Here is a 50,065-nt window from a genome sequence, read left to right on the forward strand (position 1 = left end):
CGTGAATTGGATAGGGCTAAATAGTGGCGATAGCAATAGGGATACACCTGTTCCCATACCGAACACAGAAGTTAAGCCTATGAGCGCCGATGGTACTCGGAGGGAGACCTCCCGGGAGAGTAGGACGCCGCTAAATTATATAGTTACGATAGTATTAGGGATACACCTGTAGCCATACCGAACACAGAAGTTAAGCCTAAGTACGCCGATGGTACTCGGAGGGAGACCTCCCGGGAGAGTAGGAAGTAGCTAAACAAATTATCTAAGCAATTTAGATATGATTTGACAGCAAATTGATTTTATAGTATAATTAATTTGTTGTAATGCTTAGGTAGCTCAATGGTGGAGCACCCGGCTGTTAACCGGTAGGTTGTGGGTTCGAGTCCCACCCTGAGCGCCAGTTAGTTTTTAACTTGAATGCCGGGGTGGCGGAACTGGCAGACGCACAGGACTTAAAATCCTGCGGTGGTTAAACACCGTATCGGTTCGATTCCGATTCTCGGCACCATTTATACCTACTACTCTAATAATTGTCGCGGGGTGGAGCAGTTTGGTAGCTCGTCGGGCTCATAACCCGAAGGTCGTAGGTTCAAATCCTACTCCCGCAACCAAAATCATTTAGGCCCTATGGTCAAGCGGTTAAGACACCACCCTTTCACGGTGGTATCCCGAGTTCGAATCTCGGTAGGGTCACCATATGGAAGTATAGCTCAGTTGGGAGAGCATCTGCCTTACAAGCAGGGGGTCACAGGTTCGAGCCCTGTTACTTCCACCAAAAAAACCTTTAGAATTTATTTTAATTCTTATCTGGCTTGGTAGTTCAGTTGGTTAGAATGCCGCCCTGTCACGGCGGAGGTCGTGGGTTCGAATCCCATCCAAGTCGCCATTTGGATTGCAATAGTGATCCAATGTGCTGATGTAGCTCAATTGGCAGAGCAATTGATTTGTAATCAATAGGTTGTAGGTTCAAGTCCTATCATCAGCTCCACAAAAATTAATATTTTTGTATACACTATGGGGATGTTCCAGAGTTGGCCAAATGGGACGGACTGTAAATCCGTTAGCTTAGCTTTCAGTGGTTCGAATCCGCTCATCCCCACCATATGCGGGTGTAGCTCAGTGGTAGAGCCCCAGCCTTCCAAGCTGGTTGCGAGGGTCCGATTCCCTTCACCCGCTCCATTTGCACCCTTAGCTCAGCTGGATAGAGCAACGGACTTCTAATCCGTGTGTCCCAGGTTCGAATCCTGGAGGGTGCGCCAAGCTATTAATGCTATGACTTAAGATAATAAGATTTGACGTTGCGTTGAATTTCTGATATAATCATATCGTACTTTTATTTTTGGGATATAGCCAAGTCGGTAAGGCACCAGACTTTGACTCTGGTATGCGTAGGTTCGAGTCCTGCTATCCCAGCCATTTTGATCCATTAGCTCAGTCGGTAGAGCACCTGACTTTTAATCAGGGTGTCCGGAGTTCGAATCTCCGATGGGTCACCACTACATTAATCTTAAGTGATTTAGATAGATTGGCATTCGTCGACATTATCGGCGGATTACTTTTATAAGTATCTTTATAGCCATTTGAATACTTTAAATTTAATATGGAGAGGTACCGAAGCGGTCATAACGGGGCGGTCTTGAAAACCGTTAGAGTCATTGGCTCACAAGGGTTCGAATCCCTTCCTCTCCGCCAAAAGCTTTTTGCTTAAGGAGAAGTACTCAAGTGGCTGAAGAGGCTCCCCTGCTAAGGGAGTAGATCCTGTCAAAAGGGATGCGAGGGTTCAAATCCCTCCTTCTCCGCCATATTTGCCCAGATAGCTCAGTCGGTAGAGCAGGGGACTGAAAATCCCCGTGTCGGTGGTTCGATTCCGCCTCTGGGCACCAGCTTAAGGTTTGTATAATAAAGGTAGGTCCGGTACTATACAGAAGATAGCCTTTAGGGGAGTAGTTCAGCTGGCAGAACGTCGGTCTCCAAAACCGGATGTCGCGGGTTCAAATCCTGTCTCCCCTGCCAATATGGACCTGTAGCTCAGGTGGTTAGAGCGCACGCCTGATAAGCGTGAGGTCGGTAGTTCGAGTCTACTCAGGTCCACCAATAACTCAATATTTTGCTTATAAATGTGGGCCTCTAGCTCAGTCGGTTAGAGCGCCCGGCTCATAACCGGTAGGTCCAGGGTTCGAGTCCCTGGAGGCCCACCATCTTAGAACGTCTGAGACGTTCTTTTTTTGTGCTTATTTATAGGTTTTTATTACTGAAGATTTCTGAGAGAGGATTAGAAGGATTTTTATATTTATTACTAAAGAGGACTTGTTAGTAAAATTTTGCAAGATAAAAGTTGCCAGAATTTTCTTATATATTCCAGCAACTTTTTCTTTATTCTTTATTTATATTTCCCATTTTAAAGTATATTGGGGTTGTTATTTTAAATATTAGTATATACACTATAATATAAACTAAGATGGCTCCTATTTCTATTTTTATAAAGTCGGCCCTTGATAGGCTAATGAATACTTGGAGGAGCTTGTGGGCGAGTTTGCTTGCTACGAGTATGTGGATTATGGATACAAGAAGGGGAATAAAGAAAGTGTAGTAGTTTTGTCTATTTATGGATTTTTTTATTTCCTTATTTGACATACCTACTTTTTTTAGGATTTCTATAGTTCCTCCATCACTCAAGCCTTCTGCAGCCTGCTTATAGTAGATTACGACTATGATTGATACCATAAACAATATCATGAGGATTATTATAGTTATATAGGCTCCAGTGTGCATGGAATCAAACTCATACCTATTTTCTATCCCATTATTTATTCTAAGTTTTTCTATAATGTCACTATCCCTTTCTAGGTTTTGTGCAAGTTTTTTAGAAAAATTAAAAGCATTTTCCATGGACCTATCTTCTAGGTCGAAGTAAGTTTTGTAGATATTTCCAAATGCCATGTTTTGATTTTGGCTAAAATTTTTATTAAAGTCATCTGTGTCCTTTACCACTAGCAAAACATTATGGAATAAGGACATGGTCGAATCTACAAGGATTGGATTTATCTCAGATAAATTTTCTTTTACAGAAAATTTCATATCTCCTATAGATATACTTTCATACTTTTCATTTTCAGAGTCAAAGACCAAAACTTCTCCATCTGAAAGTTTGTAAGTATTTTGAGTAGACCTATTGAAGGATTCTTCGTCTACTATATTTATAATCCTTGACCTATCATCAGATAAAGTACCTACATAATTAATATTATCTGGTTTACCTATATCAAAATCTCCCTGACTAGTATCTTTTGCAAAGCTAGTCACAGACTCTATGGTTTTTATTTCCCCAGTCCTTATACCAGTTTGATTTTTGGTATTTTCTATTGCTTCTTTGATGTAGCTATCAAATACTGGGTCATAAGTTTCACTTGATATAACATAGTCTGCTGGGTTCATCCTATCTAACCAGGCGTTTTTACCAATAAACATGGCTGCCATAACTACAAAGCTTAATAAAAACATAGATGAGATTATCGTAATTGATGAGAGAGCCTGAGCTGACTCCTTGCTCCTTTTAATAAGCTCCCCTATAAAGGTCATATTTACTCTCTTGTAGTAGATTTTTTTATTTTTTCTAAGAAGCTTTAGGAGGCAAATAACAATAGATTGGAAGAAGAAACTTGTTCCTATAATTACAAGGGCTACTGCTGGGAAAAACATAGGGAAGGCTTGTAAGAAATTATCAACTCCAAGAGCTATCTTGTAGCCAGCTCCTATTGCTAGAAGTCCTAGTATAAAGCTTAGGATCTTTACCTTAGGCTCAGCTTCTCCTTCCTTGGACTTTTGACTTAGCTCTAGAGGGTTTTTCTTCCTTATAGAAAGAAGGCTTATTATACTTATAAAGATAAATATAAGTGCAAAGACTTCTATCCCCAATATTAGCTTGCTAGGGTCTATATCAAAGATTATTTCTTCATTTAGGTCTAAGATTTTTGCTATAAGATTTACAAACAAGGGACTTGTTAGAAGACTTAAGAGGCTTCCCAAAAGGATTGCAGAGCTTGCAAAGATCAAATTTTCTATGAGAAGTATTGACCTTAGTCCCTTCTTATCCATTCCCAAGCTATATAAAAGACCAAATTCCTTATATCTTGATTTAATAATTGAATTAGTCATATAGATTAAAAAGATAAAAGAAAATAGGGCTATAGTCCACTGGCCAATTTCTAGTAATTGTAAAATAGTAGTCCCACCTCTAGAAGATTCCATAAATTCTTGATCCCTTAGGGTATATACTAGGTCAAAGATATAGACCATAAGAGTTGAGGCTAAGATATAGGGGAGGTAGAGAAACTTGTTGGTCCTTATTTGGTTGAGGGCAATTTTAAAATTAATCTTATTCAAAGTCTTTACCTCCACCAAGTATCATCATTTGAGATTTTACTAATTTCTCATACATTTCATCCCTAGTCATATCTCCCTTGTAGAGGTCGTAGAAGATTTTGCCGTCTTTTATAAATAAGACCCTAGATGCCCTGGATGCTGCCATGGTTGAGTGGGTTACCATGAGGATGGTCTGACCAGACTTATTTATTTCTTCAAAAATATTTAGAAGCTCCATTGATGAATTTGAATCCAAGGCTCCTGTAGGCTCATCTGCAAGGAGGAGTTGGGGATTTGTAATAATCGCCCTAGCTACAGCTATCCTTTGCTTTTGCCCACCTGATACCTGATAGGGGAACTTATCAAGAAGGTTTTCGATTTTTAATTTCCTTGCTATGGGAGCGATCCTCTCTTCCATTTCTTGGTAGTTGGTATTTGCCAAAACCAGAGGAAGGAAGATATTGTCCCTATTATTTAGGGAATTTAGCAAGGAGAAATCTTGGTAGACAAAGCCTAGCTTTTCTCTCCTAAATCTTGCCTTATCCTTATCCTTCTTGTCCTTGGTATTTTCTCCAGCAAGAATTATATCTCCACTAGTCTGACTGTCCAAGGTCGCTATAAGGTTTAAGAGGGTAGACTTACCTGAGCCACTTTCTCCCATTATAGCTACGAATTCACCCTTTTCGACTTCAAAACTTATATCCTCAAGAGCTACAACTTGTGTATTCTTATTTTCAGGATTATAGACTTTTCTTATGTTTTTAACTTTTAATATATTCATAATATCCTCCATAAGTCTATAATAAAGGATTTTTCTAAATAAATCCCTAATCTAAACTTACATTTTTTTCTTTTATCTTACATTTTGTAAGCTAGTCCTCTATAAGTTTATTTCTTGAAAGATTTATGGAAAACATTGTCCCCTTATTTAATTCTGAGTCGATCTTGTAGGTATAACCAAGCTTGGTTAAGATGTCATTTACTAAGTAAAGACCTATACCAGTAGAAGAAGGATTTCTCCTATCACTATCGCCACTATAACCAAACTTACTAATATTTTTCAGGTCTTCCTTTTTTATTCCTATGCCAGTATCTTCTATTTGTAAAATATCATCCTTGTAGGATATTTGTATATAGCCCTTATCGGTATATTTTATAGCATTAAAGAGGACTTGCTCTATTACAAAGCCCAGCCACTTAGGATCTGAGATTATATTTTTATCTTCTATATCAAGTTTAAGACTAAGGTTTTTGCCTATAAAAAAGTGCCTGTATCTTTTTACTACATCCCTGACTAACTTGTCTATGGAAAATGATTTGAAATTATAGTCGATACTATTGTCCCTAAGCTTTAGCATAGAGAGAAGACTTGTTATATAGTCATCTATCCTTACAAGCTCCTTGTCAATATCAAAGTTTTCCTCCCTTTGGCTAATAAGGGAAATTGCAGCTAGGGGAGTCTTTATTTGGTGGGTCCAGATACTCAAGAGATTATCCAAGTCATCATAATTTTTCCTTGCTTCAAGCCTTATATCACCAATCTCCACATCCTTTTTCTTCAACATATCTTCCAAATAAATCTCGTAAGGGTCGTGGTTAAAGTAGGCAAACTTATCTTCCCTTAGGATTTTTTTGATTTTGAAAAACCTTCCTAGCATTATAGGTATGATAAAGACATATAGCAAAAAAAGGCTATAGGCAAAGACCCTCCTATCAATGGGGAAGACATAGGAAGTTATAAGAGATATAAGGGTGAAGGCGAGGAGGGATATCAAATAGGCCTTATTAGTTGATAAGAATATTTTTAGATTTTTCATTGGATAAAATACCCCACAGTCTTTTTAGTCTGAATTAAGCCATCAAGTCCTAGGCTAGCTAGCTTTTTTCTAAGCCTATTCACATTTACACTAAGAGTATTATCATCTATAAAAGAATCAGTTGCCCAAAGCTTATCCATTATTTTTTCCCTGGAAACAACCTCTCCAGGATTTTTCATAAGAATTTCCATAATTAGATATTCATTCTTAGAAAGAGAAAGATCCTTATCATCATAAGTTAGGACCATCTTATCCCTTGTAAGCTTGATTTCCCCATACCAGAGGATATTATCATCATTAACAAAGTCATAGACCCTTCTTATGAGAGCCTTTATCTTTATATCCAAAAAACCCATAGAAAATGGCTTGGCTATAAAGTCGTCAGCCCCATAATTTATAGCATTTATGAGGTTAATATCATCTGATGCTGAAGTAAGAAAAATTATGGGGACTTTAGATATTTTCCTAATTTCCTTTACCCAGTAAAAGCCATTTTTGTAGGGAAGCTTCAAGTCCATAAGGACAAGCTTGTAGTCTTTTTGCTTAAAAATATCCAAGACTCTAGTAAAATCATCAACCAAATAAGGCTCGTAGCCTAGGATATCAAGTTGAAAGACAAGCTCTTCGCCAATTTTTTTGTCATCTTCTACAATAAGTATATTCATATTGCCTCCATTACTATTATTATAGGGCATTTGAGTCCTTGGACAAAATCTTTTGGACAAGAAAAAAACAGCACTTAGTGTCTGGTCTTATATTAAAATTCTTTCTTTTGGTAAATTTTTATAGATATTCCTATAGAAAGTCCAAGCATGAGCAAGGTGAATAAGCTTATAGCAAGGGCAAGGGTATTTTCATTTATACTAAGTCCTCTTCTAATAAGACCTGCTATAAAGTCTTGTTTGTTGGCTATCACAGAAAATAGGACAACTACAAATAAGTAAAATACCGTAAATACTATATTTATTTTTTCTATGCCAAACTTATATATAAGTGGTAATTCTATAGATCCTATAAAACTTGTTATAAAAAATATGATAGCAAGGATTAGAAAGATTGACATAGAAATATTTCTTGCAAATAAGAAATGGATAAAAAGCCCAAAGCCCATAGCAAGTATTGATGCAAGAAAGACCATAGTATACCTAGATAAGACGATCTTATCTTTTTTTATACCTGTAGCTACTAGGTACTTATCAATATCATACTTATAGTCTATAACGAAGGCAGTTTTTAATAGGATACTCTCTCCAAATGTGAAAATCATTGGTATAAATAATAATTGTTCCTTGCCAAAGTAAAGCACAAAATAAAGACACAATAGAAATATTATTGCTAAGAGTATCATTATAGATTTTTTTAAACTTGAAAAATCTTTATAAATCAATGCTTTCATCATACTTCTCCTTTATCATAAATATCATTATTTCTTCTATACTAGCATTTTTTAAGTCAAGACTTTCTGGAGTTAAGTCCTTTCTTATTAGACACTCCTTACCGAAACTATGACTTCTCACTCCGACTACAGCCTTTGGATTAAGGCTTTCAAAATTATCATCAGATAAGGAAACTATCCCATATTCATCCTCTAGCCTATCCTTATACTCAGAAAAAATCATCCTTCCCTTATGGATAAAGACTATTTTGTCCGCGATTTTTTCAAGATCTGATAGGATGTGTGAGGAGATTAAAATTCCCTTATTTTCATCTTGGATAAAGTCAAAAAGTATATCCAAAATATCATCCCTTACTATGGGATCTAGCCCACTTGTTGCCTCATCCAAGATCAAAAGATAGGGATTATGACTTAGGGCAAGGGCCATAGAAAGCTTCATCTTCATTCCTCTAGAATATAACTTTATAGGACTATCTTTGTCTAGAGCAAATCTCTTGCAAAAATCAAAGAATAAGTTCCTATCCCAAGATTTCCCATAAAGATCTCGATGAAATTTCTCTACTTCTTCTAACTTCATATCTTGGGGAAGGAATAAGTCATCAAATACAAAGCCTATCTTCTTCTTATCTTCTTCATCCAAATCCTCTATTCTCTTACCGAAGATATAAACTTCCCCTCCATCCCTTTTCATCTGTTCTAGGATTAATTTTATAGTAGTTGACTTTCCTGCTCCATTTTCTCCAATAAAGCCAACAATAGAACCACTTTCTATACTAAAAGTTAAGTGCTGTAATTTAAATCCTCCCAAATCCTTACAAACTTTTTCTAATCTCAAAATATCATTCATTTTCTTTCTCCAAATCATCAATAAAATTTATAACTTCCTCTCGACTTATGCCGGAAAGTTTAGAAAGCTTAATAGCCTCAGATAGGTGCTCTTTTATCTTGATGGCTAACTTTTCCTTGATTAAGTCAGGATTCGTATCCCTTACATAATTTCCCTTACCAGGGACAGAAACTATAAGTCCATCTTTTTCAAGCTCATCATAGGCCCTCTTGCTAGTAATCACACTAACCCTAAGCTCCTTAGCCAACACCCTTATAGAAGGAAGGGCTTCATTCTTTTCTATTTCATCATTTAAAATTGCATCTCTTATTTGATTTTTAATCTGCAAATATATAGGATCCTTACTCGAGTAGTTAATATTAATATTCATTTGTCCTCCTACTGTATATATTGTATATGAACAGATAAGAACTGTCAATACTTTTATCACTTATTTATTAAAATCTATGAATTCACTGGTTAAGACTTATAGAAAACAATAAACGATAAAGTTGTTTATAGCGATTGCATACGTTTGCTGAATTTTATATAATTATTATAGGATATAAGTTTATCTTAGTTTATTGGGGTGATTTATGAAGATCAGTAATTTTTTGTGGGCTAAGAAAAAGGCTAGGGGACCATACTATGAGTGGTTGCCCCTGGACCAACATTTGATGGATACTAGAAATATTGGGGCTCTCCTTTGGGATAGGTGGCTAAGTCAGGGGCAGAAGTTAAGGATATGCCAAGATTTATCGGTAGTAGATTTTGAAAGTGCTAAGAGGGTCTTTGCCTTTCTCTGCCAAATTCACGACTTGGGCAAGACTACATATATTTTTCAAACTACCAAGATTTGGCATTCGACTGAGGATCTAGAAGATGCCCTAAGGGAGAAGCTTTATAGGGTAGGCTTTAAAAATTTGAATAAAGATTTATCTAAGGATAGACCTAGCCCCCACAGCCTGGCAGGTGAATGGATTCTGATTAATGAGGGTTTTGATGGTGGCCTTGCATCGATCGTAGGAGCTCACCATGGTAGATCTATCCAGTCTGATGAGCTTAGTAAGCAAGTTTCTTATTTAAGCAATTTTTATGGCAGCGAAAATTCATCCGACCCCGATTATATTTTGTGGCAAGAGGCCCAGAGGGAAGTTATAAATACTGCTCTTAGGGATAATGGATTTAAATCTCCCGAAGACCTTCCTCACCTAGGCAAGGCTAGTCAAATCATCCTATCAGCCCTCCTTATTATGGCAGATTGGCTGGCATCAAATGAAGAATATTTTCCCTTGATAGGTCTTGATGAAAATAGTGTAGCTAATCCCGATAAAAGAGCATTTATTGCCTATGAGAAGTGGGAGAAATCGGACTTGTGGGAGCCTTCTTCTTTAGAAGATATAGAAAATGAAGCTGGCAAGGATATTTTTGACCTAAGATTTGGCTTTGCCCCTAGGGATGAGCAGGTTATTTTCAAGAAAATTATAGAAGCTTGTGATGATCCTGGAATTTTTATCTACGAAGCCCCTATGGGTAGTGGCAAGACTGAGGCAGCCCTTGTTGGAGTAGAAGAGCTTGCCTACAAGACTGGTAGGAGTGGGATGTTCTTTGGTCTACCGAGTCAAGCATCTTCCAATGCTATATTTCCTAGGATAGAAAAGTGGCTAGAAAAAGTTGATGGTGATAGGCACAGCATTAGGTTAAGCCATGGCAAGGCTGCCCTTAATGAAAATTTTGCATCCCTTGCTTCAAATATCAATATTGATGAAAACATTGACGAAAAGAATGAGAATAAAGAAAATCAAACGGTCCTAGTGAATGAATGGTTTGCTGGAAAGAAGACCTCAAGTCTGGATGACTTTGTCATAGGAACTGTGGACCAATTTCTCCTAATGTCCCTCAAGCAAAAACACCTGGCCCTAAGGCACTTGGGTTTTGGCAAGAAAGTTATAGTCATAGATGAGGTCCATGCCTATGATGTATATATGGACCAATACCTAAAGGAATCTATTAGGCGGCTCGGATATTATGGAGTCCCTGTAATCCTCCTCTCTGCGACCCTACCAACTGACAAGAGGGAAGCCATGGTAGATGCCTACTTAAGGGGGAGGGGGACAAAAACCAAAGAAATAGCTGCTAGGCTAAAGGGCCTAAAAAAAGATCCCTACCCCCTAATAACCTATACTGATGGAGATGAAATTCACCAATATGAGGACTTTCCTATAAGGCAAAGAAAAAATATTGTCATAAGTAAACTATATAATGAAGATTTACTAGGCCCTATAGGAGACTTAGCTAAGAATGACGGGATAATCGGAATAGTAGTAAATACTGTAAAAAAAGCTCAAAGCTTGGCTAGGGAATGCGTAGAACTTTTTGGAGAAGATAGGGTAGAGCTAATTCATTCAGGATTTATAGCGACCGAACGTGTCAAGAAAGAAGAAGCCCTCTTAGGAATGATTGGTAAGAAGGGAAATAGACCTAAAAGCAAGATAATCATAGGTACCCAGGTCATAGAACAATCCCTAGACATAGACTTTGATGTCCTCATAACTGACCTTGCCCCGATGGACCTTATGATTCAAAGGATAGGCAGACTCCATAGACATGATAGGGACGATAGGAGTGAGGCCTTTAGAGAGCCTAGGGTCTATGTAAGTGGACTCAATGAAGACTTTGAATTTGATCCGGGGAGCCTAGCAGTATATGGTGGTTATATTCTTGCAAGAAGTCAATACTACTTGCCAGAAAAGCTTACAATACCAGACGATATTTCACGTCTTGTCCAAGAGGTCTATTCTGATGAAGACTTAGATATAGATAATAAAAAAAGATATGAGGACTATAAAGAAGAAAAGGAAGATTTAAGGGAAAAGAAGGAAGCTAAGGCAAAAACCTTCCTCCTCCAACAAATAATATGTAAGACACAAAAAAAACATAATAAGGAAACAATGGATGACTGGCTAGTAGGCTATGCTAAGACTGATACGGAAGAAAAGGCTAGGGCTCAAGTTAGGGATAGTGATGACTCAATTGAAGTCATAGGCCTAAAAAAACAAGGAGAGGGTTTTGGGATTTTTGGAGAAGACAAGGACCTATCTAAATCTATTTCTAATCCTAATATAGGAAGGCTCATTGCCCAATCCACCCTAAAGATACCCAGGGCCTTCACTTATGAAATTGATAAAATAATCGAGGCACTCGAAGACTACAATAGAGTTTGTTTGAGAGACTTTCAAGACCAAGCCTGGCTAAAGGGTTCACTTGGCATAATCTTTGATGAAAACAATGAATTTATAATTACTAGTGACAAATTAAATAAAATATACAAGCTAAAGTATGAAGAAAAATATGGTCTTAGCTATGAAATAATAAAAAAGGAGTGAAGGGATGGGAAGATACAACCTCCTCAAGGAAAAATGGATATCGGTAAGTGTTGATAACAAGGGATATAGCGAAGATGTTTCCCTCATAGAAGTATTTGAAAATGCAGATAAATACCTAGACTTGGCAGGAGATACCAAGACGCAAGACTTTGCTGTAATGAGGGTGCTTCTCGCTGTCTTACATACAGTATTTTCAAGATTTGATGCTAATGGTGATCCTTATCCTGAAGTAAAACTTGATGATAGGTATAGGCAAATAGATCCTATAGAGGATGAAGATGAAAGACTAGACTATAATGATCAATTATTTGAAACTTGGAAAAACCTATGGAATAAGGGAAGCTTTCCTAATATTGTAACCGATTATTTAGAAAAATGGGAAGATCACTTCAACCTCTTTGATGAAAAATATCCCTTTTATCAGGTTTTGTATGAGGATATATCGGGAGAGGAAAAACTTAAATCTCAAGTAGGTAGAGATAGATTAATCAGTACACCAAGTAAAATTGCTATAAAGCATATCAATAGGAGAATTTCTGAGAGCGAAAACAAAGAGTTTTTATTCTCTCCTAAGTCTAGAGAAAATAAAGATAAATTATCTTACTCAGAATTAGCTAGATGGCTTATAGCCTTTCAAGCTTATGCAGATTTATCTGATAAAACTATTTTTAGGATGGACAAATACGATACTAATAATGGATGGATTAGCGAGCTTGGAGGAGTCTATTTTAAGGGAAAGAATTTATTTGAAAGTCTAATGCTTAATTTAGTTTTAGATATTACTAAACTAAATAATGGTAAAGAGAATAATATCCAGAGACCTTGCTGGGAATATAGTGGTCTAGAGAACATAAACAGATCTCTAAGAGGGATAAATCCAGATAACTTGAGCGAACTTTATACTAATTGGGCAAAGGCTCTTTATATTAATACAGAATTAGAAGCTGAAGAAGGAGTATTGTACTTAAATGCAGTTCATCTAAGGGGCTTAGATGAGATTAACTATTTCTTGGAACCTATGACTATATGGAATACTAAAAATAAAAAAGACAACTTGTATTCACCTAAAAAGCATGAAAAAAATCAGGCTTTATGGAGATCTTCTGGTATTCTTGTAACTGATAAGTCTGAGGATGATTTTAAAAAATATAAAAAGCCAGGAATAATGTTTTGGTTTGAAAATATATCTGAAGAAGTTGAAATTAACAATTTAACTATCAATAGTATAAGCATGAAAAATAAAAAGGACTCATCTAAAATACCAGTAGACGAAATATATGACTGTATGAATACTAGGCAATTTATCTTAACAGACCTAGAAAAGGGAAATTGGACTCCTAGGATAAATGACCAAGTAGAACTTACAAAAAAAGTAATAGAAACCGACTACAAAAGGTTTTTAGGAGACCTAGCCTTTATTAGAAACAATGAAGGGGGTGGCTTTGTAAATAAAAACATAGAGAGGATGTACTTTTTGATAGATGGGCCTTTTAGAGATTGGCTCTCATCAATCAAATATGACCAAGATAAGGAGGATAAGCTAATAGAGTGGAAGAAAGTCCTATACAAGTTAGTCCTAGGAGAAGCCTATAGAATTTCAGAAAATTCATCCCCTAGGGACTATATGGGTAGGGTAGAAGAAAGGAAAGGAAGGAAGGCGGGGCGATTAGAAAACCTAGCTACAGCCTTTAATCGTTTTAACAGCTCTATTATAAGTGATTTAGATTTGGGAGATAAGAGATGAGTAAAGAAAACAAGAAAGCAAGCGTATATGGGGCTAGCTACAAGATGTTAAAGAAAATTGACACTATGACAAATGAGCCTTCTAAAAAAGCCATCCTAGCCAATTTGAGGTGTTCTATCAATAGACCCCTGGGTGATGGAGTAGGCCACCTAGCCTTTGTATTTGAAAATATGCCGGATGAATTTCTAGGAAGGGGAGAATATTACTCTAGGGAGGAGAAGGCCATTATAACTAGCCTCCAACTCTATGCCCTCCATCAGCAAGGGATAAGGGAAAGTATACTTACAGAAGAAAAAGATAATATGGGTTATTCTTTGAGCCTACTTAGAGATGAGGATAGCAAGTCCTATGATAGGAGATTTAATGCCTTAGTAACGGCTAATGACTTTGAAGAATTTTCCTACCATTTAAGGCAGATGGTAAGGCTACTAAAGTCAAAAAAGAAGGGAGAAGCCAAGGTAAACTATGCCAACCTTGCAAGAGACTTGTACTCATTCCTTAGGGGACATGAAGAAGGCATTAGATTAAAATGGGCAAGAAGTTACTATAGTTTTAGAAAAGTAGAAAATAAAGAAAAAGGAGAAGAAAATGAAAAATAAGAGACTATTTATTGACATCCACGCAATCCAAACCCTACCACCATCAAACATCAACAGGGATGATACAGGTTCACCTAAATCTGCCCAATATGGAGGAGTCAGAAGGGCTAGGGTATCAAGTCAATCTTGGAAGAAGGTTATTAGGGATTATTTTAAGGAAAATAGCGAGGCTAGCAATCTAGGAGTAAGGACCTTAAATATAGTATCCTATGTAGCAGAGAAGATCCAAAAAATAGACCCTTCCATAGGGGAAGATGATGCTATGAATAAGGCAGAGAAGGCTATAAATGATTCATTTGTAAGAATAAATGCCGATAAAAAAGCCAATGCTCTTTTCTTCTTTGGAGATAGGCAAGCTGAGAAATTGGCCCAAGCAGCTATTGATGGGTCGAATAAAAAAGAAATACAATCTATACTAAAAAATAATCTTTCTATTGATATAGCACTTTTCGGTAGAATGGTCGCAAGAGAGAAAAAAGATGATCCTAGTTATTTAAATGTAGAGGCATCTTGCCAGGTTGCCCACTCTATATCAACCCACGCTGTAAATCAAGAGTTCGATTATTTTACTGCTATTGACGAGCTAACAGGGCAACAAGCTAATGCTGGTGCATCTCATATAGATACCACAGAATTTAACTCATCAACCCTATACCGTTATGCCAATATAGCCATCCATGACCTAAAAGATCAACTAGGAGATAAGGAAGCTACCATCAAGACTGTAGCCTTATTTATAGAGGCCTTCACCAAGTCCCTACCAACAGGCAAGGTAAAGTCCTTTGCCAACCAAACCCTACCTCAATTAGTCTTGGTAAGCCTTAGGGAGGATAGGCCGGTAAACCTTGTGAGTGCCTACGAAGAACCAGTTAAGTCAAAAGAAGGCTATGTAGAGAAATCTATAGGCAAACTTTTTGAAGAATATGCCAAGGTAGAAAAATTTGTAGACAAGCCAATATACACAGCCTTTGTTTCAACAGAACAATTTGACCAAGAAAATAAAGAAATCCTAGAAAAAGATTCACTAAGGGATCTATTAGCAGATATAGAAGGAAAATTAGCAGAAAATTTAGAAGATGGTGAATAATATGTCAACTATTTTATTGAAATTTGCATCTCCCTTGCAGGCCTGGGGTACAGATTCTAACTTTAATATAAGACATACAGACTTCCATCCATCAAAGTCTGCCGTAATCGGTATGATAGGGGGAGCTATGGGCCTAAGAAGGGATGATGATAAGGAATTCCAAGCCCTAAACGACCTTGACTTTGGAGTAAGAGTAGACCAAATAGGCAATATGATGAGCGATTATCAAATAGTAAGGTATGGGGAAAAAGTGGGAGATGTTCACCTAACCCATAGGTATTACCTAGAAGATAGCATCTTTCTTGTAGCCCTAGCTTCATCTGATGAAAATCTAATGGAAAATATAGAATATGCCCTCAAACATCCCTACTTCCAACTTTTCCTAGGGAGAAAATCAGTCCCTATAAATGCTGACTACTTCCTAGAGAAAAATAACAAAAGTCCCCTAGAAAATCTAAAAACCTACCCATGGCTTGCAAGTAAATGGTATAGAAAAAAAGAACCAAGAAATCTTTCTATCTTTGCTGATGTTGACCTTGTAGGAGATAAGGCTCAAAATTTTGGGGAGATGAGAAAGGACAGGGTCGTATCCTTCTCAAGAAAAGATAGAATCTTCAAGTATAGGAAGGAAGTAAGAGTCGATATTCCCCTAGGAGATGTCTATAAGAAAGAAGATATAGATAGCGAACATGATATCTTTGGAAGTATATGGGAGTAGTGTATGTATATATCAAGAACAGAAATTGACCTAAGCGATAGAAAAAATCTAAAAAACTTATCCCATCTAGGTGCCTACCATTCTTTGGTAGAAGATAGCTTCCCAGAAGATAAGGGAGAGCCTAGGAAAAGAAAGCTGTGGAGGCTAGATAAACTAGGAGGTAAAACCTACCTTGTAGTAGTAAGTGAAGACAAGCCAGACCTTGAGATCCTAGGCAAATATTCGAAAGATGGCATAGCCCAATCCAAGTCCTATGATGCCTACCTTGCTTCAATCAAAGAAGGAGAAAAATACTTCTTTAGGGTAACCCTAAACCCAGTCATAGCTAGGAAAGAAGATAAGGCCAGGGGCAGGGTCTATCCCCTACTAAATACCAAGGACCAAGAGGACTTCTTCCTAGCTAGGAGTGAAAAAAATGGATTTAGCCTAGATGCTTGTGACTTTAAAATAGTCGAGAGGTCCTTTGCCCCTCTCAAAAAAGAAGGAAAAAAACTAGTAAACCTAAACAAGGTAACCTATGAGGGAATACTTACAGTAAAAGATAAGGAGACCTTCTATAAAACCCTAACCCAGGGCTTTGGCAAAAAGAAGGCCTACGGCTGTGGTCTCCTTACCGTAATAAAGGCATGATTTTATGAAAAATATGGGAGCCAAGAAAACCGAACTAAATGAACTTCCGAGGATATCCGACAGGGCAAGCTTTCTCTACGTAGACCATGCCAAAATATCGAGGTCTGACTCAGCCATTACAATCCATAAGGCAGAGGGGATTATAAAAGTCCCGGTTGCTATGCTGGGAGTCTTGCTCCTAGGACCAGGGACGGATATTAGCCATAGGGCAGTAGAGCTAATAGGAGATGCGGGAACTAGCATGGTTTGGGTTGGAGAAAGGGGAGTAAGACACTATGCCCATGGCAGGGCCCTAAGCCATTCGACAAGATTTCTAGAAAAACAGGCTAGACTATTTGCCAACAGAAATAGCAGACTAAGGGTAGCAAGAAAAATGTATGCCATGAGATTTCCATGAGAAGACTTCGATAAACTTACCATGCAACAACTAAGGGGCAGGGAAGGAGCTAGAGTAAGAAGTACCTATAGAAAATATGCAAGGGAATACAAGGTAGCCTGGGATAAGAGAGAATACGACATAGACAACTTCGAAGAAGGGACTGTAGCAAACCAGGCCCTATCTGCCACCAACCAAGCCCTCTATGGGATAGTCTATAGCATAATAGTAGCCCTAGGAATGTCGGCAGGCCTTGGCTTTATCCACACAGGTCACGACCTCTCCTTTGTCTATGACATAGCAGACCTATACAAGGCAGAAATAACCATCCCCCTATCCTTTGAAATCGCCTCCCAATATGACAAAACAGATGACATAGGGAGAATATCAAGACTAGCCATGCGTGATAAAATAGCTGATGGCAAGCTCGCACAGAGAATAGTAAAAGACCTCCAAGACCTTATGGAAATAGAAGAAGATCGAGTCGATCTTGATATCATTCACCTCTGGGATGACAAAGAATAGGGCAAAGGTGATCAAATGCCACTAACACTAATAACATTGACTAGGGTGAGTAACTCCCTAAGAGGAGATCTGACCAAGTGGATGCAAGAAATAGCCCCAGGAGTCTACATCGGTAACTTCAATGTCAAAGTAAGAGAAAGGCTCTGGCAAAGAATCCAAGAAAACATAGGAGATGGCCAGGCGACCATAACATACGCCTACAGAAATGAAATAGGCTACAAATTTGAAACCATAAACACCCAAAGAGAGGCCATAGACCTAGAAGGTCTCCCCCTTGTCCTAATCAAAACCAAAGAAGAAAATCAAGAACCACAAGAACTAAAAAAGGGATTTTCCAAAGCAGCTCAAATAAGAAAGGCTAGAAAATACTCCCAGGTAAATAAAAATAAATGGACAAAAAATTATGTAGTCCTAGACATAGAAACAGATGGCCTAGACTACAAAAAAAATAATATAATAGAGATAGGCGCATACAAAAAAGAAGGAAGCCAAGAAAAAACCTACCAGGCCCTAATAAAAACAGGACAAAAAATCCCTGAACAAATAAAGACCTTAACCAAAATAGATGATAAAATATTAAATAGGGAAGGACAAAAAATCGATCAAGCCCTAGAGAAATTCCTAGACTTCATAGGAGATTATCCCTTGGTAGGCTACAACCTGGACTTTGATATAAAATTCATAAACAAGGCCCTAAAAATCATGGGAAAGCCTCCTCTAACAAACAAAAAATACGACCTACTCAAATACGTCAAAAAAGAAAACAAGTACCTAAGGTCATACAAACTAGAAAATGTCCTGCAAGAATATCAAATAAAGAAAAAAGTCCCCCACAGGGCCCTAGAAGACGCCAAAGTCACCTATGAGCTTTCGGAAAAAGTAAACAAATTCCTAGAAGACCTGGAAAAACAATAACTAAATTTACGGGATCCTTAAGTGTTATACCCGCGCAAGCGGGGGTGATCCCTATGGATATACTTATTTTCAGGGTCAGTATATGTTATACCCGCGCAAGCGGGGGTGATCCTTTAGATACAAACAACAATAATTTAAAAATTAAGTTATACCCGCGCAAGCGGGGGTGATCCTGCTGAAACTGATACTTATCATCCACATTATCAGTTATACCCGCGCAAGCGGGGGTGATCCGGAGCTTTCAAAGTACATAGCCAAGGATAGCGAGTTATACCCGCGCAAGCGGGGGTGATCCGTCCAAAGACGATATTTTTAAATCCGTTTTGGAGTTATACCCGCGCAAGCGGGGGTGATCCCTCTAAAGGGCAAGAGAATGTTAAGTTTTAGTGGTTATACCCGCGCAAGCGGGGGTGATCCTAAGAGTTATTTTACAGATAAAGATTATTACATGTTATACCCGCGCAAGCGGGGGTGATCCTGAATTTAAAAACTAATTTTTAATAACAAGGTGGTTATACCCGCGCAAGCGGGGGTGATCCTAACAATATAAGGCTTTTAGGATACATATCTGAGTTATACCCGCGCAAGCGGGGGTGATCCTAGTTCTACAAAATTAAAAACACTTTTTAAGAAGTTATACCCGCGCAAGCGGGGGTGATCCCTTCTGCGGGCATAGATTCTGTCCGCAATGCTCGTTATACCCGCGCAAGCGGGGGTGATCCTATAACGCATATTATACATATACTTTAAAAAAAGTTATACCCGCGCAAGCGGGGGTGATCCCTTAAAATACCAACTTTTTCTTATACAAATATAGTTATACCCGCGCAAGCGGGGGTGATCCTCGGTGAAAATATATGTTTGCAAAAAATCCATTGTTATACCCGCGCAAGCGGGGGTGATCCCAGCAAAAACGAATAAGGTAAACTTTATTATTTGTTATACCCGCGCAAGCGGGGGTGATCCTATATAACGTAAATATAACGTATAAAAATAACGGTTATACCCGCGCAAGCGGGGGTGATCCCTTAAAATACCAACTTTTTCTTATACAAATATAGTTATACCCGCGCAAGCGGGGGTGATCCTCGGTGAAAATATATGTTTGCAAAAAATCCATTGTTATACCCGCGCAAGCGGGGGTGATCCCAGCAAAAACGAATAAGGTAAACTTTATTATTTGTTATACCCGCGCAAGCGGGGGTGATCCTAAAGATGATACATATAATTTTTCAAATTCTTCGTTATACCCGCGCAAGCGGGGGTGATCCTAGGTTTTGTCCTCATTGTGCATATAATAAATCGTTATACCCGCGCAAGCGGGGGTGATCCTGATAAAATTTTTCCTATTCACCTTGTTATTAAGTTATACCCGCGCAAGCGGGGGTGATCCTAAGGCTAGAGAGGACGCCATAGAGCTTGCTACGTTATACCCGCGCAAGCGGGGGTGATCCCAGGGCTACGTAAAAGTGAAATAGAACGCTTAGAGTTATACCCGCGCAAGCGGGGGTGATCCTGATAGATATATAGGTAGAATTATTAAATGTAAAGTTATACCCGCGCAAGCGGGGGTGATCCTCCTTAATTCTGTCTTTATACTCATCAGACATTGTTATACCCGCGCAAGCGGGGGTGATCCCGTGGAGAAATGCAATGAAATGGGAAAAAATTGGTTATACCCGCGTAAGCGGGGGTGATCCTCAGTGTTCTTCCAGAGGAAAGATACAAAAGTGGTTATACCCGCGCAAGCGGGGGTGATCCTAATCAGTTAACTCAACTTCATCTACAACAACAGTTATACCCGCGCAAGCGGGGTTATTTTGTTATAGTTTGTAGTGGGGATTTTATTTAGAAGGGTTTTATCTAGATGATTTTTAGAAAGTTATGTATAAGGGTGAATTTTTAGATATTTTTATGGGAAGAGTCTTGGTAGATCTTATATGTGGCGAGTTTTTTAGAATTTTTTGTCGATGATTATTATATAGGGGGATGTTTCTTCCTTGTTTGGGAAAGATAGTTTGAGACAGGCGTAGTCTTTTTCTTTTAGGCCACCTAGGTAGGTTTCTATTTCTTTTGCTTCTTTATTTCCTTCTTTGTGGCCCCTGTAGATGGTTAGGATTATGCGGCCATTTTTGTTTAAAAGCTTTAGGAGTTTATCTAGGCTTTCTATGGTTGTTTGGGATCTTGTGGTTATTTGTTGGTCAGATCCTGGAAGGTAGCCTAGGTTGTATACTCCTAGGTCTATTTTGTCTGTGATGTGTTTGTCTATGTTTTGGTGGCCATCTTTTATGAATTTGAAGTTTTTTCTTGGACCTATTAGGTTTTTGGTTTTTCTTTCTGCTTCATCTTGGATGTCAAAGGAGTAGAGGAGGCCAGGCTCTAGGTTTTCTAGGATGAAGAGGGAGTCTTTGCCTGTACCAGCTGTCATATCTACTGCTATTTTGACATTTTTTTGGTCTTTGATTATTTTTTTTGCAAGGTCAGTTATTTTTTCTATCATCAGTAGGCCTCGTAGTTTCTTAGGTCCTTTCCGTCTATGTCTTTTAGGAAGGTTGGTTTTGATGGGTTTTCTTCTCTTATGGACATACCCATCCTGTGCATTTCGTTTAGTTTGAAGATCATGAGGTTGACATTGACGCAGTAGATACTGGCTAGTTGGTTGTAGGTATAGCCTTCTTTTACGTCATCTATTATTTTGTTTTCGTCTAGGAGTAGGTGGGCTGCGAATATGTTAGCCTCAAGTTCCATCTCTGATCTTATGTCAAATAGTTCGTATTCTATAGCACCCTCTCCTGCCTGATCTTTGTGGTAGATGTGGTGGCCTAGTTCATGGGCAAAGACCATATTTCTTATTCTTTCGTCAACGAAGGGGTTGTAGAAGATGAAGCTTATTCCTTCTATTATTTTGTACATGCCCAAAAGTTTGGTGTCAGATTTAAAGGCTATAAGGTGGACTCCCATGGCTTCCAAGATTTCTCTGGGATCTCGGCTTTGGTAGGTTTTTATTATAGCCTTTACGTCCTGGTAGATTTTATCATAGGATAGGGTCATTGGTTGTTTCCTTTGTTTTTGGTATTTTCTGCCTTGGCTATGTAGTAGGCTTCTGTTATGGCATCGAGGATGGTTCTCTTGTCTTCTTCTGGTATTTCACCTCCTGCCATTAGTCCTATTACGCCATTTATCATATCTTCTGTAGCCTCTAGTCCACCTTCTGAGTATTTTTCCCTGGCTTCTTTGGCTTTGAATTTGAAGTCGTCCTCGTCTGTAACTAGGTAGTCATGGTTTGTGTCCAAAACTTCTGATAGTTTGTCATAGATTGCCCTATATCTTGGTAGGGTTTGACCTGATTCGTATCTTGAAATTGTCTTGGTTGATACCTTTATTATTTCTGCTAGTTCTTGTTGGGTAAGACCCTTACGTTCTCTTAGGTCTCTTAGTTTTTTAGCAAATCCCATACTTACTCCTTTTCCTTAAAAGACTTTTAGTGCATATTAAATTTGACAAAAGACATTTATCGTCTTATAATCATATTGAAGTCATTTATTGTCTTAATTATACATTAATAGTCCATTAGATTCAAGGAGGACTTATGAAGAGAGTTATTTTACATTCAGATATGAATGCTTGTTATGCATCTATAGAGGCCAAGTTAAATCCCAAACTCAAGGGAATTCCTATGGCCGTAGCAGGAAATCCCGAGAATAGACATGGGATAATTCTTGCCAAGAGCCAGGAGGCCAAGGTCATGGGGGTTACAACTGGTGAACCTATCTGGCAGGCCATGGCCAAGTGTCCCAACCTTACCATAGTACCTCCCCACTATGAGGAGTATCTTAAGTACTCAAAGCTGGCAAGGAAGGTTTATTACGACTATACCAACCAGGTAGAACCCTTTGGTCTGGACGAATGTTACTTGGATGTTACGGGATCAACTCATCTTTTTGGTTCAGGAGAGGATATAGCCATGACAATCAAGGAGAGGGTCAAGAAGGAAATGGGGATAACAGTTAGTGTCGGGGTTTCTTTTTGCAAGATATTTGCCAAATTAGGCTCAGATATGAAAAAGCCCGATGCCATAACTGTGATTGATGAGGAGAATTTTAGGGACAAGGTCTGGCCCCTAGAGGTAAGAGAGCTAGTCGGAATCGGTAGGGCCACCGAGAGGAAGCTCCACTCTATAGGAGTCTATACCCTAGGCGAGCTTGCCAGGACTGATGTTGATATTTTGAAGGACCTCTTGGGGATAAATGGAGTCTACCTCTGGCAGTATGTAAATGGCAAAGACGTGAGAGAAGTCCACGATAGGGACTTTTGCCAGGACATCAAGACCATAGGCAACTCTACAACTTGTAGGGAAGACCTAGTAAATAACGAAGAAGTCTTCAATGTCTTCCAGCTACTTTCCCTACAAGTATCAAGGAGGCTAAGGGATGCGGGTCTTGAAGCAGGTGGAATCGAAGTTTTTGTAAGGGATACTAAGCTTTATTCCTACCACTTCCAAAGGGTCATCAACCTCGCTAGTCAATCTTCCATAAACATAGCCAAGGAAGGAATGGAGCTTTTTAGGGAAAAATATAGATGGGACTTGCCTGTAAGGGCCCTAGGGATAAGGGCTATCAATCTAAGAAAGGAAGGCACTGGCAGTCAGCTAGATGTCTTTTCTGACTACAAAAAATTTGAGAAGAATGAATCCTGCGACAAGGCCATCTATGAAATAAGGAAAAAATATGGCAATGAAGCCATCTCCTTTGCTTCCCTAAGCCTAGATACAAAGACTCCCAAGGAATTAAATGAGGTAATAACCCTCCCAATGAGCCACTATAATTTTTAATATAGCTGATAAAATTATTGACTATTTGTGCGTTGTGTTATATAATAACTATAACAGGAGGTGGTGAAATGTTTTTAAATATAGATTTTTCTTCAGAACTTTCTATATATGAGCAAATAAGAAGACAGATCATCCTAGCCCTGGCTAGGGGAGATATAGAATATGGGTATGATCTACCATCTGTAAGGAATTTGGCGGCAGATATAGGGGTCAACCTTCATACTGTAAACAAGGCCTACAAGCTCTTGGAAGAAGATGGAATTATAGAGATGGACAGGAGAAGGGGGTCCAAGATAGTAGACAAAAAGCTTCCTATCAAGGAAGAGAAAAGAGATGATATCTTTGAAAACCTCAACTTCTTAGTAGCCTTCTCAAGGCTTAAGGGAATTAGCAAGGAAGAGATAATCTCTTTAGTAGAAAAAATTTATGGTTTTTAATCGGGAGGAGACAATGAACGATATAAATAAATTGGGGCTAAGCTATAGCCTTATAAATTTCCTATTGGCTATCATTTACGCCTATGCACAGGCCTATTCAAAGAGGGGCTATCTCTTGGGAGTGAGCCTATCGGAAGATATGGGAGATGATAAGAGGGTTAGGGATATTTTAAGGACCTACAAGGCCCAAGTCCTAGTCCTAGGAGTCATTTCTTCTATAGGGATATACCTACTAAGTTTTATCTTGGGAGAGGCTAGCCTATCCTTAGTCCTAGTACTGGCTACTATCTTGGTTGGTCTTGTTCCACTTGTTTTACAAAATAAGAAACTCAAGGAAATAAGTAAGGATTATATAAATACCCCTAAAGAGAGGGTGGTTTCAGTAGAATTTTCTAAGGGGAGTCTTACTAATAAAAAGAAAATCTTCTTACTTTATGGAGGTCTTTTGCTAGTAATCCTCGCCTTTGCCATAAAGATCCACCTGGCATATCCAGGATATCCTGAGAAGCTTATTAACCACATGGACTTTAGTGGGAGGATCGATTATGCTGATAAGACCTACCTTGGAGTCCAAAGTGTAAGTATAATTAGCCTTGTCATGTGGGCAACTTACCTAGCTACGAATTTAGCAATTCTAAGGGCCAAGGCTAGGATAAGTCCAGACAAGCCAGAGGAGTCCTTGGCAAATTTAATCAAGACTAGGAGACTTTGGACCTATTATTGCCTTATATCAAGTCTCCTTATGGTCTTACTTTTCCAAGTAGGAATAGCTGACTTTATGAAGACTGGCAAGAGTTTCTTAACTATATTTTTGACTGTGGTTTTAGTCGTCTTTGCAGTAGACTTTCCACTTGTTATAGGAAGAAGGTATTCGGTTGATGGGTCAAGAAGGGGTGATTACCAAAACTTGGGCTATGAAGAAGACGATAAGTATTGGATACTTGGAGCAAGTATCTATTACAATACAGGAGATCCTTCTTTTATAGTAGAAAAGCGAGTGGGAGTTGGCTATACCATAAACCTTGGTTCAAGGCTAGGTAAGATTATTTTGGTCTTGGGATTATTGATACTAATAGCAGTTTTTGTGAGATTATATTTAGGATAAAGAAAAGGGTCTTAGGGGAAAGCTCTAGGGCCTTTTTCCTTGGGTAAGGATTGAAATTGGATACTTTTCTAGTATTATATTAGAGTCTATAAGTGTAGGGAAACTTGCACTTTTTTTAATATGTTAGGAGTATTATGAAGAAGGATATTAAGCTAATAGTATTTGATGTAGATGGTACTTTGGTAAATGATAATAAAGAAATCCTCGATGAAACAGTTGAAGTAGTCGAGGCCCTAAAAAATAAGGGAATAAAAATCATCCTAAACTCAGGAAGGACCTTTAATGGTATGTGGAGGATGAGGCAAAAGCTAGGGCTAATGGCCTATGATGATTATTCTATTTGTGGAACAGGAGCCTACATAAGGAGAAACGCTGACGGTAAGGCTCTCTTAGCAAATCCCCTCGATGAAGATGACTACAATAAGATAGTCGCTATGGTCGATGGCTTTGATGTCCAAGTGGCAGTCCACACTATGAATATCCTTTACCTGAATGAAGAAGAGCCAAACGAGGCCTTTATCTTAGACCAAAAGCAGGTACAGATGCCATGGATGAAGTTTGAGAAATTTTCTGATATAGAAGAGTCTGTATCAAGGATTGGGATAGAGGGAGATCCAGAGGTCCTAGACCAGATCTCTGATAAATATATGGATAAGCTCACCGAGGACTATATGGTTATGAGAAATGAGTCATATCTTATAGAGATCCTAAACAAAAATTCGGGCAAGGAGAAGAGTCTTGCGAGTCTCTGTGATATCCTAGGAGTTGCTATGGATGATATAATGTATTTTGGTGATGGTTTAAACGATGCCAAGTCCATAGACCTTGTAGGAGTGGGTATAGCCATGGATAATGCTCACCCTGCTGCAAAAGATGCAGCCGACTATGTCATAGGGTCCAATGAAGAGCCTGCCCTAGCAGAATTTCTTAGAAGGTATTTTGATATAGATGACTAGGTTTGTAAGCTTATCCTCAGGATCTTCTGGCAATTCTGTCTTTATCGACCACAAGGGGGTTAAGATTTTAGTTGACGTTGGCTTTTCTGGCAAAAAAATGATAGAGCTCTTAGGGCAAATTGGGGAAAAACCAAGTGATATCGATGCGATTTTTCTTACCCATGAGCATATAGATCATATAAAGGGGGCCGGGGTCTTGTCCAAAAGATTCGATATACCCATCTATGCCAATGAGGGAACCTGGAAGGCCTTTTTGAAAAAGGCAAAGGGCATCAAGAATGAAAATATCAAGATTTTTAAGTCAAATACCTTTCTTAATTACAAATCAATGGATATCCTTCCTATCTCCATCCACCATGATGCAGCAGAACCAGTGGGCTATATAATCTATCTGGGCAACAAAAAAATAAGTATCCTAACTGATACGGGCTTTGTAGATGAGACCATAGCCTACCAAATCAAGGGGTCGGATGTCTATTATATGGAGGCAAATCACGATCTTGAGGCTCTTAAGATGGGACCCTACCCCTACAAGCTAAAGCTTAGGGTGATGGGGAAGATGGGCCATTTGTCTAATGATGATTCTGCCTCTGCCCTAGCTGATGCCTTGGTTGGCAAAAATGAAGTGATTTTTTTGGCCCACCTGTCAGAAACTAATAATACCCCCGAGCTTTCAAAACTTACGGTGGATACTTACCTAAGGAGCCTGGGTTTTGACTTGGATAAAGATATAGCACTTGAAGTAGCAGATAGGAACAAGCCTTCGAGAATAGTGGAGTTATAATGGAAATAGTAGAAATAGAAAGATCAATAATCAAAAAATATAGAAAAGAAATACGGTCTCCCTTTATTAAAGGAATCAAGGAATTTTCCCTAATAAATGAAGGAGACAAGGTAGCCTGTGCCATATCGGGAGGTAAGGATTCTCTCCTCTTGGCTAAGCTATTAGAAGAATTACACAAACATTCAAAGGTCAACTTTGATGTAGAATATATAGCCATGGACCCTGGCTATGATAGGGCTAATAGGGAACTCTTGGAAGAGAACTTCAAATACCTTAATATAGACGGTCAAATCTATGATTCCCAAATCTTTGAAGTTGCAGAAACAATTACCAAGGGGAACTACCCTTGCTATATGTGTGCTAGGATGAGGAGGGGCTTTCTCTATGCTAAGGCTAAAGAGCTTGGCTGTAACAAGGTTGCCTTAGGCCATCATTCTAATGATGTAATCGAAACAACCCTAATGAATGTCCTCTACGCTGGAAACTTCAAGACTATGAAGCCAAGGCTTAGGGCTCAAAACTTTGAAAACATGGAACTAATTAGACCTCTATACTATCTAAGGGAAGATGATATCAAAAAGTGGAGGGATTATATAGACCTTAGGAGTCTAGACTGTGCCTGCACTGTTACCAAGTCAAGCGAGTCCTACACAAGAAAGAAGGTCAAAGAGCTTATAAGGTATCTCAAAGAAGATAACCCAGATGTAGAAAAATCAATCCTAAGATCAGCTGAAAATGTAAACTGCGATATGGTTTTGGGCTATCAAATCAAGGGAGAAAAACATTCGTTTTTGGAGGAATTTAAATGATATTAGACTTTTTTAAGGTGTTAATTCTTTCTATTGTAGAGGGAGTTACAGAATTTTTGCCTGTATCATCTACGGGTCACTTGATATTAGTAAATCAATTTGTAGAGCTAGAACCTGAAGGCTTTTCCAATGCATTCAATATTATAATTCAGCTGGGAGCTATCCTTTCTGTAGTAGTAATATATTTTAGAAGATTAAACCCTTGGGATTCTGGCAAAACTGCTAGATATTTTCCAAAAAATTATAATAAACTTAATAATCAATCCAAAATTTATTATAGACTAAGCCATCCAGACAAGTCCACTATGGAGCTATGGAAGAGGGTTATAGTAGGAATCTTGCCAGCTATGGTACTGGGTCTACTATTTGATGATATAATAGATACCTACCTCTTTAATCCAATGGTGGTAGCAGCTATGCTATTGGTTTGGGGTCTTATCATAATTTTTGTAGAAAAGAAAAATAAAAAAGATAAGGGCTTTAGGCATGATAATATAGCAAATGTCCCTTACAAGACTGTAATTTTGATAGGATTTTTCCAAACTCTTGCCATGATACCTGGTACATCAAGGTCAGCAGCAACAATTATGGGAGCTATGATCCTTGGACTTTCTAGGTCAGCTGCTGCAGAATTTTCTTTCTTCCTAGCTATACCAACTATGCTAGGAGCAACAGTCCTCAAGGTCTTCAAGAACCTAGCAGGCTTTAGCCTCTACCAATGGTTCCTAATCTTATTGGGCATGGTCCTATCCTTTGTAGTTGCCTATGTAGTAATAAAAAAATTCATGGACTATGTAAAAAACAACGACTTCATTCCATTTGGTATTTATAGGATAATCCTTGCTCTAGTAGTATTCTTATACTTTGGTCTTATCAGATGAAAACTTGTGAATGGGTAAGGTCAGATATATCTAGGGCCTACCATGATGAGGAATATGGGAGGCTAAACCTAGATGATGACTACCTTTTTGAGATGTTAGTCCTAGAAACAATGGAGGCTGGTCTTTCCTTTGAGCTTATTTTACAGAAGAGAGATGCCATGAGGGAGGCCTTTGATGGATTTGATTACGAAAAAATAGCCAGCTATGATGAGGCTAAACTTGAGAGTTTTTATGAAAATAAGGACCTCATTAGAAATAAAAAGAAGATCCAAGCCATGGTAAGTAATGCCAGGGTCTTCATCAAAATAAGGGAAGAATTTGGTGACTTTAAAAGCTACCTAGGGACCTTTATAACAGAGCCTATAGACTACAAGAGAAGAGAGGGGGAGAGTATTTGTAGGTCAGACCTATCAGAAAGACTATCCAAGGACCTCAAAAAACGAGGCTTCAAATTCACAGGTCCTGTTGTAATCCACTCCTTTATGGAGGCAGTAGGACTTGTAAACAACCACCACACCTCCTGCCCAATCCATGATGAAGTTAATAAAGCAAAGAAGAAAACCCGGAAGGACTAAGCTTTCCGGGAATTTTTTTATCCAAGGATATTGATAAAGAAGCTAATTACTATAGGGTTTGCGAGGTTTACGGAGATTGCGAGGACTATGGGGAAGATGAACATCGCTATATCGGATGGGCCATTTTCTTCTATGATGGCTTTCATATTTGCCATGGCGTTGGGGGTTTGACCAAGTCCTACCCCACAGTGACCGGCAGCCATAACTGCACTGTCATAATCTTTACCCAAAAATCTGTATGTTACTAATGTTGTGTAAATGGCTATAAAGATAGCTTGGGAGATGAGGATTATAAACATTGGTAGGGCAAGGCTTGCTATGGCGATAAGGTCTAGGCTAATTAGGGCGAGGGATAGGAAGATATTTAGGGAGATATTTCCCAGGGTATCTATAGCATCTATCCCTATGTCCTTGTTTAATAGGTCATAAATATTTCTTAGGATAAGTCCACCAAATTGGAGGCCCACATAGTAGGGGAAGTTTAGCTTACTTAGGCTAAGGATTTTATTTATTAAGGTTCCAAGTAAGGCTGCGAGGGCTATTATTATAACTCCACCCGTTAAGGACTTTTGGTCAAGATGTATACTTTTTTCTTCTAGGTCAAGCCTACTTATACTTTCTTTGCTGGTAAGTTTATTTTTTTTGATAAGTCTATTTGCCACAGGGCCACCTACAAGGGATCCTACTAGAAGGCCAAAGGTTGCAGCAGCTATGCCGATAGAGGTGTTGTTCGCTGCTCCCATATCTTCCATGACCTTGCCGAAGGATATGGCTGAACCAATTCCACCTGTCATAGAGGTAGACCCCATGGCTATTCCGTGAAGAGGATTTATCCCCATAATACTTGCAAGACCCACCCCGATTATATTTTGGAGGGGCAAGAGGACTATTATGACAAGAGATAGCTTAAGTCCCAGGAGTCCTGTTCTTTTTAGGGACTTAAAAGAGGCGGCAAGGCCTATGGCTGTAAAAAATACATTCATAAAAAAGTCTTGGAGGCTAAGGTCAAAGTTAATGTCTAGGTTAAAAAATTTTTTTAATATAAAAACTAGGATACTTATCACCAGTCCCCCTATAACTGGACTTGGTATAAAAAACCTCCTAAAAAATTCAAATTTACTTTTTATAAGAGAACCAAAGGCAAGGGCCAACATGGCTATGCTTAGGGTTTGAATCAAATCTATTTCCATACAATCTTTCCTTTTTAATTATTTGCTTAATTAATATATAACTAGCTTTATTTATTTTCAAGGGTAAAATCCTATTATTTAATACTTACTTGTATAAAGGAGATATTTTGTTATATAATAAATAAAGGAGAGTGCCTATGAAAATACTTTATTGGGTGTGTGCTATCGGGATATTTTATGCCGTGATTGGTTACCCCCTAACACTTTTTATTTTAGATAAGATTATTAAAAGAAAAAATATCAAAGACTTTACTAAGAGGCCCAAGGTTTCTGTTATAATATCGGCCTATAACGAAGAGAAGGTTATAGAAAAGAAGCTATTAAATATTATAAAGACAGACTATCCTGACTTTGAAGTAATTGTTGCCAATGATTCGTCTACTGATAGGACAGTTGAGATTTGTGAGAACTTTATTAAGACCCACCCGGACTTTGATATCAAGGTAAATTCTGTAAAGAACCACCTAGGTAAGACTAATGCCCAAGATGAGGCAGTAGAGGTAGCCAAGGGTGAGATCCTCATCTTCTCAGATGCCAATTCCATGTTTAAGGAAGATGCCATAAGCGAGCTTATTTCATATTTCACAGCTGATGATATAGAATATGTTTGTGGGTCCCTTATCTATGCCAAGGATCTTGATACAGCATCTGTTGTAGCTGAAAATGCCTACTGGGATGTAGAGCTTAAGATGAGAAAGATCGAGTCCAATATCAGCACAATTGCGGCAGGAAATGGAGCCATATATGCTTGTAGGAAGAGGGACTATAGGCACTATGACTTGGTATCAAGCCATGACTATGAGATGCCCCTCCATGCAGGACTAAATAAGAAGAGAGCCCTCTACAATGAAGATGCCATAGCCTTTGAAAAGGCAGGATCAACTACAAGTGATGAGTTTAAGAGAAAGATAAGGATGCAAAGAAGGATTTTGACCAATCTCTTTACTAACCTTGCTAGACTTAATATTTTTAAGTATGGTTGGTTTGCATTTTTCCACTTTGGTCACAAGACTTTAAGGTTTTTGCAGGCCTTTATGCATATAGGAGTCTTTGTCGCTAATGCTTTTTTATTTACATCTAGTATATTTTATAGGGCGACCCTTATCCTACAAATTGCCTTCTACCTCTTGGCAGGATTAGGCAAGGTTACTGGATCCAAAAACAAGCTCTTGTATTTCCCAAGATACTATACTATGATGATGTTAGCCCAACTTCTTGGAGCAAAAAACGAGCTAACAGGCAAGTCTAAGGCAACTTGGGAGAAGGCTGAGTCAACGAGGCAATAATGAAGATTGAAGTATTAATTTCTGCAATGAATGTAGCAGATATAAATTTTTATAAAAAATTTAACCTGACGACTGATGCCCTGATAATTAACCAGACTGACCACAATGGTTATGAGGAAATAGACACGGGGGACTTCAAGGTGAGGATGATTTCTACTGATACTAGGGGACTTGGTAGGAGTAGGAACCTAGCCTTATTAAACTCCAAGGCAGACATTGTAATCTTCTGTGATGACGATGAGGTCTTTGAGGATGATTATGAGAAGAAGGTAGGGGATGCCTTTAAGGAGAATCCAGATGTTGATTTTTTTGTTTTTAGGACCCTCATCTACCAGGATGGCAAGGAAATAGTTAAGGTTAAGGAAGAAAAGGACCTTAAAATATTTAATGCCCTAAGGTATGGGTCTGTTCATTTTGCTTTTAGACGAGATGAGATAATGAAGAAAAATATTTCTGTATCTACTTATTTTGGAGCAGGAACAGATAATGGGTCGGGAGAAGATTCGATTTTTATAGCTGATTGTATACGCTCTGGCCTTAGAGTTAGGTCTGACCTATCTCTTATAGCCAAGGTATACAATGATGATTCTAGCTGGTTTAGTGGATTTGATGAGAAATATTTTTATGATAAGGGCAAGCTTGCTAGGGCCCTCTTCCCCAAATCCTACAGGCTCTATATAGATAGTTTTGTAACAAGACATAGAGATCAAACAGCAGAGTTAGGTATAAAAAAGGCTCGAGCAGTAATGATTAAAGGCGCAAAAGATTTCGGAGGTTGATATGAAAGAAAAAAGATCGCTTTTAGCTTCTATTCCAAAGGGAATAATCTTTGGACTAATTATAGGCATTTTAATTTATTTTGGCCTAGGATTTTTAGGATATGATGAGTACCAAGCTAAGTCAAAGATAATTACAACTAGCTTGGATACAGTGGATGCAGATAACGTAGCTACTCAAAATTATGCGGCTACCATTAACTCAAACAAGATAAAACAAACTACACTTGAGAACTTGGGCATAGATATGTCCCTTGGAGTATTTAACACCAAGCTTTCAATTGAACCAATTGAAGGTTCTTCTGTTGTAGATATTGTAGTAACTGATACCAACAAGTTAAGGGCTGAGGACATGGCAGATGAATATGCAGACCTTGCTATAAGAGTCATCAAAAACATCTACCAAACAGATGCCCAAGTTATGGAATATGCTTACCAAAATGCTGGCAAGGTAAATAACTTCCTAGGCTACGGCCTTATAGGTGGAGGGATTGCTTTCGTAGTATTTACACTAATATCAATGATAGCAACCAATTCCTACAACAACAAGCTAATAAAGGCCTACTACGAAAACCAAGGCTCACTTAGAAATAGACCAGTAGAAAATGAAGAAATAGAGAATAAAAATACTAAGGTAGAAAGAAGGGTAACCTTCAAAAAGGTAGAAGAAGAGGAACAATCTTCCCTAGATGAGGACTTGGAAGAAGACTTCGTAGAAGAAGATATAAATGAAGTAGAAGATATGGATGCTACAAGAGTAATAAATAGAAATGAAGTGATGGAAAATCTATCTCAAGAAGAAGATACATCCTACAAAATTTTAGGAAAAATTCCACCATATAGCAAAGGAGATTTAGATGTTTAAGAGAAAAAAAGAAGAAGAAAAACAAATAGCCCTCCAAGCCTTTTACAATATTGAAGCAAATCTCCTAAAAAACCTAGGAAGCTTCGACAATGTGATAGCCTTTACTTCAACATCAAACCACACTGACCAAATGCAAAACCTATACGCTATGGCTAGGCATATTGCAGAGGATGGCCCTAGGATCCTATTAATTGATACCAATTTGAGATCTCCACAAATAGAGAATGTTGCAGGTAGGGGCAAGGAAAGAGGCTTTATCGATGGACTCTTGGGAGATTATAGTCACGAAAGCATCATAGAAAGTGATGAATACGAGAAAAATCTTACACTAATGACAACTGGTAAGGTATCAGACTATGCAGACAAATTCCTAGAAGTAAATGACATTAGAAACTACTATGATGACCTAAGAGGTCGTTACGACTATGTCTTCATTAGTACAAGCGAAAATATAGGCATACCTGAAGCAAGTCTCTTCTCAGCGCTTGCCGATAAGTGTGTAGTATTCACATCCTATGCCAACCTAAATAATGAAGTATATGATCAATCTATAGAACTACTAGAGAAGGCTTCAACTGATATCTTGGGTATAATAGTAACAAATTACGTATTCAAAGAAACTGAAGTTGATGAATTGTTTGGAGATAAATAATGAAAAAATCTAAAATTTTACTTATACTTTCCTTACTTGTTACAATCACAGCTTGCTCAAATGATGACTACGTTTCAAAACGTCACCCTGAAGCAAACACAAATCAAGTAGACCAAGAAGAAGTAGCAGAAGAAACAAGCTTAGAAGATAATCCAGAAAACCAAGAAGAAAACTCAAGCACTGAAGAAGAAGGTCAAGAAGAAAATACCGATGGTATAGAAGGAGTAAATTACAAGGTAAATGATATAGTAAATATCAGACTCTATCCTTCAACTGACTCTGATATAGTAGGAGAGGCCCATCCAGGAGATGAAATCATGGTAATCTTAGAAGCAGATGGATGGTCAAGAGTAAATATAGATGGCCAAGCAGGCTATATAAAATCTGACCTACTAGAAGAAGTAAAATAAAAATAATTTTATGCCGGATTCGATTATCGTTTCCGGTTTTTTATTGGTCAAATTGATGATTTTTATATGAATATAAGTGAAGCATAATCTTACCTTTGGGATAGGCTAGGATTTTTTTGTGGGGATTTTATTAGCTAGGATAAGAGATTCTTTATGGGAAAAAAGATTATATCCAGTAAAATACTTTATAAGCCTACTAAAGTATAAATTATAATGTTATAATAGTATAGAGGTAATTATGATAAATATTTTTTTTGATTATTTGCTGTGGCCCCTACTTATGGTTATTGCAGCTTTTTTCCTGTTAAATTCCATCGTAGACAAGAAAAAATCTAATATTTATATTTCAATAACTATATTAGTTGTCGCAGCGGTAGTTATGGTATTAATTTTTAATAGGCTCGAGGATGATATTTTCATTCAGCTCTACCTTTTCCTATTTTTGCTCTCTATTGCTTTGGTTATTCTTGCCTTAATCAAGCAGATAGATGCTTTTACTCTTGTAGGAATTGGTTTAATGGTAGTTATGTTAATTATTTTGCTTTATTAAAAGTATGCAAGAGAGGTATTATGATTGAGATTAAGAATCTAAACAAAGTTTATGAAAATGGTTACGAGGCCTTAAAGTCTATCAACCTAGATATAGAAGATGGGGCCTTGGTTACCTTGTTGGGACCAAGTGGTTGTGGTAAGTCAACTATCCTAAATATTATTGCGGGTATTCTAGATCCAACTAAGGGAGATATTTTATTTGATGGGCAATCCATAATAGGCAAGCACCCTAAGGATAGGGATATAGGAATGGTCTTTCAAAATTACGCCCTCTATCCCCATATGACAGTCCTAGAAAATATTATTTTCCCACTTACAGTAGGGGATAAGAAAATTAAGAGGGATAAGGCTAAGAAAGAAGCCGAGAAGTATATAGACCTTACCTATATAGGCGATATTAGGGATAAGAAGCCAAATCAAATTTCTGGTGGTCAGCAACAAAGGGTTGCCATAGCTAGGGCCCTTATCCAAAATCCAAAGACCCTATTGCTAGATGAGCCTCTAAGTAACTTGGATGCAAGGCTTAGACTTTCTATTAGGGAGGAGATTAGAAATATTGTAAAGGAAGTAGGAGTTACTACGGTCTTTGTAACCCACGACCAAGAAGAAGCCCTATCTATTAGCGACTATATAGCTATCATGGACGAGGGAGTTATCCAACAATATGATAAGCCACAAAATTTATACCTAGAACCAGCCAATCTTTTCGTGGCAAAATTTATAGGTAGCCCTATTATTAATATCTACGATGTAGAAAATGATGGGGATGTTCTTAGGGCTCCTGACTTTATTATCAATAAGTCTGACCTTGTAGCTTCTAGGATCAAAAAAGACATAAGTGAAGCTAGGTATTCTCTAGGAATTAGACCTGAACAATTTAACCTAAATGAAAATGGCGATATAAGTGTCAATATAGATTCTATCGAAATGATAGGAAGGTATATGATTCTTCACTTTGAATTAAATAACTTGCCTTCTAGAATGGTTGTAGATAGCAAGCTTCCTATAAAGCCAGGCGATACTATAAGGATTAGTATAGACTATGATTCAATTTACCTATTTGACCAAGAAGGAAAGAGAGCCTACTGATGAAGAAAAATAAGTATAGTGCAGAGCATTCTAACAAGGCCTGGTTATTTTTGGCTCCAGCCCTGGCAGCCATTTTGATATTTTCTGTTTATCCTATGATAAGAACCTTTATAATGGCCTTGCAAAGTAATGATATTTTAAATCCTAAGTTTGTAGGTCTTGAGAACTTTCCTATTGTTCTAAAGGACCCCATATTTAGAAGGGCCATGCTAAACACCTTAATCTATTCGGTAACGGTAGTTCCTTTATCAATTATAATTTCGATGTTTATAGCCCTAGTTTTAAATACTAATATTATTGGCAATAAGTTCTTCGAAACTATATTTTTTATCCCTTACCTAACCAGTGTTATAGCTATCGGTATTGTATTTAGGTACCTACTTAATGGTAATTATGGTTTTGTAAATTATATTTTGGGCTTTGTGGGCATTGGGCCGATAGACTTTTTGAATAACCCTGACTACAATATGCTTGCGACCATTATATTTGGTGTTTGGCAGTCTCTAGCCTTTAATATTATAGTAATCCTTGCAGGTCTTAGGAGTATTGACAAATCCTACTACAAGGTAGCAGAGATGTTTGGTGCAAGCTCTTGGGAGCAATTTAAGAAGATTACTTTGCCAGAGCTTAAGTCAATCTTGACCTTCTTATTTTTGACAAGCTTTATATCAGCCTTTAAGATATATAACTCTGTTTTTGCCTTGTTTAATGGTAGGGCAGGTGTCGGAAATAAGCTAATGACTGCAGTATTCTATATTTACAACAAGTTCTATGTAGAGTATAGGTATGGTCAAGCCATGGCAGCCGGTGTAATTTTGTTCTTATTCCTTTTGGTGCTAACCTTTATCCAAAAGAAGATTATAGAAAGGATTGGTAGGTAGATATGAATAAAGCTCTAAAAGTACTTGGATATATCTTTGTAATAATAATGGCTATAATAACCCTCTTCCCATTCTTATATATGATTTCATCATCACTTATGACTTTTCAAGAGGTAACTAGGATACCGCCAAAACTTTTGCCAGCAAGGCCAATTTTTGAAAACTACAAAGAAGCCTTCGCTGCAGCACCCTTTGCTAGATACTTTGTAAATACAGTTTTTGTTACAATGATTAATACAATTATCACATTAATCACAACAATCCTTGCGGCCTTTGCCCTAAACTTTATGAATTTTAAGCACAAGAGAGCCCTAGAAAATTTCTTGCTTTCCTTGCTTATGATTCCCTTTGAGATAATAATCTTTACCAACTTCTCAACCATAGCTAAGCTAGGACTTATAGATACTTACACAGCTTTGATAATTCCCTTTATGGCTTCGGTATTCTATATCTTCTACCTCAGGGAGTTTTTGAAGTCTATACCAAGGGATTTCTACAATGCAGCCAAGGTTGATGGGGCGAGTGACTTTGAATTTATAAGAAAGATTATGATACCAATGTCTAAGTCCACAATCTTTACTATAGGCCTACTAAACTTTATAACTGGTTGGAACTCATTCTTGTGGCCAATCTTGGTTACAAACTCTACAGAAATGAGACTAATAAGTAATGGACTTTCTGCCTTCTCATCAGATGCAGGTCAATTTATCCACTTGCAAATGGCAGCATCAACAATTACTATCCTACCAATCCTAATCCTATACTTTATCTTTAGAAAGCAAATCCTTAAGGGAGTATCCTTCGGAGGCATAAAAAGATAATCTTTGTTATAGTAGTAAAAATGGGTATATTATATAGGCGAGATGATTATATAAAAAAAGGAGAACTTATGAGAAGAAAATTATCAATCTTAGCAGCAATGGCTTTATCGCTAGGTCTTTTTACAGCTTGCGGTAACAACCAAGAAGCAACAACAGAACCAGCAGCAGATACAGCTGTTGAGGAAAGTACAGAAACTAAAGAAAGCACAGATGCTGAAGCACCTAAAGAAGAAACTTCTAGTGAAGAAGTTACAGCAACAGGTGATGCGACTGAAGTAGTATTTTGGCATGCTATGGGTGGTGGACAAGGCGAGGCTTTGGAGAAACTAACCAAACAATTTGAAGAAGAAAATCCAGATGTAAAAATAACCCTACAAAGTCAAGAAGACTATGGTAAACTAAATCAAACCCTAGTTTCATCCTTACAATCACCTAAGGATCTACCAACTATAACTCAAGCATATCCTGATTGGATGCTTCAATTTGACCAAGCAGGATTGGTAACAGACCTTACTGACTATGTTAAGGGAGAAGATGGAATTGATGATTATGAAGATATCCTTCCAGGAATTAGAGATGAAATCGAACAAGATGGCAAAATCTTAGGAATCCCATTTAACAAGTCAACAGAAGTTTTCTGGTATAACAAAGACCTTTTTGATGAACTAGGACTTGAAGTACCTACAAGCTTTGAAGAACTAGCAGAAGTTTCAAAGAAAATCTATGAAGAAAAGGGAATCCCAGGAGTTGGATTCGACTCCCTATCTAACTACTACGTAACTTACCTTAAGAACAAGGGTGTAGAATTTGATGCCAACCTAGACGTAACAAGCCCTGAATCAATCGAAGCTGTTAACTACTACAAGGATGGGGTAGTAGGTGGCTACTTTAGAATTGCAGGAACTGACCAATATATGTCAGGTCCATTAACAAACGAACAAGTAGGAGCCTATATAGGATCAAACGCCGGTGAAGTTTACATCAAAGACGGTGTTGAAGGAAAATTTGAATACGCTGCTGCTCCTTATCCAGCAGAAAATGCCGTACAACAAGGTACAAACATCTATATGTTTGATAAGGCTACAGATGAAGAAAAACAAGCAGCCTTCAAATACCTAAAATACCTAGCAAGCAAAGATGCACAAATACAATTTGCCCTAGATACTGGATATATGCCAGCTAGACAAAGTGCAGTTGAAGATGACTCATACAAGTCTTCAGAATCAGCTATAGTACCTATCCTAAGTGATGCAAGTGGTAAGCTATTCTCAAGACCACTAGTAGAAGGAAGCCAACAAGCTTACAATGATATCGGATCTGTCTTAGAAAGCATCCTTTCAAATAAGGATAGCGATGTTGAAGCCGAAATGGAAGCCTTCGCTCCACAATTCCAATCAGATTTTAATTAATAGTTTCTAGTTTATTAGATTAAAAAATTAAATCGGCACGAGGACATCCTCCTTATGCCGATTTTTGTATGTAAACAAGTATCTTTATCAAATATGTACTTAAACAATAAATAAAATAACCAAAGAAATGGTTAAAAGTATTATTCATAGAGACTGGCTATTTAGTTCTGACTTAAACCGTGTTCAGCATAAATATCAGACATACAACCTATATAGTCAAATGGATATTGAATATATATTTGACAAAAAGGTTTTCTTGTAATATTCTTATTGTGAAAACACCTATTAGTGTGATATTTTAAATTCATAGAGGAAGGAGTAATATATGGAATTTAAGAGACTTTTTGAACAAGGACAAATTGGAGAATTAAAGATTAAAAACAGGATAGTAATGCCTCCTATGGGAACAGGCCTTGCTGATATGAATGGAGAGGCCACAGAAGATATAATCCGTTACTATGAACAAAGAGCCAAGGGTGGTTGTGGATTAATTATTACAGAAATTTGTAGGATTGATGATGAACATGGGGTAGGACTTGCTAGCCAACTTGCAGCAACAAAGCTTGGTCATATCCATGGACTTCAAAGACTTGCTGAAAGAGTACATGCTTATGATACAAAGATTTTCTTACAACTTCACCATCCAGGAAGAGAGGGTAAGGCAATTCTTAACCCAAATAGTGGAGAAATTGTAGCACCTTCAGCCTTTACTACTGAAATAAATGACGAAATGCCTCATGAACTAACCATAGAAGAAGCCAAAGCTATTCAAAAGAAATACATAATGGCAGCCTACCTAGCCCAAGTTGCTGGTATGGATGGAGTAGAACTTCATGGAGCTCATGGATATTTTCTAAACCAATGGCTAAGTCCTTTTTCTAACAGAAGGAAAGATATATATGGTGGATCTTTTGAAAATAGGATGCGTTATGTAGACGAGATAATCTTAGGAATTAGGAAAGTATGTGGCAAGAAATTCCCAATAGGGGTTCGTATATCTGCTGATGAATTTATGGGAGATAAGGGAATTACTCCAGAAATAGGTGTCGAGATTGCTAAACACTTAGAAAAAGTTGGGGTAGATTATATCCACGTATCATGCGGAATCTATGAATCAGGCTATTCTATTATTCCTATGTACTCTTTTAAGCAAGGTTTAAGAAAAGATTTAGCCAAGGCTGTAAAAGATGCTGTAAATATTCCAGTATTCGCAATAAATGTCATAAAGCAGCCGGAAGTTGCTGAAAAACTTCTTGAAGAAGAAGTGTGTGACTTTGTATCAGTAGGTAGGGGCCAACTTGCAGATTCCCATTGGGCAGCTAAGGCTAAGGCAGGTAAAAGTGAATTGATTAGGAAGTGTATAGGATGTAATCGCTGTATCCACGCTATATCTAATAGTCGTCATATAGAATGCTCTGTAAATCCACGTTTAGGAAATGAAGTCCACTTTGACATGAAAGATCTTAGAAAAGATGGAGATGGAAGAAAAGTTGTAGTGGTAGGAGCAGGCCCAGCAGGGGTTGAAACAGCTCTTCTTTTAGATAAGAGGGGATTTGATGTAACTTTATTTGAGCAAAATGATCATATAGGTGGAGCCTTATATACTGGTGGTCTTGGCCATGATAAGGAAAAATTAACCTGGTTTATCAATACTCAAGCTAAGGAACTAGAATTATCAAAGGTCGATCTTAGACTTAACACTAAGGCAGATAGAGAACTAGTAAAAAGTTTAAGCCCTGAAGCAGTCTTTGTTTGTGTAGGAGGAAAGACAATTAGACCTGACATTAAGGGGATAGAGGACCCTAAGGTTATATTTGCAGAAGATTTCCTTGAAGGAAAGAAAGAAGCAGGAAAGAAAGTAGCAGTAATTGGCTCTGGAGCAACAGGTCTAGAAATAGCTGATAGCCTAAAAGCTCAAGATTCTGATAGACAAGTTAGCCTAGTAGAGATGACAGATGTACTTGGAGCAAGCGAGATCCAAAGAGTTCGTATGGTTGTTTTAGCTAACTTAAAGAAAGCAGGAGTTGAGTTTTTGCCACTCCACCAATTAGTTGAAGTTACAGATAAGGGAATTAAGGTTAATAATCTTAAGGAAAATAAATACGAAGAATTAGCTTATGATACAGTAATCCTTGCCCTAGGAAGCAAGCCACAAATCGATGCAATAAAAGAATTCGAAGACTGTGCTAAAACAGTAAGAATCTATGGAGATGCAGTAAAGATTGCAACAGTCCTAGAAGCTTGCCGTGATGCCTACAACGTAGCTTGGACTTATTAATAATAGATTAGCAAAGTTAGATATTTAAGTTATATAAATTTTCATAGGGACTTAGTCCTTGCTTTATCAAAAAAATTCTTCTTGTAAATAAGCAGAAATTCATAATAGCAGGTTAAAATATTTAAATGTTTTATCGGTATCTTTATACTCGCAGAGGGATAGAGATACCGATAAATAAGTAAATCTATAAATAAAAATACATAAAATTGACAGATTATAAACATTGGATTATAATTGAATAGGGATAAGATTTTATTAGTAACAATTTAAGTATGTACATATTAGAAAATTAGAAATAATTTTATGTATTTAACAAAGGACTAGAGTTTGAACTTAGATAATGTACTCTTATCACCTATATATTTTAAAATTGTGATTTTTGGAGGAAGTATGAAAAAGTATATTTTCGAAAATAAAAAGTCTTTGATTTTAGCAATTATATTTGCAATAATTGAGGTGATTTGTGTTTATTTTGTGACTTTAAAAAGTGGTCAGGTAACACAATTATTTTATGAGGAGACTTTTAATTTATCTAGGGTAGTCATTGAGTCCTTATTTTTACTTATAATCGTTTTGTTAGCTAATGTTATTAGCGAATATTATTTAGGATGTTTTTCAAGGGATGTATCATCTGCAATTAGGCATGATTATATGGAGTCGCTATATAAAAATAAAACTTCTAATTATTTGACTACTTCACGTTCTGAGCATATAGCTAGGATAGATACTGATGTCGATCAGTTAAGGCTAGATTATATTATCAAACTTCCAACTTGCATAATAAGGGTAGGTCAAGCTTTGGTTTATTTGACAGGAATATTTTTTATCCATCCTTTTATTTGCTTTCTGACCTTTATATTAAGTATCCTACCTAGCTTGTGTGGAAGGATTTTCTCTCCTAGAATTTCCAAAGCCCAAGTAAGTAGATCACTCGCATCATCCTCTTATTTAGAAAGGCTATATGAGCTTTTGGATGGGTATTTTGTTATCAAACAAGCTGAAAATACTAGTAAATTTATAGAAGATTTTGATAAGAGGGACTATGACTTATTAGATAAGAAGAAGAATTTGAATATACTAAATGCTAGCTTATATCAGTCCATGTTTACATTAAACCTATTATCAGTATTATTATTAATTGTGACGGGGTCTATTTTTGTAAAGAAGGGATTTTTGGAATTGTCTGCTCTTGTTGCTTCCATATCACTTGTATCAGTGGCTACTAATACCATAGGCGAGGCTATGCAGTATTTAGTTAACATTGTATCTACCAAGGAGCTTTCTAAAAACATATTAAGTAAAATTTCGTTTTCTTCTAATGAGCAAAGAGTTAAAAAAGTTCCTAAACTTGATATTGATGTTGATAAGCTTAGTCCTTACTATGGCGATAAGGTGGTTTTTTCTGATTTATCTATGGAGATAGAAAAAGGAAAATCTTATGCTATAATTGGTAGGTCTGGTTCTGGAAAGTCAACTTTTACTAAGCTATTTTTAAAAATAAATGAAAATTATAGAGGAGATATTTCTTTTGCTAATGGTAACCTAAGAGACTTTAGTGAAGGAGAATTGTATCAACTCATTTACTACATACCCCAAGACCCTATCATATTTAGGGATACTATCAGGAATAATATAAGTATGTATAATGAAGAAAGCATAGAATCCTTAGATAATATAATTAACCTCGTTGGGCTTAGTAACTTGATAAGTGCTAAGGGAGAAGAAGTTATCGATGGGTCTTCTATATCCGGAGGAGAAAAGAAAAAAATAGAGATTGCTAGGGCACTTGCTAGTAAGGCTGATCTTCTTATATTTGATGAGCCAACAGCCAACCTCGACCCAGCTTCGAGGAAAAATATAGAAGATATAATTTTTGCCCTAGAAGGAATAACTAAAATAGTAATAACGCATAACCAAGATAAGTCCTATCTTGATAAGTTTGATAGGGTTATAAATATAGAAGATTATAAGTGATTTAGAAATAAGATTATTTTTAAGTATTTGTATCGACCTCCTTAGATTAATTTAAGTCTAACTTAAGGAGGTCATTTTATAGTATTCTTACCTAAAGGCAAGGACTTTTACAATATAGCCTCTATTATATTATAAGTTATCTAACTTATAGAAAAGTTACAAGTTCATCAAGCTCCTTGGTCTTGAAGTGTTTTTCAAGAGGCTTTACTCCTTCTGCCTTGTAGCCTAGGTCAATTATAGCAATAACTTCTTCGTTATCAGGTAAATCGAATTGTTCTTTTAATTTATCAGGGTCAAAGAAATTTACTATGCAGGAATCGACTCCGATACTTGCTGCTGCAAGTACCATGTGGGTTAAGACAATGGTAGCATCTTCTACACCTGAGTCACACTTATCGCCTGGGTAGGTAAAGGTGTTGTTCTTATCGTAGGCAACTATAAGGGCTGTTGGGGCATGGTATCTTGATGGTGTTAGTTCATCAATCTTTCCTAGGCCCTCCTTTGATTCCACTACATAGATGTGTTGGCCTTGACGGTTTTGGGCTGTTGGGGCAAGCCTACCTGCTTCGAGTATTGTATTTAGTGAGTCCCTATCCAAGGCTTTATCTGAAAAGTTCTTGCAAGAAAAGCGGTTTTTAGCAAGTTCTATAAAGTTCATTTTCTCCTCCTTTATTTTATTCTATTAATATTTTATACCCAAAGAGCCCCTCCTCCTATCAAAAGTAAAGGGCTAAGCCACATTATAGTAAAAGAAGGGTAAAAAAAAGAGCCGATCACTCGACTCTCTTTGTCTTTATTACATTTTTGCAGTATCAACGATTGCTTGTAGGTAGCCTGCTGTATCAACTAGAGTTGCACCTGTAACTCCATCAACTGTTCCATCTTCTCCAACATTGCCTAGGGCTTCTTCAACTTCTGCCACAGTTTTGCCTGCTACGAAGTTTTGGATAGCTTCGAAGTTAGCTTTAATTTCTACTGTTGATTCGCCTTTTTCAGCCATGTTCTTTGAGTAAAGTTCGTTGTTTTCGATCTTTGAAGCAAAGACTTTAGCAGGATCTGCAAATCCTTCTACAAAGCCACTTTCGCCTTCAGCTAGGCCTTTGGCATCTGCCATATATTGGAATTCGTCAAATGATGCAGCTATAATCTTATCTCCTTCCATAGCAACAACTACGTCAGCAAATGACTTGTCTCCGTGTGGAGCTGCTGTTGATGATTTTAGGGTTATAGCTTCAGGATCTTCTGCAAATCCTACTGTTGTGATAGCATCATCCTTAGCAACTTCAACTATTTGTTTAAGTAGGGTTGGTGTTGAGTGGAAAGTTGCTGATGATATTGCATCGATTATTTCTTGGTCTTCTGTTTCGTTTAGATATGTCTCAAGTTCTTCTATTGTTTTGCCTACTGCAAAGTCTTGGATTCCCTTATAGGTTTCAGCTAGGCTTGTTGGTGATCCAGCTTCTTTCATTTCTGCTGAGTAAGTTTCTTCGTTGTCAAGTTTTGAAATTAGGATCTTGCCTTCAGCAGCGCCTTCACCAAAGCCACCGTCAGAGTTTATAACTCCTTCATAGTTGCCTTCTTTATCATCGTATTGGTATTCGTTGATTGAAGCAGCTACAATCTTATCTCCGCTTGTTGCAACGACTATACGTGATATAGATCTTCCATTTTCTTCAGTAGGGTAGCCCCTATGTAGGATTACATTACCTTCTGCAGTTTCTGCATCTGTTGATGCAACTGGTTCTTCACTTGTTTCTTCTGCGCTAGCGTCTTCACTACTTGTTTCAGCTTCAGGTGTGCTAGCTTCTTCTACTTCTGTACTAACTTCTGTTTGAGCCGCGTTATCTTCAGCTGGAGCTTCTTCGGTATTATTTGAACAAGCGCTTAAAACTAAAGCAGATGCTAGCATAAGAGTAGCTATATTAACTTTTTTCATTGTTCCCTCCTATAATTAATTGACAAGTATTATTATATAAGAGATGGTTAAAATTTCAAGTATAAGGAAGGTTTTGTGTAAAAATTTGCAGGTATCTTTTATTTTTTCTTAATTTCTGATATAATGAAAACACAATTAAAGATATTGGCGTGGCTAATTGATTATAGGTGGTTTTCTTTGAAAACTGCCTTTTTTTAAAAAATTTTTGGAGGCTTTATGAAAAGATTAGATGTAAAAAGTGAAATTAAACCCCTAAAGAAAGTCTTGGTCCATCGACCAGGAGAAGAACTTCTAAACCTTACCCCTAATACCCTAGATGAGCTATTGTTTGATGACATACCAGACCTTGATAAGGCTAGGGAGGAGCATGATAATTTTGCTGAGATATTTAGAAAGGAAGGGGTAGAAGTGGTCTACCTAGAGGATTTGATGGCTGAAACCCTTAGAGATAATGAGGGACTTAGAGAGAAATTTTTGGACCAATACCTAAGTGAAGCTGATATTGCCGATGACTTTATCAAAAAAGAATCTAGGGCCCTATTAGAATCCATAAAAGATGACAAGGATTTTGTCCTAAAGACCATGTCAGGCATAACCCTAAAGGAGCTAGGACTAAAGAGTGAGCATTTAGTCTTTGATCAAAAGTACACAGCCATAAATCCTATGCCAAACCTATATTTTACTAGGGACAACTTCTCTACTCTAGGCCATGGGGTATCAATCAATACCATGTATAGCGAAACAAGGAAGAGGGAGACAATTTTTGCTGACTATATTTTTAAATACCACAAGGACTACCAAGGCACAAAAGACTACTATGGTAGGAATCAAAAATACCATATAGAAGGTGGAGATATCCTTGCAGTTAATGAAAATCTCCTACTAATAGGAATTAGCCAAAGAACTGAGCTTGAAGCAATTAGAAAGCTAGCTAATAATATCTTACTAGATGATGAAAATGAAATTAGGGAAATCATCGGAATCGAAATTCCTAACGAAAGAGCCTATATGCACCTTGATACAGTCTTTACCCAAATAGACTTTGATGCCTTTACCTACCACCCAGGTATCATCAAGACCTTTAGGGCAATAAGGTTTTTTAATAAAGGTGGGAAGGTAGGCGAAAAATATATAGAAAAGAGCCTAGACGACCTCCTAAAGGATGCCCTTGGACTTGATATGATAAGACTCTTGCCATGTGGTGGGGGAGATCCAATAGCTGCCCAAAGGGAACAATGGACAGACGGATCCAACACCCTAGCCATAGCTCCAGGTAAGGTTATAGTCTATAAGAGAAATACTGTAACCAATGAAATGCTTGAACTTAATGGAATCGAAGTAATTAAGCTTGATAGTTCTACCCTAACTGTAGGAAGGGGAGGCCCAAGATGCATGTCCATGCCACTTGTTAGAGAAGATTAAATTATATAAAGAGAGACTTAATAATATTAATAAAATTAATTTGAAAATTAAGATTTATTAAAGTATAATCGAGATAAGAAAGGCAAAGGAGTGATAAAATGTTTAATATGAAAAGAAAAAATACATCTCCTGTAGCAATGGTTACATTAGTAGGAGTAACAGCTCTTAGTGCAGCTTATCTTTATTTAAAAAATAATGGCAAGATCGATGACCTAAGAGATAGGCTGGAAGATATCAAAGATGAAATAATTGATAGCATAAAAGGGGAAGAGCTAATAAAGGGTTAAGACCTAGGTGGATTTTCAAAAATTTTGACAAGTAGAATATAATTTGCTACAATAACCTAAGAAATTTTATGATTTACGGAGGTATTATGTCAAAGAATAAGAAAATCTACAAGGTAGATGAAAAAGTCCCATTTAAATTATTGTTCCCCTTATCAATCCAACATACTTTTGCGATGTTTGGAGCTAGTGTTTTAGTCCCTATTTTATTTAATATTGATCCTGGCATTGTCTTATTGATGAATGGTATAGGAACACTATTATTTATTTTAATAACAAAGAAGCAAGCACCTGCATATTTGGGTTCTTCATTTGCATTTTTAGCACCAGGTACAGCTATTATTGCAAGTCAAGGATTTGAATATGCCCAAGGTGCTTTTATTGTGACCGGAATTCTGGGCTGCTTTATAGCCTACATAATCTATAAGTTCGGTACAAGCTGGATCGATATCCTCTTGCCACCAGCAGCTATGGGGGCAGTTGTAGCCCTAATAGGCTTTGAACTTGCTGGTAATACTGTAACAGGAGGCTCTATCGGAGCCAACCTTATGACAGATACTGCGACAAGTAAGGATTTTATAGTCTTTATAGTAACCCTCCTTACTGCCGTTATAGGATCTGTTGCTTTCAAGGGATTCTTATCTACTATTCCAATCCTTATAGCAATAATTGTAGGCTATATTGTTTCGATATTTTTTGGAATGGTTGACTTTACTCCTGTCCTAGAAGCAAAGCTCTTTACTCTTCCAAGGTTTGGCCTACCAAAGTTCTCTCTTAATGCCATCCTTGCCATGCTCCCAGTTATCCTGGTTATAACAAGCGAGCATATCTCCCACCAGGTTGTTACATCAAATATTATTGGCAAGGACCTTATCAAAAGTCCTGGCCTTCATAGGTCAATTTTTGCTGATAACTTCTCAACAGCCCTATCAGGTCTACTAGGTGGAGTACCAACAACTACCTATGGAGAAAATATTGGTGTTATGGCGATAACTGGAGTTTACTCGGTCGAGGTAATAGGGGGAGCAGCAATTGTATCCATCCTTATGGCCTTTATTGGACCTCTAGCAGCCCTTATCCAAACTATACCAGGCAATGTTATAGGAGGGGTTACCTTCTTGCTCTACGGCATGATAGGAAGCTCTGGCCTTAGACTCTTAGTTGATAGCAAGGTAGACTACTCTAAGTCAGTAAACTTAATACTAACTTCAATAATCTTTATAGCAGGACTGTCAGGTCTATCCATCAAATTTGGAGCAATAGAGCTATCAGGCATGGTTCTTGCATCAGTAGTAGCAGTTGTCCTATCAGCCCTTATGACTTTGCTTAAGAAATTAGACCTTATTAACGAATAAAAAGAGGACCCAGGATAAAACCTGGGTCGATTTCTATTTTATGACAAAGGATAGTTCTGTTTGGTCTATGCCATAGAGGTCAAAAAGATATCTTAGGCCATGGATTTTAGTATTGTTATTTAGGTTAATATTTATATAAAAATTGTCATATATTTTAATGTAGGAATGTCTAACTTCTTCATTGTTAAAGAAATACCTATATTCATTATTTTCAGAATTTATCTTATCCTTTAGAGGTTTAGAATCAGACTCATAGATAGCCTTTATAATCTCCTTATACATTTCAATCCAAGTAGTAACTGGATAGGTTGATCCCAAGAAGTTATAGGCTGTAATTTTTCTCCCCCTAAGGTCATCTTCATCATTTAAGAAAATTTCTGTATGCTTTCCCACAACTCCTATATAAGAAGATTCTAACATTGGCCAAATCTCTAGGGCCTTACCTACCATTTCCTCATTTCTAGCTATTAGCTCTTCTTCTGTGAATTTCTCGTAGTGGCTTAGCCTTTGATTCATCCTAAGTCCAGAATCAATAAAGCCATGGGCAATTGTCTTTTTCTTCTCGAATGATGAATTCTTGTATTCGGAATTGTAGGCTGTGAGGGTTAGGTTACAGAGTCTATGGAGGTAGGTCTCGTGAATTTCTTCATAATTTTCTCCAAGGCTCTTTTTCCGTTCAGGAGATAGGGTCTGTGGCATGATATGCTCTATAGTATAGGTGCCATTTTGAACTAGCTCGTGGACATCCTTACTTTCACGAGTCCCATAATTTTCATATCTCTCCATAATATATTGCTTGATCCTAGCCTTCATGTGGTAGATATCTTTCTTAGAAAGGGCTTCCATAAATTCTTCATCGGTTGGAAAACGGCTGTTGGATTTTTTAGAAAGGAGAATATATTTGAACTTCTCCAGATAATTGTCCTTATTATCTTCTATCCTATAGATTTCAGAAGCAAGATTAGCAAAAATCTTATTTAGGGAGTTTGTAGGTAGGGAAGAGATTTGCCTTCTCAAAAGATAGGACTCTACTAGGATTAAGATTTGGTAGAGGTCTTCTTCGTTAAGATTTCCTTCCTCTGCTTGTTTCAAGGCTTCCATCAAAAATGGCCTAGTAACCTTGGCTTCAAAGTTTAAAAGTCTTTGTAGGACAGGCTCGATTGTCTTAAATGGACTTTGTCCACTTATAAGTTGCTTATACCTTTTGGCGTAGGCAAGGAGGTCTTCTAGGAGATCTAATTTTTTGCCCTGGTAGAATTTGTTATAAAATTTCTTAAACTCTAGGTAGGTCTTGTTGATGTTAGGGATAGAGCCTGTCTTTAGGCTTATATAATCTCTCACAAAGGCTGATACATCGAAGTCTGTGTACTTTTCTATCTTATGCCGATATTTCTCATAATATTCTTCTTGTAAGCTAGTAGGTCTTACATCCATAAGGATAAAGTTTCTTATCTTATCTCCTTCACTTAGATCAAGGCCGGTTGAGTTGAGGCTTTCAAAGATAAGCTGAGGATCGTCATCACTACTCAAAAATATATCGATAATAATTAACTTCTTAAAGGAATCAAAGAGCTCATCAACACTGACTTCTTCATCGAGAATCCTCTTATAAAAATACTTGTAGTTGGTAGTTATATTAGATGAATCGATAGGGTTATTATTATCGACCAAATTATTAAAGGCGTCTGCATCATTTTTTACAGGTTTTAATTTGATTTTTTTATCACTGGGGCTGTACTTATTAATAAGGTATTCTTCCCTTATCCTTTGCTTGAGATTAGAATCACTTGATTCTATAAGACCCTCATTAATGAGGTCATATATAGCTAAAAGCAAGAGGGAGATAGTCGTAAGTCTTTGCTGGCCATCTATGATTATTAAATCTTGACTCCCCATATCTTCTGCCAAGGCTGATACCATGGATCCAAAAAAATGGCTCTTGCTATTAGTTTCTTTCATCATCAAGAGGTCATCAAAAAGTTGCCTACAGTTTTCTATTTTCCAGTCATAGTTTCGTTGATAGACAGGGATTATAAAACGTTTTTCACTACCCTCCATAAATCTATATAATTGTATTTCATTTCCCTTCATAAAATCCTCCTCCAATAATTATATAATACTTTAAT

The 50,065-nt window shown here is 37.4% G+C and carries 46 protein-coding genes, 18 tRNA genes, 2 rRNA genes and 1 CRISPR repeat array; of the genes, 52 read left to right on the forward strand and 14 right to left on the reverse strand.

What is annotated here, in order from left to right:
- The first annotated feature begins 19 nt into the window (after positions 1-19).
- The 20 genes from rrf (MUN42_RS01710) to MUN42_RS01805 all read left to right on the forward strand — a co-directional run bounded on the left by rrf (MUN42_RS01710) (position 20) and on the right by MUN42_RS01805 (position 2,198).
- Positions 20-136: ribosomal RNA gene (gene rrf, locus MUN42_RS01710) — 5S ribosomal RNA — on the forward strand.
- A gap of 2 nt (positions 137-138) precedes the next feature.
- A 5S ribosomal RNA gene (rrf, locus tag MUN42_RS01715) occupies positions 139-255 on the forward strand.
- 70 nt (positions 256-325) lie between these two features.
- Positions 326-400 (forward strand) — tRNA-Asn (locus MUN42_RS01720).
- 19 nt (positions 401-419) lie between these two features.
- A tRNA-Leu gene (locus MUN42_RS01725) sits at positions 420-508 on the forward strand.
- Positions 509-534: 26 nt separating this feature from the next.
- Positions 535-611: transfer RNA gene (locus MUN42_RS01730), tRNA-Met, on the forward strand.
- A gap of 10 nt (positions 612-621) precedes the next feature.
- Positions 622-696 (forward strand) — tRNA-Glu (locus MUN42_RS01735).
- Between the two features lie 3 nt (positions 697-699).
- Positions 700-775: transfer RNA gene (locus tag MUN42_RS01740), tRNA-Val, on the forward strand.
- Between the two features lie 34 nt (positions 776-809).
- A tRNA-Asp gene (locus MUN42_RS01745) sits at positions 810-886 on the forward strand.
- 26 nt (positions 887-912) lie between these two features.
- Positions 913-988, forward strand: a tRNA-Thr gene (locus MUN42_RS01750).
- Positions 989-1,016: 28 nt separating this feature from the next.
- A tRNA-Tyr gene (locus tag MUN42_RS01755) sits at positions 1,017-1,102 on the forward strand.
- 3 nt (positions 1,103-1,105) lie between these two features.
- Positions 1,106-1,179 (forward strand) — tRNA-Gly (locus MUN42_RS01760).
- Positions 1,180-1,182: 3 nt separating this feature from the next.
- Positions 1,183-1,259, forward strand: a tRNA-Arg gene (locus MUN42_RS01765).
- Between the two features lie 81 nt (positions 1,260-1,340).
- A tRNA-Gln gene (locus MUN42_RS01770) sits at positions 1,341-1,416 on the forward strand.
- Positions 1,417-1,420: 4 nt separating this feature from the next.
- Positions 1,421-1,496 (forward strand) — tRNA-Lys (locus MUN42_RS01775).
- Between the two features lie 106 nt (positions 1,497-1,602).
- A tRNA-Ser gene (locus MUN42_RS01780) sits at positions 1,603-1,692 on the forward strand.
- 16 nt (positions 1,693-1,708) lie between these two features.
- A tRNA-Ser gene (locus tag MUN42_RS01785) sits at positions 1,709-1,802 on the forward strand.
- A gap of 5 nt (positions 1,803-1,807) precedes the next feature.
- Positions 1,808-1,883 (forward strand) — tRNA-Phe (locus MUN42_RS01790).
- Positions 1,884-1,937: 54 nt separating this feature from the next.
- A tRNA-Trp gene (locus tag MUN42_RS01795) sits at positions 1,938-2,013 on the forward strand.
- A gap of 4 nt (positions 2,014-2,017) precedes the next feature.
- Positions 2,018-2,094, forward strand: a tRNA-Ile gene (locus tag MUN42_RS01800).
- Between the two features lie 27 nt (positions 2,095-2,121).
- Positions 2,122-2,198 (forward strand) — tRNA-Ile (locus MUN42_RS01805).
- Between the two features lie 175 nt (positions 2,199-2,373).
- Here MUN42_RS01805 and MUN42_RS01810 read toward each other — a convergent pair.
- The 7 genes from MUN42_RS01810 to MUN42_RS01840 all read right to left on the reverse strand — a co-directional run bounded on the left by MUN42_RS01810 (position 2,374) and on the right by MUN42_RS01840 (position 8,792).
- Positions 2,374-4,383, reverse strand: a complete 2,010-nt coding sequence (locus MUN42_RS01810) for an FtsX-like permease family protein (RefSeq protein WP_243342552.1) — start codon at positions 4,381-4,383, stop codon at positions 2,374-2,376.
- Positions 4,376-5,143: an ABC transporter ATP-binding protein gene (locus MUN42_RS01815; RefSeq protein ID WP_243342553.1), complete on the reverse strand. Its 768-nt coding sequence runs from the start codon at positions 5,141-5,143 to the stop codon at positions 4,376-4,378. The genes MUN42_RS01810 and MUN42_RS01815 overlap by 8 nt, the downstream gene beginning before the upstream one ends.
- A gap of 91 nt (positions 5,144-5,234) precedes the next feature.
- A complete protein-coding gene (locus MUN42_RS01820) occupies positions 5,235-6,179 on the reverse strand; it encodes a HAMP domain-containing sensor histidine kinase (protein ID WP_243342554.1) in 945 nt (314 codons plus the stop codon).
- On the reverse strand, positions 6,176-6,844 hold the full coding sequence (locus MUN42_RS01825) for a response regulator transcription factor (protein ID WP_243342555.1): 669 nt from the start codon (positions 6,842-6,844) through the stop codon (positions 6,176-6,178). Before MUN42_RS01825 ends, MUN42_RS01820 begins: the two co-directional genes overlap by 4 nt.
- Before the next feature lie 92 nt (positions 6,845-6,936).
- Entirely contained in the window at positions 6,937-7,578 is a 642-nt protein-coding gene (locus MUN42_RS01830) for an ABC-2 transporter permease (protein WP_347708748.1), read from the reverse strand.
- Complete coding sequence (locus MUN42_RS01835; protein WP_243342556.1) at positions 7,556-8,422, reverse strand: ABC transporter ATP-binding protein; 867 nt, start codon at positions 8,420-8,422, stop codon at positions 7,556-7,558. Before MUN42_RS01835 ends, MUN42_RS01830 begins: the two co-directional genes overlap by 23 nt.
- Positions 8,415-8,792 carry a GntR family transcriptional regulator gene (locus MUN42_RS01840; protein ID WP_243342557.1) on the reverse strand — a complete coding sequence of 126 codons (378 nt, stop codon included), beginning with the start codon at positions 8,790-8,792 and terminating at the stop codon, positions 8,415-8,417. The genes MUN42_RS01835 and MUN42_RS01840 overlap by 8 nt, the downstream gene beginning before the upstream one ends.
- A 205-nt stretch (positions 8,793-8,997) precedes the next feature.
- On the opposite strand from MUN42_RS01840, the gene cas3 reads away from it, so the two are divergent.
- From cas3 to cas2e, 9 genes are read left to right on the forward strand one after another with little or no spacing between them, the layout of a single operon-like run.
- The gene (gene cas3 / locus MUN42_RS01845) at positions 8,998-11,787 is read left to right on the forward strand and encodes a CRISPR-associated helicase Cas3' (RefSeq protein WP_243342558.1); all 2,790 of its coding nucleotides are present in this window, start codon (positions 8,998-9,000) and stop codon (positions 11,785-11,787) included.
- Positions 11,788-11,791: 4 nt separating this feature from the next.
- A complete protein-coding gene (locus MUN42_RS01850) occupies positions 11,792-13,531 on the forward strand; it encodes a type I-E CRISPR-associated protein Cse1/CasA (RefSeq protein ID WP_243342559.1) in 1,740 nt (579 codons plus the stop codon).
- The gene (casB, locus tag MUN42_RS01855) at positions 13,528-14,130 is read left to right on the forward strand and encodes a type I-E CRISPR-associated protein Cse2/CasB (protein ID WP_243342560.1); all 603 of its coding nucleotides are present in this window, start codon (positions 13,528-13,530) and stop codon (positions 14,128-14,130) included. The genes MUN42_RS01850 and casB overlap by 4 nt, the downstream gene beginning before the upstream one ends.
- A complete protein-coding gene (cas7e, locus tag MUN42_RS01860) occupies positions 14,120-15,217 on the forward strand; it encodes a type I-E CRISPR-associated protein Cas7/Cse4/CasC (protein ID WP_243342561.1) in 1,098 nt (365 codons plus the stop codon). The genes casB and cas7e overlap by 11 nt, the downstream gene beginning before the upstream one ends.
- A 1-nt stretch (position 15,218) precedes the next feature.
- On the forward strand, positions 15,219-15,935 hold the full coding sequence (gene cas5e, locus MUN42_RS01865; RefSeq protein WP_243342562.1) for a type I-E CRISPR-associated protein Cas5/CasD: 717 nt from the start codon (positions 15,219-15,221) through the stop codon (positions 15,933-15,935).
- Between the two features lie 3 nt (positions 15,936-15,938).
- Complete coding sequence (gene cas6e / locus MUN42_RS01870; protein ID WP_243342563.1) at positions 15,939-16,565, forward strand: type I-E CRISPR-associated protein Cas6/Cse3/CasE; 627 nt, start codon at positions 15,939-15,941, stop codon at positions 16,563-16,565.
- Positions 16,566-16,569: 4 nt separating this feature from the next.
- Complete coding sequence (locus MUN42_RS01875) at positions 16,570-16,962, forward strand: CRISPR-associated endonuclease Cas1 (protein ID WP_243342564.1); 393 nt, start codon at positions 16,570-16,572, stop codon at positions 16,960-16,962.
- Between the two features lie 21 nt (positions 16,963-16,983).
- A complete protein-coding gene (locus MUN42_RS01880) occupies positions 16,984-17,466 on the forward strand; it encodes a hypothetical protein (RefSeq protein ID WP_243342565.1) in 483 nt (160 codons plus the stop codon).
- A 15-nt stretch (positions 17,467-17,481) separates the two neighbouring features.
- On the forward strand, positions 17,482-18,381 hold the full coding sequence (gene cas2e, locus MUN42_RS01885) for a type I-E CRISPR-associated endoribonuclease Cas2e (RefSeq protein ID WP_243342566.1): 900 nt from the start codon (positions 17,482-17,484) through the stop codon (positions 18,379-18,381).
- Positions 18,382-18,404: 23 nt separating this feature from the next.
- Positions 18,405-20,203: direct repeats of the CRISPR family, unit length 28 nt; unit sequence GTTATACCCGCGCAAGCGGGGGTGATCC.
- A gap of 132 nt (positions 20,204-20,335) precedes the next feature.
- Here the strand turns inward: cas2e and MUN42_RS01890 are convergent.
- From MUN42_RS01890 to MUN42_RS01900, 3 genes are read right to left on the reverse strand one after another with little or no spacing between them, the layout of a single operon-like run.
- Positions 20,336-20,881, reverse strand: coding sequence for a class I SAM-dependent methyltransferase (locus tag MUN42_RS01890; protein WP_243342567.1), 546 nt, complete (start codon positions 20,879-20,881; stop codon positions 20,336-20,338).
- Positions 20,881-21,432 carry an ImmA/IrrE family metallo-endopeptidase gene (locus MUN42_RS01895; protein WP_243342568.1) on the reverse strand — a complete coding sequence of 184 codons (552 nt, stop codon included), beginning with the start codon at positions 21,430-21,432 and terminating at the stop codon, positions 20,881-20,883. The genes MUN42_RS01890 and MUN42_RS01895 overlap by 1 nt, the downstream gene beginning before the upstream one ends.
- Entirely contained in the window at positions 21,429-21,836 is a 408-nt protein-coding gene (locus tag MUN42_RS01900) for a helix-turn-helix transcriptional regulator (protein WP_243342569.1), read from the reverse strand. The genes MUN42_RS01895 and MUN42_RS01900 overlap by 4 nt, the downstream gene beginning before the upstream one ends.
- Positions 21,837-21,970: 134 nt before the next feature.
- Between MUN42_RS01900 and MUN42_RS01905 the strand changes: the two genes are divergently transcribed.
- From MUN42_RS01905 to MUN42_RS01940, 8 genes are all read left to right on the forward strand, one after another.
- Positions 21,971-23,212, forward strand: a complete 1,242-nt coding sequence (locus MUN42_RS01905) for a DNA polymerase IV (protein ID WP_243342570.1) — start codon at positions 21,971-21,973, stop codon at positions 23,210-23,212.
- Positions 23,213-23,280: 68 nt separating this feature from the next.
- Positions 23,281-23,649, forward strand: a complete 369-nt coding sequence (locus MUN42_RS01910; protein ID WP_243342571.1) for a GntR family transcriptional regulator — start codon at positions 23,281-23,283, stop codon at positions 23,647-23,649.
- Between the two features lie 13 nt (positions 23,650-23,662).
- Positions 23,663-24,754, forward strand: coding sequence for a DUF5808 domain-containing protein (locus MUN42_RS01915; RefSeq protein WP_243342572.1), 1,092 nt, complete (start codon positions 23,663-23,665; stop codon positions 24,752-24,754).
- A gap of 134 nt (positions 24,755-24,888) precedes the next feature.
- Complete coding sequence (locus MUN42_RS01920) at positions 24,889-25,710, forward strand: Cof-type HAD-IIB family hydrolase (protein WP_243342573.1); 822 nt, start codon at positions 24,889-24,891, stop codon at positions 25,708-25,710.
- The gene (locus MUN42_RS01925) at positions 25,703-26,494 is read left to right on the forward strand and encodes an MBL fold metallo-hydrolase (protein ID WP_243342574.1); all 792 of its coding nucleotides are present in this window, start codon (positions 25,703-25,705) and stop codon (positions 26,492-26,494) included. The genes MUN42_RS01920 and MUN42_RS01925 overlap by 8 nt, the downstream gene beginning before the upstream one ends.
- On the forward strand, positions 26,494-27,303 hold the full coding sequence (locus MUN42_RS01930; protein WP_243342575.1) for an ATP-binding protein: 810 nt from the start codon (positions 26,494-26,496) through the stop codon (positions 27,301-27,303). The genes MUN42_RS01925 and MUN42_RS01930 overlap by 1 nt, the downstream gene beginning before the upstream one ends.
- Entirely contained in the window at positions 27,300-28,184 is an 885-nt protein-coding gene (locus MUN42_RS01935; protein WP_243342576.1) for an undecaprenyl-diphosphate phosphatase, read from the forward strand. Before MUN42_RS01930 ends, MUN42_RS01935 begins: the two co-directional genes overlap by 4 nt.
- A complete protein-coding gene (locus tag MUN42_RS01940) occupies positions 28,181-28,759 on the forward strand; it encodes a DNA-3-methyladenine glycosylase I (RefSeq protein ID WP_243342577.1) in 579 nt (192 codons plus the stop codon). The genes MUN42_RS01935 and MUN42_RS01940 overlap by 4 nt, the downstream gene beginning before the upstream one ends.
- Positions 28,760-28,776: 17 nt before the next feature.
- On the opposite strand, the gene gltS is transcribed toward MUN42_RS01940, so the two are convergent.
- On the reverse strand, positions 28,777-29,949 hold the full coding sequence (gene gltS / locus MUN42_RS01945; protein ID WP_243342578.1) for a sodium/glutamate symporter: 1,173 nt from the start codon (positions 29,947-29,949) through the stop codon (positions 28,777-28,779).
- Positions 29,950-30,086: 137 nt separating this feature from the next.
- Here gltS and MUN42_RS01950 point away from each other — a divergent pair, with 137 nt between their 5' ends.
- The 12 genes from MUN42_RS01950 (at position 30,087) to MUN42_RS02005 (ending at position 42,942) form a co-directional block, all read left to right on the forward strand.
- The gene (locus MUN42_RS01950) at positions 30,087-31,235 is read left to right on the forward strand and encodes a glycosyltransferase (protein ID WP_243342579.1); all 1,149 of its coding nucleotides are present in this window, start codon (positions 30,087-30,089) and stop codon (positions 31,233-31,235) included.
- Entirely contained in the window at positions 31,235-32,014 is a 780-nt protein-coding gene (locus MUN42_RS01955; RefSeq protein WP_243342580.1) for a glycosyltransferase, read from the forward strand. Before MUN42_RS01950 ends, MUN42_RS01955 begins: the two co-directional genes overlap by 1 nt.
- Position 32,015: 1 nt before the next feature.
- Positions 32,016-32,876, forward strand: coding sequence for a chain-length determining protein (locus MUN42_RS01960; RefSeq protein WP_243342581.1), 861 nt, complete (start codon positions 32,016-32,018; stop codon positions 32,874-32,876).
- Entirely contained in the window at positions 32,869-33,528 is a 660-nt protein-coding gene (locus tag MUN42_RS01965; RefSeq protein WP_243342582.1) for a CpsD/CapB family tyrosine-protein kinase, read from the forward strand. Before MUN42_RS01960 ends, MUN42_RS01965 begins: the two co-directional genes overlap by 8 nt.
- Positions 33,528-33,938 carry an SH3 domain-containing protein gene (locus MUN42_RS01970; protein WP_243342583.1) on the forward strand — a complete coding sequence of 137 codons (411 nt, stop codon included), beginning with the start codon at positions 33,528-33,530 and terminating at the stop codon, positions 33,936-33,938. The genes MUN42_RS01965 and MUN42_RS01970 overlap by 1 nt, the downstream gene beginning before the upstream one ends.
- A gap of 238 nt (positions 33,939-34,176) precedes the next feature.
- Positions 34,177-34,488 carry a hypothetical protein gene (locus MUN42_RS01975; protein WP_243342584.1) on the forward strand — a complete coding sequence of 104 codons (312 nt, stop codon included), beginning with the start codon at positions 34,177-34,179 and terminating at the stop codon, positions 34,486-34,488.
- 20 nt (positions 34,489-34,508) lie between these two features.
- Complete coding sequence (locus tag MUN42_RS01980) at positions 34,509-35,579, forward strand: ABC transporter ATP-binding protein (RefSeq protein WP_243342585.1); 1,071 nt, start codon at positions 34,509-34,511, stop codon at positions 35,577-35,579.
- Complete coding sequence (locus tag MUN42_RS01985; protein WP_243342586.1) at positions 35,579-36,460, forward strand: sugar ABC transporter permease; 882 nt, start codon at positions 35,579-35,581, stop codon at positions 36,458-36,460. The genes MUN42_RS01980 and MUN42_RS01985 overlap by 1 nt, the downstream gene beginning before the upstream one ends.
- Before the next feature lie 2 nt (positions 36,461-36,462).
- A complete protein-coding gene (locus tag MUN42_RS01990; protein WP_243342587.1) occupies positions 36,463-37,281 on the forward strand; it encodes a carbohydrate ABC transporter permease in 819 nt (272 codons plus the stop codon).
- Between the two features lie 68 nt (positions 37,282-37,349).
- Positions 37,350-38,690, forward strand: a complete 1,341-nt coding sequence (locus MUN42_RS01995) for an ABC transporter substrate-binding protein (protein WP_243342588.1) — start codon at positions 37,350-37,352, stop codon at positions 38,688-38,690.
- Between the two features lie 325 nt (positions 38,691-39,015).
- Positions 39,016-40,968: an FAD-dependent oxidoreductase gene (locus MUN42_RS02000; RefSeq protein ID WP_243342589.1), complete on the forward strand. Its 1,953-nt coding sequence runs from the start codon at positions 39,016-39,018 to the stop codon at positions 40,966-40,968.
- A 390-nt stretch (positions 40,969-41,358) separates the two neighbouring features.
- A complete protein-coding gene (locus MUN42_RS02005) occupies positions 41,359-42,942 on the forward strand; it encodes an ABC transporter ATP-binding protein (RefSeq protein WP_243342590.1) in 1,584 nt (527 codons plus the stop codon).
- 145 nt (positions 42,943-43,087) lie between these two features.
- Here the strand turns inward: MUN42_RS02005 and MUN42_RS02010 are convergent, their stop codons facing one another.
- Together MUN42_RS02010 and MUN42_RS02015 are read right to left on the reverse strand one after the other, a co-directional pair.
- Positions 43,088-43,600 carry a nitroreductase family protein gene (locus tag MUN42_RS02010; protein ID WP_243342591.1) on the reverse strand — a complete coding sequence of 171 codons (513 nt, stop codon included), beginning with the start codon at positions 43,598-43,600 and terminating at the stop codon, positions 43,088-43,090.
- Positions 43,601-43,738: 138 nt separating this feature from the next.
- Entirely contained in the window at positions 43,739-44,878 is a 1,140-nt protein-coding gene (locus MUN42_RS02015; protein ID WP_243342592.1) for a peptidoglycan-binding protein, read from the reverse strand.
- Positions 44,879-45,094: 216 nt separating this feature from the next.
- Here MUN42_RS02015 and MUN42_RS02020 point away from each other — a divergent pair, with 216 nt between their 5' ends.
- From MUN42_RS02020 to uraA, 3 genes are all read left to right on the forward strand, one after another.
- Complete coding sequence (locus MUN42_RS02020) at positions 45,095-46,300, forward strand: arginine deiminase (RefSeq protein WP_243342593.1); 1,206 nt, start codon at positions 45,095-45,097, stop codon at positions 46,298-46,300.
- Between the two features lie 98 nt (positions 46,301-46,398).
- Positions 46,399-46,587: a hypothetical protein gene (locus MUN42_RS02025; protein WP_243342594.1), complete on the forward strand. Its 189-nt coding sequence runs from the start codon at positions 46,399-46,401 to the stop codon at positions 46,585-46,587.
- Positions 46,588-46,673: 86 nt separating this feature from the next.
- On the forward strand, positions 46,674-47,939 hold the full coding sequence (uraA, locus tag MUN42_RS02030; protein ID WP_243342595.1) for a uracil permease: 1,266 nt from the start codon (positions 46,674-46,676) through the stop codon (positions 47,937-47,939).
- Positions 47,940-47,972: 33 nt separating this feature from the next.
- Here the strand turns inward: uraA and MUN42_RS02035 are convergent, their stop codons facing one another.
- Positions 47,973-50,030, reverse strand: a complete 2,058-nt coding sequence (locus tag MUN42_RS02035; RefSeq protein WP_243342596.1) for a DUF262 domain-containing protein — start codon at positions 50,028-50,030, stop codon at positions 47,973-47,975.
- Positions 50,031-50,065 lie beyond the last annotated feature (35 nt).

This window comes from Anaerococcus sp. AGMB09787 (genome assembly GCF_022808955.1).
Classification (GTDB): Bacteria; Bacillota; Clostridia; order Tissierellales; family Peptoniphilaceae; genus Anaerococcus.

Excerpts from the sequence above, each read along its gene's own strand:
- MUN42_RS01815 (WP_243342553.1), bottom strand. The coding sequence starts at position 5,143 with ATGAATATATTAAAAGTTAAAAACATAAGAAAAGTCTATAATCCTGAA.
- MUN42_RS01820 (WP_243342554.1), bottom strand. The coding sequence starts at position 6,179 with ATGAAAAATCTAAAAATATTCTTATCAACTAATAAGGCCTATTTGATA.
- MUN42_RS01825 (WP_243342555.1), bottom strand. The coding sequence starts at position 6,844 with ATGAATATACTTATTGTAGAAGATGACAAAAAAATTGGCGAAGAGCTT.
- MUN42_RS01830 (WP_347708748.1), bottom strand. The coding sequence starts at position 7,578 with ATGATGAAAGCATTGATTTATAAAGATTTTTCAAGTTTAAAAAAATCT.
- MUN42_RS01835 (WP_243342556.1), bottom strand. The coding sequence starts at position 8,422 with ATGAATGATATTTTGAGATTAGAAAAAGTTTGTAAGGATTTGGGAGGA.
- MUN42_RS01840 (WP_243342557.1), bottom strand. The coding sequence starts at position 8,792 with ATGAATATTAATATTAACTACTCGAGTAAGGATCCTATATATTTGCAG.
- cas3 (WP_243342558.1), top strand. The coding sequence starts at position 8,998 with ATGAAGATCAGTAATTTTTTGTGGGCTAAGAAAAAGGCTAGGGGACCA.
- MUN42_RS01850 (WP_243342559.1), top strand. The coding sequence starts at position 11,792 with ATGGGAAGATACAACCTCCTCAAGGAAAAATGGATATCGGTAAGTGTT.
- casB (WP_243342560.1), top strand. The coding sequence starts at position 13,528 with ATGAGTAAAGAAAACAAGAAAGCAAGCGTATATGGGGCTAGCTACAAG.
- cas7e (WP_243342561.1), top strand. The coding sequence starts at position 14,120 with ATGAAAAATAAGAGACTATTTATTGACATCCACGCAATCCAAACCCTA.
- cas5e (WP_243342562.1), top strand. The coding sequence starts at position 15,219 with ATGTCAACTATTTTATTGAAATTTGCATCTCCCTTGCAGGCCTGGGGT.
- cas6e (WP_243342563.1), top strand. The coding sequence starts at position 15,939 with ATGTATATATCAAGAACAGAAATTGACCTAAGCGATAGAAAAAATCTA.
- MUN42_RS01875 (WP_243342564.1), top strand. The coding sequence starts at position 16,570 with ATGAAAAATATGGGAGCCAAGAAAACCGAACTAAATGAACTTCCGAGG.
- MUN42_RS01880 (WP_243342565.1), top strand. The coding sequence starts at position 16,984 with ATGCAACAACTAAGGGGCAGGGAAGGAGCTAGAGTAAGAAGTACCTAT.
- cas2e (WP_243342566.1), top strand. The coding sequence starts at position 17,482 with ATGCCACTAACACTAATAACATTGACTAGGGTGAGTAACTCCCTAAGA.
- MUN42_RS01890 (WP_243342567.1), bottom strand. The coding sequence starts at position 20,881 with ATGATAGAAAAAATAACTGACCTTGCAAAAAAAATAATCAAAGACCAA.
- MUN42_RS01895 (WP_243342568.1), bottom strand. The coding sequence starts at position 21,432 with ATGACCCTATCCTATGATAAAATCTACCAGGACGTAAAGGCTATAATA.
- MUN42_RS01900 (WP_243342569.1), bottom strand. The coding sequence starts at position 21,836 with ATGGGATTTGCTAAAAAACTAAGAGACCTAAGAGAACGTAAGGGTCTT.
- MUN42_RS01905 (WP_243342570.1), top strand. The coding sequence starts at position 21,971 with ATGAAGAGAGTTATTTTACATTCAGATATGAATGCTTGTTATGCATCT.
- MUN42_RS01910 (WP_243342571.1), top strand. The coding sequence starts at position 23,281 with ATGTTTTTAAATATAGATTTTTCTTCAGAACTTTCTATATATGAGCAA.
- MUN42_RS01915 (WP_243342572.1), top strand. The coding sequence starts at position 23,663 with ATGAACGATATAAATAAATTGGGGCTAAGCTATAGCCTTATAAATTTC.
- MUN42_RS01920 (WP_243342573.1), top strand. The coding sequence starts at position 24,889 with ATGAAGAAGGATATTAAGCTAATAGTATTTGATGTAGATGGTACTTTG.
- MUN42_RS01925 (WP_243342574.1), top strand. The coding sequence starts at position 25,703 with ATGACTAGGTTTGTAAGCTTATCCTCAGGATCTTCTGGCAATTCTGTC.
- MUN42_RS01930 (WP_243342575.1), top strand. The coding sequence starts at position 26,494 with ATGGAAATAGTAGAAATAGAAAGATCAATAATCAAAAAATATAGAAAA.
- MUN42_RS01935 (WP_243342576.1), top strand. The coding sequence starts at position 27,300 with ATGATATTAGACTTTTTTAAGGTGTTAATTCTTTCTATTGTAGAGGGA.
- MUN42_RS01940 (WP_243342577.1), top strand. The coding sequence starts at position 28,181 with ATGAAAACTTGTGAATGGGTAAGGTCAGATATATCTAGGGCCTACCAT.
- gltS (WP_243342578.1), bottom strand. The coding sequence starts at position 29,949 with ATGGAAATAGATTTGATTCAAACCCTAAGCATAGCCATGTTGGCCCTT.
- MUN42_RS01950 (WP_243342579.1), top strand. The coding sequence starts at position 30,087 with ATGAAAATACTTTATTGGGTGTGTGCTATCGGGATATTTTATGCCGTG.
- MUN42_RS01955 (WP_243342580.1), top strand. The coding sequence starts at position 31,235 with ATGAAGATTGAAGTATTAATTTCTGCAATGAATGTAGCAGATATAAAT.
- MUN42_RS01960 (WP_243342581.1), top strand. The coding sequence starts at position 32,016 with ATGAAAGAAAAAAGATCGCTTTTAGCTTCTATTCCAAAGGGAATAATC.
- MUN42_RS01965 (WP_243342582.1), top strand. The coding sequence starts at position 32,869 with ATGTTTAAGAGAAAAAAAGAAGAAGAAAAACAAATAGCCCTCCAAGCC.
- MUN42_RS01970 (WP_243342583.1), top strand. The coding sequence starts at position 33,528 with ATGAAAAAATCTAAAATTTTACTTATACTTTCCTTACTTGTTACAATC.
- MUN42_RS01975 (WP_243342584.1), top strand. The coding sequence starts at position 34,177 with ATGATAAATATTTTTTTTGATTATTTGCTGTGGCCCCTACTTATGGTT.
- MUN42_RS01980 (WP_243342585.1), top strand. The coding sequence starts at position 34,509 with ATGATTGAGATTAAGAATCTAAACAAAGTTTATGAAAATGGTTACGAG.
- MUN42_RS01985 (WP_243342586.1), top strand. The coding sequence starts at position 35,579 with ATGAAGAAAAATAAGTATAGTGCAGAGCATTCTAACAAGGCCTGGTTA.
- MUN42_RS01990 (WP_243342587.1), top strand. The coding sequence starts at position 36,463 with ATGAATAAAGCTCTAAAAGTACTTGGATATATCTTTGTAATAATAATG.
- MUN42_RS01995 (WP_243342588.1), top strand. The coding sequence starts at position 37,350 with ATGAGAAGAAAATTATCAATCTTAGCAGCAATGGCTTTATCGCTAGGT.
- MUN42_RS02000 (WP_243342589.1), top strand. The coding sequence starts at position 39,016 with ATGGAATTTAAGAGACTTTTTGAACAAGGACAAATTGGAGAATTAAAG.
- MUN42_RS02005 (WP_243342590.1), top strand. The coding sequence starts at position 41,359 with ATGAAAAAGTATATTTTCGAAAATAAAAAGTCTTTGATTTTAGCAATT.
- MUN42_RS02010 (WP_243342591.1), bottom strand. The coding sequence starts at position 43,600 with ATGAACTTTATAGAACTTGCTAAAAACCGCTTTTCTTGCAAGAACTTT.
- MUN42_RS02015 (WP_243342592.1), bottom strand. The coding sequence starts at position 44,878 with ATGAAAAAAGTTAATATAGCTACTCTTATGCTAGCATCTGCTTTAGTT.
- MUN42_RS02020 (WP_243342593.1), top strand. The coding sequence starts at position 45,095 with ATGAAAAGATTAGATGTAAAAAGTGAAATTAAACCCCTAAAGAAAGTC.
- MUN42_RS02025 (WP_243342594.1), top strand. The coding sequence starts at position 46,399 with ATGTTTAATATGAAAAGAAAAAATACATCTCCTGTAGCAATGGTTACA.
- uraA (WP_243342595.1), top strand. The coding sequence starts at position 46,674 with ATGTCAAAGAATAAGAAAATCTACAAGGTAGATGAAAAAGTCCCATTT.
- MUN42_RS02035 (WP_243342596.1), bottom strand. The coding sequence starts at position 50,030 with ATGAAGGGAAATGAAATACAATTATATAGATTTATGGAGGGTAGTGAA.